The following is a 56,259-nucleotide window of genomic DNA, read 5'->3' as shown; positions in this document are numbered from 1 at the left end:
CCCACTGCGGTCAGTTCCCGTTCCAGATCCGGTGAGAAGTAGTGCGTCGAGTGCAGCGGGTTGATCAGGTTGTGGCAGCGCCGCCCAGCGCGCTCGGGCAGGGGAATCGTCATGCCCCGTACGTTACCGACTGGTCGGTACGCAGGGAACGGCCGCACGGACGATGGCAGGAAAGGTGGGTTGCCCGTCGTTGCGGCCATCCCGCCGTCCGTCAAGAATCGGTGCCATGCGCACCCTGCTTGTCGTCCTCTTCGACGAGGTGCAGAGCCTCGACGTCACCGGGCCGGTGGAGGTCTTCGCGGGAGCGGAGGCCTGCTGCCCCGGGACCTACCGCCTCGTCACCGCCTCCCTGGACGGTGCCCCCGTCCGCTCCTCGAGCGGCCTGACGCTCGTTCCCGACCTCGCACTCGCCGACGCGCCCGTTCCGGACATTCTGCTCGTCCCCGGCGGCCGGGGCACCCGGAGCCCCGACCCGCGCCTGGTGGACTGGCTGCGCGAGCACGGCCGGGTCGTCGGCCGCCTGGTCTCCGTCTGCACCGGGGCGATCCTCCTCGCCCGCGCGGGCCTTCTGGACGGCCGCCGTGCGACCACCCACTGGGCGTACTGCGACACCCTGGCGCGCCATCATCCGGAGATCGACATCGACCCCGACCCCATCTATGTGCGCGACGGGCATGTGTCCACCTCGGCCGGCGTCACGTCGGGCATCGACCTCGCTCTCGCACTCGTCGAGGAGGACCTGGGGCGCGAGACCGCACTGAACATCGCCCGCCACCTCGTCGTCTTCCTGCGCCGCCCCGGAAACCAGTCCCAGTTCAGCGCCCAGCTCGCCGCCCAGACCGCCCGGCGCGAACCACTGCGCGAGGTCCAGCAGTGGATCACCGAGCACCCGGGGGACGACCTCTGCGTCGAGTCGCTCGCCGCCCGCGCCCGGCTCTCGCCCCGCCACTTCGCCCGTGCCTTCCGGGCCGAGACCGGGACGACACCGGGCCGCTTCGTCGACCGGGTCCGCCTGGAGCACGCCCGACGGCTCCTGGAGGACACCGCGGACGGCGTCGAGGAGATCTCCCGGGCCAGCGGCTACGGCACTCCCGAGGCCATGCGCCGCGCCTTTGTGAAGGCCCTCGGCGCCGCCCCGGCGGAGTACCGGCGCCGCTTCCGTCCGGCGCCCGCCCTCTGACCGCCTCCGACCGCACGATCACCCATCGAGACCGAAGGGATGCACATGCAGATCGCCATCGTCCTTTACGACCGGTTCACCGCCCTCGACGCCGTGGGCCCGTACGAGACCCTCGGCAGGCTCCCCGACGCGGAGACCGTCTTCGTCGCCGAGCGGACCGGGCCCGTGCGCAGCGACACCGGAGCGCTCGCCCTCACCGCCGACAGGACCCTGGAGGAGGTGCCCGCCCCGGACGTCGTGGTCGTCCCGGGCGGACCCGGTCAGACCGCGCAGATGGAGAACGAGACACTGCTCGGCTGGTTGCGCTCCGCCGATGCCACCAGCACCTGGACGACGTCCGTGTGCACCGGCTCGCTGCTGCTCGCCGCCGCCGGGCTCCTCCAGGGGCGCCGCGCCACCTCGCACTGGCTGGCCCTGGACGCCCTCGGAGGGTTCGGTGCGCAACCCACGGGAGAGCGTGTCGTGTTCGACGGCAAGTACGTCACCGCCGCCGGCGTCTCCTCCGGCATCGACATGGGGCTCACCCTGCTCGGCCGTATCGCGGGTGACGAGCACGCCCAGGCCGTGCAGCTGCTGACCGAGTACGACCCGCAGCCGCCCTACGACGCGGGGTCCCCGCACAAGGCGCCCGCGCACCTCGTGGAGAAGTTCCGCGCGGAGAGCCGCTTCATCCTGACGTAGTCCAGGTGAACCGCGGCACTCTGCGCTCCAGGAACGCGGCGACGCCCTCCGCGGTGTCGCCGCTGCCGCGTGCCTGGTCGGCCCAGTGGGCGTCCCGGTCCGTGCGGCCGTTCGCGAACTCCTTGGCCGCGGCCTGCGTCAACTGCGAGCGGGACGCCAGCACGCGGGTGAACTCGGCGACGCGCTTGCCGAGTTCGCCCTCGGCCTGCACCTCGTCCAGCAGACCGGTGCGCAACGCCCGCGCCGCGTCGATCAACTCGCCGGAGAACAGGAGGTACTTGGCCGTGCCGGGGCCGACCAGCGACACCAGCCGGCGGGTGGAGGAGGCCGGATAGACGATCCCCAGCTTCGCCGGCGTCACACCGAACAACGCGCCCTCCTCGGCGAACCGCAGATCGCAGGCCGCCGCGAGCTGCGACCCGCCGCCCACGCAGTGCCCGCGGATCGCCGCGAGGGTGGGCTTCGGGAACGCGGCCAGCGCCTCCTCGGCCAGCACGGCCAGCGTCTGCGCCTGCTGCGGCGAGCCCCGCAGCGTCGAGATGTCGGCGCCGGCGCAGAACGTCCCGCCCTCGCCGGTGAGCACCAGCACCCGGACGGCCGGATCGGCGGCCATCGCGTCGAGGAGCGGGGGCAGCGCCTCCCACATACCGGCCGTCATGGCGTTCCGCTTGGCCGGGTGGTGGATGACGACGGTCGCGACCCCGTCGCTGACGCGGTGCAGCAGCTGCGGCTCCATACGCCGGATGCTATCCGCAGCTGCCCGACGTGCGATCGGGAAGGCCTCGCACACCGACGGGAGGGCGGGGTGGAACCCGTACAACCCGAAGAGTTCGGAAGTCGGTGGCAACGAGGACAGGACCGGTCACTCGGTCGACCGTGTCATGCGGCAACGGTCATTTGTCGTCGATAACCGCTGACTTCTGTTCAGTCATTCGGGACGGACCAGCGCATTCCCAACACTCGACGTGTGGTGACAATCGAGCGCAAGGGTGGCGACCGGACGATGGAGAACCGAGGGCGAGGGTCTGGCCCGCGCCCTGAAGGCGGGGGAATCGCGCCGGACGGTCGCGCAGCACCGGGACCGCTGCCGTACGAGGGGGTGTGGCGGTTCACCGCAGCCGCGGTGGACGCCTCGGTGCCGCAGGCGCGGCACGCCGTTCGAGATCTGCTCGCCCGTCAGGGAGTGCCCGCGTCGGACGACACGGTGCAGGCGTTGTTGTTGATCGTGTCCGAACTGGTCACCAACGCGGTACGGCATGCGGCGCTGCTGTCGCCGACGCTCGCCGTGGAGGTCGCCGTCGGCCCCGAGTGGGTGCGGGTGTCGGTGGAGGACGAGCATCCCTACCGGCCGAGCGCCCTGGAGACCGATCACGGCCGGACGGGCGGCCGGGGGCTGCTCCTGGTCCGGGAGATCACCAGGGAGTCGGGCGGGGTGTGCGACGTCGAGCACACGGCGAGCGGCGGCAAGGTGATCTGGGCCGCCCTGCCGCTCAAGCACCCGGGATTCGTGTGAGGACGCGCCGCAGGGCGCCGACCGGATGAGTCCGTCCGGCGGCCGGCGCTGCCGGACGGACCGGTGCGGTCACCAGCCGGCGGACGGCTGCGTCAGCTCCCTGATCGCCGGACGCGCAGCGTCCAGGACCGTCATGAACCACGACGAGAACGTGTCCTTGGCGTGCCGCTCCGCCAGTTCCCCGGCGGTGACGAACGCCGTTGCCCCCACCTCTTCCGGGTCCGGGTCCAGGGGGGACTGCACCAGACCGACGAACAGGTGGTTGTATTCCTGCTCCACCAGGCCCGAGTCCGGGTCCGGGTGGTGGTAGCGGACCGTGCCCGCCTGCGCCATCAGGGACGGGGAGACGCCGAGCTCCTCGAAGGTCCGCCGGGCGGCTGCCGCGAAGGGCGCCTCGCCGGGGTAGGGGTGACCGCAGCAGGTGTTCGACCAGACACCGGGGGAGTGGTACTTGCCCAGCGCCCGCTGCTGGAGCAGCAGCCGCCCCTGCTCGTCGAAGAGGAACACCGAGAAGGCCCGGTGGAGCCGGCCCGGCGGTTGGTGGGCGGCGAGCTTCTCCGCCGTGCCGATCGTGGTGCCGTTCTCGTCGACGAGCTCCAGCAAGATCGCCTCGGCGGTGCCGTTCGAGGAACGGTGCGTCGCGCTGGCAGGTGTGATCGGCATACCCATCCTTCGCATTGGTTGTCCAGCCCCAAGTCTGCCGTACGAATCCGGCACTCCCGGCACTTTGTGCCCCCCCCGCATGTCCCGCCGCAGCCGTCCGCACGGGGCCGTACGACTCCCTTCGGAACGGACGCCGTGAGCGGCAGGACACCTGATCGTGTCCGCTCCCCGGGAGGGGGAACCGCCCCAACGGGGCGGTGCTCCCCGGACGGACACCGTCCGGATGCGGGCGTGCTCGGGCCCGCTCCCGCATCACCCGCACGGGTCGTGCCGGCGCCCCCGCGGACGGGAGCGCACCGGCACGGCGCGCACTGTGCGGGTGCCCCGCTCAGTCGCGGCGCGCCTCCGGGTGGTGCAGCAGCCAGCCGCGCCACGCCGACTCCACCATCTCGCGCACCCCGCGCCGGGCGGTCCAGCCCAGCTCCCGCTCGGCCAGCGCGGCCGAGGCGACCGCACGGGGGGCGTCACCGGGACGGCGCGGCTCGACGACCGCGGGCGTCAGGTCCCCGGTCACCTCGCCGATGAGGTCCACGAGTTCACGCACCGACACGCCCTCGCCGCGCCCGATGTTCACGGTCAGATCACCGGTCGCACCGGCGGCGAGCCGCTTGGCCGCGGTGAGGTGCGCGTCGGCGAGGTCCGCGACGTGGATGTAGTCGCGTACACAGGTGCCGTCAGGGGTCGGGTAGTCGTCGCCGAAGACCCGCGGGGCCTCGCCCCGGGTGAGCCGGTCGAAGACCATCGGCACCACGTTGAAGACACCGGTGTCGGCCAGCTCGGGGTCGGCGGCGCCCGCCACGTTGAAGTACCGCAGGCACACGGTCGCGATGCCGTGCGCCCGGCCCGCGGCCCGCACCAGCCACTCGCCGGCGAGCTTCGTCTCGCCGTACGGGCTCATCGGGGCGCAGGGGGTGTCCTCCGAGATGAGGTTCACATCGGGGTTGCCGTAGACGGCGGCGGACGAGGAGAACAGGAACCGCTCGATCCCCGCCCCGGCCACCGCGCCCAGCAGCGTCGCCAGACCGCCCACGTTCTCCTGGTAGTAGCGGACCGGGTCGGCCACGGACTCGCCGACCTGCTTGTGCGCGGCGAGATGGACCACACCGGTCACCGCGTGCTCGGCGAGGACGCGCTTCAGCAGCTCACCGTCCAGCGCGGAGCCCTGCACTAGGGGAATGTCCTCCGGGAGACGCCCCGGCACGCCGGCCGAGAGGTCGTCCAGGACGAGCACACGCTCACCGTCCGCGGCCATCGCCCGTGCCACATGCGCCCCGATGTATCCGGCCCCGCCGGTGATCAGCCATGTCATGGCCCCTCACCCTATGCCCGTCGGACGAACGGGCTCCCGGTAGGGACCGCGGTGGAGGGCTTCTCCTCAGCGGAGTGGAAGCTCCCGTTCCGTGTGCAATGGGGCGAATATCGCAGAGTCCGGCGAGCGGGATGCCGGGATCGTGTGGTTATGGGGTCATGGTTTGTGACGCGTACACCCGATCCCTGATGATGATCGCGGCGGTGGCGATGCAGACCGGGTTGATCGGCCCATGAACGGCCGGTGAACACCGGCTTCCAGGCATCCGATAGCCTCTGCCGACATGCCGCCCGGCCCCTGCCCCGGGTGTCCCACACCACACACATGTCCGACGCCCGCGGGTGCCGGACCCCAGGGAGTGAGTTCGTCTGTCGACCGCCATCCTCACCGGTCAGCCGGTCCCCGGATCGTCGCTCGAGGGCGATCTGCGGTCCCTCGGCTTCGACGTGCGGGTCGCCGCCGACGCCGGTGACGCCGAGACACTCCTCGCCGCCGTACCGGCGACCCAGCGGGTCGCCATCGTCGACGCCCGGTTCGTGGGCCATCTGCACGCGCTGCGCCTCGGACTCACCGACCCCCGCTTCCCGGCCGCCGCGGTGCCCGGCGCGGTCACGGTCCAGCCCGCCGCCCGCCAGGCGCTGACGCGGGCCCTGGCCCGAGAGAACTCCGCCGCGATAGGCAGCGTGCCCGCCCGGCCGCCGGCCGCGTCCGAACAGACGGATGCCGCGACCCTCACCGGCAGCCTCACGGAGCGCATCACCTCGGCCCTCGGCGCCGACGACGTCACCGTCCACCGCCCCGAGCTCGGCACGCTGGTCGCCGCCGTCCCCGCCGACCCCCAGTCCCGCAACGAGGCCCGCCAGGCGGTCGCGGCGGTCGACGACGAGGCCGTGCGCCTGCGCAGCGCCGTCAAGGCCCGTGACGGCTTCTTCACCACGCACTTCATCAGCCCGTACTCGCGTTACATCGCCCGCTGGTGCGCCCAGCGCGGTCTCACCCCGAACCAGGTCACGACGGCCTCCCTGCTGACCGCTCTGATCGCGGCGGGCTGCGCGGCCACCGGGACGCGCGGCGGCTTCGTCGCCGCGGGCGTCCTGCTGATCTTCTCCTTCGTGCTCGACTGCACCGACGGCCAGCTCGCCCGCTACTCGCTGCAGTACTCCACGCTCGGCGCCTGGTTGGACGCCACCTTCGACCGTGCGAAGGAGTACGCCTACTACGCGGGACTCGCCCTCGGTGCCGCCCGTGGCGGCGACGACGTCTGGGCGCTCGCCCTCGGGGCGATGATCCTCCAGACGTGCCGGCACGTCGTCGACTTCGCGTTCAACGAGGCCAACCACGACGCGACCGCCAACACGAGCCCCACCGCGGCCCTCTCCGACCGGCTCGACAGCGTCGGCTGGACCGTCTGGGTGCGCCGGATGATCGTTCTGCCGATCGGTGAACGCTGGGCCATGATCGCCGTCCTCACGGCGGCGACCACGCCCCGCATCACGTTCTACGCCCTGCTCGTCGGCTGCGCCTTCGCCGCCACCTACACCACGGCGGGCCGTGTGCTGCGCTCCCTCACGCGCAGGGCCCGGCGCACCGACCGGGCGGCACAGGCGCTCGCCGACCTGGCGGACAACGGTCCGCTCGCCGGGGCCGTGGCCGGGTGGCGCGAAAGGAACCCGCGGATCCGCCTCGGCTCGCCCGTGCTGCTCGCCGCGATCGGGCTCGTGGCCCTCGGGGCGGCCCTCCTCACGGGCAACCACTGGGCCGCCGTCGCCGGAGCCGTCGTCTACGCCGCGACCTCCGGTCCGGCCCTGTCCAAGCCGCTCAAGGGCGCCCTGGACTGGCTGATCCCGCCCCTCTTCCGCGCCGCCGAATACATCACCGTGCTGGTGCTGGCCGCCGAATCCAAGGTGAACGGAGCACTTCCGGCAGCTTTCGGACTGGTGGCGGCGGTCGCCTACCATCACTACGACACGGTGTACCGCATCCGCGGCGACGCCGGCGCGCCGCCGCACTGGCTGGTGCGCGCGATCGGGGGGCACGAAGGGCGGACGCTGCTGGTCACGGTCCTGGCCGCGGTACTCGCCGCGGACGGGTTCACGCTCGCGCTCACGGCTCTCGCCGGCTACGTGGCCCTGCTGGTGCTCGTCGAGAGCATCCGCTTCTGGGTGTCCGCCCACAAGGGCGGCGCGCCCGCCGTACACGATGAAGGAGAACCCGCATGATCGGCCTCGTGCTGGCGGCCGGCGCCGGACGGCGTCTGCGCCCCTACACCGACAGCCTGCCCAAGGCTCTGGTGCCGGTGGGGCCCGCGGGCATAGAGGACGGACCCACGGTCCTCGACCTCACCCTCGCCAACTTCGCCGAGATCGGTCTGACCGAGGCCGCGATCATCGTCGGCTACCGCAAGGAGGCCGTGTACGAGCGCAAGGAGGCCCTCGAGCGCCGTTACGGCCTCGAGCTCACCCTCATCGACAACGACCGGGCCGAGGACTGGAACAACGCCTACTCCCTGTGGTGCGGCCGTGACGCCCTCCGGGACGGTGTGATCCTCGCCAACGGCGACACCGTGCACCCGGTCTCCGTCGAGCGCACGCTGCTGGCCGCCCGCGGGGACGGCAAGAAGATCATCCTCGCCGTGGACACGGTGAAGAAGCTCGCCGACGAGGAGATGAAGGTCGTCGTGGACCCCGGCAAGGGCGTCCAGAAGATCACCAAGCTCATGGAGCCCGCCGAGGCGACCGGCGAGTACATCGGTGTCACGCTCATCGAGGGCGAGGCCGCCCCGGAGCTGGCCGACGCACTGAGGACGGTGTGGGAGAGCGATCCCCAGCAGTTCTACGAGCACGGCTACCAGGAGCTCGTGAACCGCGGCTTCCGGATCGACGTCGCGCCGATCGGGGACGTCCCGTGGGTCGAGATCGACAACCACGACGACCTGGCCAGGGGACGGGAGATCGCGTGCCGGTACTGACGAGGCTCATTCCCTCGCCGGTCGTCGTCGACATCCGCCCCGGTGCCCTGGACGACCTGGCGAACGTGCTCGCGGACGAGCGCATCTCGCACTCGGGCAAGCTGGCCGTGGCGGTGAGCGACGGCTCGGGCGCGCGGCTGCGCGAGCGGCTGGCCCCCAGCCTGCCCGGTGCCACCTGGTACGAGGTCGACGGCGGCACGCTCGACGACGCCGTCAGGCTGGCCGGCGACATGAAGGCCGGCCACTACGACGCGCTGGTGGGCCTGGGCGGCGGCAAGATCATCGACTGCGCCAAGTTCGCCGCCGCGCGGGTCGGCCTGCCGCTGGTCGCGGTGCCCACCAACCTCGCACACGACGGACTGTGCTCCCCGGTGGCGACCCTCGACAACGACGCGGGCCGCGGCTCGTACGGCGTGCCGAACCCGATCGCCGTCGTCATCGACCTGGACGTCATCCGCGAGGCCCCGGCGCGTTTCGTGCGCGCGGGCATCGGCGACGCCGTGTCCAACATCTCGGCGATCGCGGACTGGGAGCTGGCCAACCGCGTCAACGGCGAGAAGATCGACGGCCTCGCCGCGGCGATGGCCCGGCAGGCCGGTGAGGCGGTGCTGCGCCACCCGGGGGGCATCGGCGACAACGACTTCCTGCAGGTGCTGGCCGAGGCGCTGGTCCTCAGCGGTATCGCCATGTCCGTCTCCGGCGACTCCCGGCCGTCCTCCGGCGCGTGCCACGAGATCAACCACGCATTCGACCTGCTGTTCCCCAAGCGCGCGGCCGCGCACGGAGAGCAGTGCGGGCTGGGCGCCGCCTTCGCGATGTACCTGCGCGGAGCCCATGAGGAATCGGCCTACATGGCCCGGGTGCTCCGCCGGCACGGTCTGCCCGTGCTGCCGGAGGAGATCGGCTTCACGGTGGACGAGTTCGTCCAGGCCGTGGAGTTCGCCCCGCAGACCAGGCCCGGCCGCTACACGATCCTCGAACACCTCGACCTGAAGACCGACCAGATCAAGGACACCTACGCCGACTATGTCAAGGCCATCGGTAGCTGAACTCCGCCCCGTCGTCCACCCGGCTGGGGTGAAGGACCGGCGCAGCGGTGAGCACTGGGCGGGACGCCTCTACATGCGGGAGATCTCGCTGCGCGTCGACCGCTACCTGGTGAACACCAGGGTCACGCCCAACCAGCTGACCTACCTGATGACGGTCTTCGGCGTCCTCGCCGCCCCGGCCCTGCTGGTGCCGGGTGTGGCGGGAGCGGTGCTCGGTGTGGTGATGGTCCAGCTCTACCTGCTCCTCGACTGCGTCGACGGTGAGATCGCGCGCTGGAAGAAGCAGTTCTCGCTCGGCGGGGTGTACCTGGACCGGGTCGGCGCGTATCTGTGCGACGCCGCCGTGCTGGTCGGCTTCGGCCTGCGCGCCGCCGATCTGTTCGGCTCCGGGCGGATCGACTGGCTGTGGGCCTTCCTGGGTACGCTCGCAGCGCTCGGCGCCGTCCTGATCAAGGCCGAGACCGACCTGGTCGGGGTCGCCCGGCACCAGGGCGGTCTGCCGCCGGTCAAGGAGGCGGCGTCCGAGCTCCGCTCGTCCGGCATGGCGCTGGCCCGCAGGGCGGCCGGGGCGCTGAAGTTCCACCGCCTGGTCCTGGGTATCGAGGCGTCCTTGCTGATCCTGGTCCTGGCCGTGGTGGACGAGGTCCGGGGCGACCTGTTCTTCTCCCGGCTCGGCGTGGCGGTGCTGGCGGGCATCGCGCTGCTGCAGACGGTCCTGCACCTGGTGTCCATCCTCGCCTCCAGCAGGCTGAAGTGAGCGGCGCCATAAGGGTCGGGGCCGTCATCATCACGATGGGCAACCGGCCGGCCGAGCTCCGGGCCCTCCTGGACTCGGTGGCCAAACAGGACGGCGACCCCGTCGAGGTCGTCGTGGTCGGCAACGGCTCGCCCGTGCCGGACGTCCCCGACGGCGTCCGCACGGTCGAGCTGCCCGAGAACCTCGGCATCCCCGGCGGCCGCAACGTGGGCATCGAGGCCTTCGGGCCCGGCGGCAGCGATGTGGACGTGCTGCTCTTCCTGGACGACGACGGCCTGCTCGCCTCGAACGACACCGCCGAGCTGTGCCGGCTGGCCTTCGCGGCGGACCCCCGGCTCGGGATCGTCAGCTTCCGCATCGCCGACCCCGACACCGGCGAGACCCAGCGGCGGCACGTACCGCGACTGCGCGCCTCGGACCCGATGCGCTCCTCCCGGGTCACCACCTTCCTGGGCGGGGCCAACGCCGTCCGTACGAAGGTGTTCGCCGAGGTGGGCGCTCTGCCGGACGCGTTCTTCTACGCCCACGAGGAGACGGACCTGGCCTGGCGGGCCCTGGACGCGGGCTGGATGATCGACTACCGGTCGGACATGGTGCTGTACCACCCCACGACCGCCCCCTCCCGGCACGCGATCTACCACCGCATGGTCGCCCGCAACCGGGTCTGGCTGGCCCGGCGCAATCTGCCCGTCGTCCTCATCCCCGCCTATCTGGGCGTCTGGCTGCTCCTGACGCTGCTGCGGCGCCCCTCGCGAGCGGCCCTCCAGGCCTGGTTCGGCGGGTTCAGGGAGGGCTGGACGACTCCGTGCGGCCCCCGGCGGCGCATCAAGTGGCGCACCGTGTGGCTCCTCACACGACTGGGCCGGCCCCCAGTGATCTGACAAGCTCGAGGGAAGGAATGCAGCGGGCGGGTACCTGACCCCGGTTCCCACCCGTGCGCGGCACGGCCGCGCATCCCTCGAACGAGAGTTTGCCGATCTGTGAGTGAGACAACGCGTGACGGCGACGTGGCGGTGAGTGCCCACCAGTCGTCCGACGACGGGCTGACCGCGACCGAGCTGGCCGCCAAGTACGGACTCTCGGTCAGCGGGGCCCGGCCCGGACTCGTCGAGTACGTCCGGCGGCTGTGGGGGCGGCGTCACTTCATCCTCGCCTTCTCCCAGGCGAAGCTCACCGCCCAGTACAGCCAGGCCAGGCTGGGGCAGCTGTGGCAGGTCGCCACCCCGCTGCTGAACGCCTGCGTCTACTACCTGATCTTCGGCCTGATCCTGAAGGCCAGCCGCGGCATGCCGCACGGCACCTACATCCCGTTCCTGGTGACCGGCGTGTTCGTCTTCACCTTCACCCAGAGCTCGATCATGGCCGGGGTCCGGGCGATCTCCGGCAACCTGGGGCTGGTGCGCGCCCTGCACTTCCCCAGAGCCGCGCTGCCCGTCTCGTTCGCGTTGCAGCAGCTCCAGCAGCTGCTGTTCTCGATGATCGTGATGTTCCTGGTGGTGGTGGGGTTCGGCAGCTATCCGCGGCTGCCCTGGCTGCTGATCGTCCCGGTGCTGGTGCTGCAGTTCCTCTTCAACACCGGCCTCGCGCTGATCGTGGCCCGGCTGGGTGCCGGGACCCCGGACCTGGCGCAGCTGATGCCGTTCGTCCTGCGTACCTGGATGTACACCTCCGGGGTCATGTTCTCCCTGCACCACATGCTGGCCGGCCGCCCCGAATGGGTCATCCGGGTGCTCCAGGTGAACCCGGCCGCCGTCTACATGGACCTGATGCGTTTCGCGCTCATCGAGGACTACGGCTCGGAGAACCTTCCACCGCACGTCTGGGCCGTCGCGCTGTTCTGGGCCGTGGTCGTCTTCGGGGGCGGGTTCGTGTACTTCTGGAAGGCGGAGGAGAGGTACGGCCGTGGCTGAGCAGAACACCGGGGCCAGGGTGCCCACCGTCATCGCGGACGAGCTGCACATCGTCTACCGCGTCAGCGGCGCCAAGACCGGCAAGGGCAGTGCGACCGCCGCGCTGAGCCGGATCCTCAAGCGCGGCGAGGAGCGCGGTGTGCGCAAGGTGCACGCGGTCAAGGGCGTGTCGTTCGTCGCCTACCGGGGCGAGGCCATCGGGCTGATCGGTTCGAACGGCTCGGGCAAGTCCACCCTGCTGCGGGCCATCGCAGGCCTGCTGCCCGCCGAGCGCGGCAGGGTCTACACCGACGGCCAGCCCTCGCTGCTCGGCGTGAACGCGGCGCTGATGAACGACCTGACGGGCGAGCGGAACGTCATCCTCGGCGGCCTCGCGATGGGGATGACCCGCGAGGAGGTCAAGGCCCGCTACCAGGAGATCGTCGACTTCTCCGGGATCAACGAGAAGGGCGACTTCATCACGCTGCCGATGCGCACCTACTCCTCCGGCATGGCGGCGCGGCTGCGCTTCTCCATCGCCGCTGCCAAGGACCATGACGTCCTCATGATCGACGAGGCGCTCGCCACCGGTGACCGCAAGTTCCAGATGCGCTCGGAGGAGCGCATCAGGGAGTTGCGCAAGGAGGCGGGCACGGTGTTTCTGGTCAGTCACAACAACAAGTCCATCCGGGACACCTGCGACCGCGTCCTGTGGCTCGAACGCGGTGAGCTGAGGCTGGACGGTCCGACCGAGGACGTCCTCAAGGAGTACGAGAAGTTCATCGGCAAGTGACCCGTTCTGCCCAGGGCCCCGCCGGAACGTTCCGGCGGGGCCCCGCGTCTGCAAAGGATGTGCCAAGTCTGTTTGCGTTTAGGAATCTTGGTGCCAATCGGTGTGTTGTTGTGATGTGCAGGACACCCCGACGAACCCCGCTGAGTTGTACAACGTAAGCTGTACGGGTGCTGATTCGCGGCAAGTGGGGCCATAATGCCCTGCGCCCGCACACCTGCTGCGCTGCACGGACGGCCGGGCGGCGTGTCCGAAATAGGATGTATTGGGTCGGCAGTGTAGAACGGGAGATGTGACGGCAATGGCTACGGAAAGTCTCCGGCTCCGCGGGGCATGTGCCGTCTCCACGTCGGGCGGCGAGCGGTGACCCAAGCCGGGACGGCGCGCGCCGGTGACCCGGTGCGCGGCACCCTCGAGAAAGCCGCGGACGAGAACTTCCCCGTGGCCCCCTTCTTCCTGCCCAGGGCCTGGCGTGCCGATCTGATGGCCGTCTACGGTTTCGCCCGGCTCGTCGACGACATCGGCGACGGCGATCTGGCCCCCGGCGGGGCGGACGCCCGTCTGCTCGGCGTGTCGCCCCAGGATGCCGGGGACCGTCTCGTTCTGCTGGACGCCTTCGAGGCCGATCTGCACCGGGTGTTCGACTCGACGCCGCGTCACCCGATCCTGGTCCGCCTCCAGCCCACGGTCCGGCGGGCCGGACTCGATCCGGAGCCCTTTCTCGGTCTGATCGCCGCCAACCGCCAGGACCAGGTCGTCAGCCGGTACGAGACCTACGACGACCTCCTCGCGTACTGCGAACTGTCCGCCAACCCGGTGGGCCGGCTCGTCCTCGGCGTCACCGGCACCGCCACCCCCGAGCGCATCCGGCGCTCCGACGCGATCTGCACCGCCCTGCAGATCGTCGAACACCTCCAGGACGTCGCCGAGGACCTCGGCCGCGACCGCATCTATCTGCCCGCCGAGGACATGAAGCGGTTCCATGTCCAGGAGGGGGATCTCGCCACGACCACAGCGGGCGCATCGGTGCGCGCACTGGTTGCGTACGAAGCAGAACGCGCCCGCGATCTCCTGAATGAAGGCGCCCCCCTGGTGGGTAGCGTCCACGGCAGGCTGAGGCTGCTGCTCGCAGGCTTCGTGGCGGGAGGAAGGGCGGCGATCCGCGCGATCGCCGCCGCCGAATACGACGTACTTCCCGGCCCGCCCAAGCCCGGCAAGCTCCGGTTGCTGCGCGAGGTGGGCGTGACTCTGCGAGGAGAGGGGTGATCCGGACCGTGGAGTCGGAACAGCATGTGTCCCCACCGGTACTTGCCGCCTACAGCTACTGCGAGGCCGTGACCGGTCAGCAGGCCCGTAACTTCGCCTACGGCATCAGGCTCCTGCCGACGGCCAAGCGTCGGGCGATGTCCGCGCTCTACGCGTTCTCGCGGCGGGTCGACGACATCGGGGACGGCGAGCTCCCGACGGACGTCAAGGCCGAGCGGCTGGAGGAGACCAGGGCGCTGCTGGGGCGGATCCGTGCCGACGAGGTGGCCGAGGACGACACCGATCCGGTCGGCGTCGCCCTGACGCACGCCGCCCGGCAGTTCCCGATCCCGCTCGGCGGTCTCGACGAACTCATCGACGGCGTCCTCAAGGACGTGCACGGCGAGACCTACGAGACCTGGGACGACCTGAAGGTCTACTGCCGTTGTGTGGCCGGGGCCATCGGACGGCTCTCCCTGGGTGTGTTCGGCACCGAGCCGGGGGCGCGCGGCGCTGAGCGAGCGCCGGAATACGCCGACACGCTCGGGCTCGCGCTGCAACTCACCAACATCCTCCGGGACGTCCGCGAGGACGCGGAGGGCGGGCGGGTGTATCTGCCGGCCGACGATCTGGCCAAGTTCGGCTGCTCCGCCGGATTCCACGGGCCGACCCCGCCCGAGGGGTCCGACTTCGCGGGCCTCGTGCACTTCGAGGTACGCCGGGCCCGTGCCCTGTTCGCCGAGGGCTACCGGTTGCTGCCGATGCTGGACCGGCGCAGCGGAGCCTGCGTCGCCGCCATGGCAGGCATCTACCGCCGGCTTCTGGACCGTATCGAGCGCGAGCCCGAGGCCGTGCTGCGCGGGCGGGTCTCGCTGCCCGGCCGCGAGAAGGCGTATGTCGCCGTGCGCGGCCTGTCGGGTCTGGACGCGAGGAACGTGTCCCGGCGGACCGTCAGGAGGCGCGCCTGATGGACAGTCCGCTCCAAGGTGATGCCGGTGCCGAAAAACGGCAGGCAACCCTCCGGCGCGGCGCGGCGTCCCTGACTGCGACGGCCTGCCGTGCATGGTTCAAGCACCACGGCGGACCGGCAGGGGAGGATGCACGATGAGCGACGGCACACTGCCGGAGGGCCCGGTTCAGGACGCCTCCGGGCGCTCGGGAACCTCCGCCGTGGTGGTCGGAGGCGGACTCGCCGGGATCACCGCCGCGCTCGCGCTCGCCGACGCGGGCGTGCAGGTCACGCTGCTGGAGGGACGCCCCCGCCTCGGCGGTCTCGCCTTCTCCTTCGAGCGCGGCAACCTCACCGTCGACAACGGCCAGCACGTCTATCTGCGCTGCTGCACCGCGTACCGGTGGTTCCTCGACCGCATCGACGCCGCCGCGCTCGCCCCGCTGCAGGATCGTCTCGACGTGCCCGTTCTCGACGCGGACGCCGCACCGGGACGACGGCTGGGCAGACTTCGGCGCGACGCGCTGCCCGTGCCCCTGCATCTCGGGCGCAGCCTGGCCACCTACCCGCACCTCTCCCTCGCGGAGCGCGCCAGAGTCGGGCGCGCCGCATTGGCGCTCCGCACACTGGACCTCGCGGATCCCGCGCTCGACGCGCAGGACTTCGGCAGCTGGCTGGCCGCGCACGGTCAGTCGGCGCGTGCCATCGAGGCACTGTGGGACCTGGTCGGGGTCGCCACCCTCAACGCGGTGGCCGAAGACGCCTCGCTCGGGCTCGCCGCGATGGTGTTCAAGACGGGTCTGCTGTCCGACCCTGGCGCGGCCGACATCGGTTGGGCTCGCGTCCCGCTGGGCGAACTGCACGACCGGCTGGCCCGCAAGGCGCTCGACTCCGCGGGCGTGCGTACCGAGGTCCGTACACGCGTCACCTCCATCTCCCATGACGAAAACAGGAACTGGAGCGTTCAGGTTCCCGGCGAACGCATCGAGACCGACGCGGTCGTCCTCGCCGTCCCCCAGCGCGAGGCGCACGGCCTGCTGCCGGCCGGAGCCCTCGACGCCCCCGAACGGCTGCTCGAGATCGGCACGGCACCGATCCTCAACATCCATGTCGTCTACGACCGCAAGGTGCTCGGACGGCCGTTCTTCGCCGCTCTGGGCTCCCCGGTCCAGTGGGTCTTCGACCGCACCGAGGCCTCGGGACTGCGCGAGGGCCAGTACCTGGCACTGTCGCAGTCGGCGGCACAGGACGAGATCGACGAACCGGTCGCCGTGCTGCGCGAGCGCTATCTGCCCGAGCTGGAGCGGTTGTTGCCGGGTGCCCGCGACGCCGAGGTCAAGGACTTCTTCGTGACCCGGGAGCGCACAGCGACGTTCGCCCCCACCCCGGGCGTCGGGCGGTTGCGGCCCGGCGCCCGCACCAATGCCCCCGGCCTCTACCTGGCCGGAGCGTGGACCGCCACCGGGTGGCCCGCGACCATGGAAAGTGCGGTCCGCAGCGGAGTCGGCGCGGCGGGTGCCGCCCTGGCCGCCCTGGGCCGGTCCGGCGCGCACCTGTCCGGCCTCTTCGAGGAGGCGGCGTGAGCGTCCGATCGTACGGGGCTGACCCCCGCACCCCCGGTATCGCGACAAGAGGAGAGACTGTGCCCACTGTGCCCCCGGCCGAGACGGCTGCCGACGCGGTGGCCGTGTCCGCGCTTCTGGAGCGCGGCCGGAACCTGGCCACCCCGGTGCTGCGGGAGGCAGTGGACCGGCTGGCGCCGCCCATGGACACCGTCGCCGCCTACCACTTCGGCTGGATCGACGCCGAGGGCAGGCCCGCGGACGGCGACGGCGGAAAGGCGGTGCGCCCCGCGCTCGCCCTGCTGTCCGCGCAGGCCGCGGGCAGGGCGCCGGAGGTGGGGGTACCGGGCGCGGTCGCGGTCGAGCTGGTGCACAACTTCTCGCTGCTGCACGACGACCTGATGGACGGCGACGAACAGCGCCGACACCGGGACACCGTCTGGAAGGTGCACGGTCCCGCGCAGGCCATCCTCGTCGGTGACGCCCTGTTCGCCCTGGCCAACGAGATTCTGCTGGAGCTCGGCACCGTCGAGGCCGGTCGCGCCACCCGTCGTCTGACCAGGGCCACCCGCGCCCTGATCGACGGTCAGGCCCAGGACATCTCCTACGAGCACCGCGACCGCGTCAGTGTCGAGGAGTGCCTGGAGATGGAGGGCAACAAGACGGGCGCCCTGCTCGCCTGTGCCTCCTCCATCGGCGCGGTCCTCGGCGGCGCCGACGACGCCACCGCCGACACCCTGGAGAAGTACGGCTACCACCTCGGCCTCGCGTTCCAGGCCGTCGACGACCTCCTCGGCATCTGGGGCGACCCGGAGGCAACCGGAAAGCAGACCTGGAGCGACCTGCGCCAGCGCAAGAAGTCCCTGCCGGTGGTGGCCGCCCTGGCGGCGGGCGGTCCCGCCTCCGAGCGCCTGGGGGAGATGCTCGCCGAGGACGCCAAGAGCAGCGACTTCGAGAACTTCTCCGAGGAGGAGTTCGCCGCGCGGGCCGCCCTCATCGAGGAGGCGGGCGGCCGCGAGTGGACCACCCAGGAGGCGCGTCGCCAGCACACCATCGCCGTCCAGGCCCTGGAGTCGGTCCGGATGCCCCAGGAGGTGCGCGCACGGTTCACGGCGCTCGCCGACTTCGTCGTCGTACGAAAGAGATGATCACTATCGGTCGAACACACCTCGCGTAGTCGCCGGCCGGTGCCTTCCCCGCTCTCGATTCCTCCCTCAAGTCCCGGCTCGCTCGGGCGGGGGGACTCCCGGGAGTGAGGGAACCCGCATCGGGCAAGCACAGCGGCCGACGGCGGACCCACAGCAGCACTACTTGTATGACTGCACGAAGGGGAAGCCATGACAGCGACGACCGACGGAAGCACAGGGGCGCTACCGCCCCGCGCCGACTCGGCCACCGAAACAGACGAACCGCTCCCGGAGGCGGCCGGGACGGTCGGCATTCGACACGCCGCCGAACGCGCCATGCGGCGCGCGACAGATTTCCTGCTCGCGGAGCAGGACGCCCAGGGCTGGTGGAAGGGCGACCTCGAGACGAACGTCACGATGGACGCAGAGGACCTGCTGCTCCGCCAGTTCCTGGGGATCCGCGACGAGAGGACCACGCAGGCAGCCGCGCTGTTCATCCGCGGCGAGCAGCGCGAGGACGGCACCTGGGCCACCTTCTACGGCGGGCCGGGCGAACTGTCCACCACCATCGAGGCGTACGTGGCGCTGCGCCTGGCCGGCGACACGCCGGACGAGCCCCACATGGCACGGGCGTCCGCATGGGTCCGCGAACAGGGCGGCGTCGCCGCCTCCCGGGTCTTCACCCGCATCTGGCTCGCCCTGTTCGGCTGGTGGAAGTGGGAGGACCTGCCCGAACTGCCGCCGGAACTCATCTACTTCCCGAAGTGGATGCCGCTGAACATCTACGACTTCGGCTGCTGGGCGCGTCAGACCATCGTGCCGCTCACCGTCGTCTCGGCGAAGCGCCCGGTGCGTCCCGCCCCGTTCCCGCTGGACGAGCTGCACACCGACGCGGACAACCCCAACCCGGCCAAGGACCTGGCCCCGGTGGCCAGTTGGGACGGAGCCTTCCAGCGTCTGGACAAGGCCCTGCACCAGTTCCGCAAGGTCGCCCCGCGCCGGCTGCGCGCCGCCGCCATGAAGGCCGCATCGCGCTGGATCATCGAGCGGCAGGAGAACGACGGCTGCTGGGGCGGCATCCAGCCGCCCGCGGTGTACTCGGTCATCGCCCTGCACCTGCTCGGCTACGACCTCGAACACCCCGTGCTGCGCGAGGGCATCGCGTCGCTCGACCGCTTCGCGGTGTGGCGCGAGGACGGTGCCCGCATGATCGAGGCGTGTCAGTCCCCGGTGTGGGACACCTGCCTCGCGACCATCGCGCTCGCCGACGCGGGAGTGCCGGCCGACCACCCGCAGTTGGTGAAGGCCGCGGAGTGGATGCTCGGCGAGGAGATCACCCGGCCCGGAGACTGGTCGGTGAAACGCCCCCAACTGCCGCCGGGCGGCTGGGCGTTCGAGTTCCACAACGACAACTACCCCGACATCGACGACACCGCCGAGGTGGTGCTCGCCCTGCGCCGCGTGAAGCACCAGGACCGGGAGCGCCTCGAGCAGGCCATCGGGCGCGGGGTGCGCTGGAACCTCGGCATGCAGTCCAAGAACGGCGCATGGGGCGCGTTCGACGTCGACAACACCAGCGCGTTCCCCAACCGGCTGCCGTTCTGCGACTTCGGTGAGGTCATCGACCCGCCGTCGGCCGACGTCACCGCGCACGTCGTGGAGATGCTCGCGGTCGAAGGGCTCTCCCACGACCCGCGCACCCGGCGGGGGATCGAGTGGCTGCTGGCCGAACAGGAGCCGGACGGTTCATGGTTCGGTCGCTGGGGCGTCAATTACGTGTATGGCACAGGTTCGGTGGTGCCGGCGCTGGTGGCCGCGGGCATCCCGGGTTCGCACCCCGCGATCCGCCGGGCCGTCGCCTGGCTGGAGAGCGTGCAGAACGACGACGGCGGCTGGGGCGAGGACCTGCGCTCCTACAAGTACGTCCAGGAATGGAGCGGCCGGGGAGCCTCCACCGCCTCGCAGACGGCGTGGGCGCTGCTCGCGCTGCTCGCGGCGGGGGAGAGCGAGAGCAAGGCCGTGGAGCGGGGAGTCGACTTCCTCGCCCGGACCCAGCGCGAGGACGGGTCCTGGGACGAGCCCCACTTCACCGGCACGGGCTTCCCGTGGGACTTCTCCATCAACTACCACCTGTACCGGCAGGTCTTCCCGCTCACGGCCCTCGGCCGCTACGTCAACGGCGAGCCGTTCGCCGGGGCCAAGGGGAGCTGATGAGCCACAAGCCCGAACAGCTCCCGTTGCTGATCGCCTGCGCGCTCGGCATCGAGCACCTCGCCCTGCGCAGTGGCGGTCACGCGGGTGCCGACGGGCCCGTCACCCTGCTCCGTACGGGTATGGGCCCCCGGGCGGCCGAACGCTCGGTCACCCGGGTGCTCGACGACCCCGCCCTCGCCGGGGCGGCCGTCGTCGCCACCGGTTTCTGCGCCGGCCTGGCACCGGGGATGCACCCCGGTGACCTGGTCGTCGCCGAGGAGACCCGGGACCCGCGCGGCACCACCGCGTGCGTGGGCACCGATCTACTCGTCAAGGAACTCGCACGCGCCCTTCCTGGGCGCACCGTCCACACCGGGCCGCTCACCGGCTCGGACCATGTCGTCCGAGGTCAGGAGCGGTCTGAGCTGCTCGCGACCGGAGCGATCGCGGTCGACATGGAGTCCGCGGCCACGATCCACGGAGCCGTACGCACGGGCGAGCGCCCGGTTGCGGCCGTCCGGGTGGTCGTGGACGCTCCAGAACATGAACTTGTCCGTATCGGCACGTTGCGCGGTGGAATATCAGCTTTCCGCGTCCTGCGTGCCGTCCTTCCCGCTTTCTTCGAATGGCACCGTTCTTTGCTGCTCCCTCGGAGGTGAGCCAGATGGCCATGCCGCTGCGCCAGTCCATCAAGGTCGCTACATACCTGTTTGAACAGAAAATCAAGAGGCGGGACAAGTTCGCGCTGCTGGTCGAACTGGAACCACTCTTCGCCTGCAACCTCAAGTGCGAGGGCTGCGGAAAGATCCAGCATCCGGCCGGCGTGCTCAAGCAGCGCATGCCTGTCGCCCAGGCCGTGGGCGCGGTCCTCGAGTCCGGCGCCCCGATGGTGTCCATCGCGGGCGGCGAACCGTTGATGCATCCGCAGATCGACGAGATCGTGCGGCAGTTGGTGGCCAAGAAGAAGTTCGTCTTCCTGTGCACCAACGCACTGCTGATGCGCAAGAAGATGGACAAGTTCAAGCCCTCGCCGTACTTCGCCTGGGCCGTGCACATCGACGGGCTGCGCGAGCGGCACGACGCGTCGGTGGCCAAGGAGGGCACCTTCGACGAGGCGGTGGAGGCCATCAAGGAGGCCAAGCGGCGCGGCTTCCGGGTGACCACCAACTCGACCTTCTTCAACACGGACACCCCGCAGACCATCGTCGAGGTGCTGAACTTCCTCAACGACGATCTGGAGGTGGACGAGATGATGCTCTCGCCCGCCTACGCCTACGAGAAGGCGCCCGACCAGGAGCACTTCCTCGGTGTGCAGCAGACCCGGGAGCTGTTCAAGAAGGCCTTCTCCGGCGGCAACCGCAGGCGGTGGCGGCTCAACCAGAGCCCGCTCTTCCTGGACTTCCTCGAGGGCAAGGTCGACTTCCCGTGCACCGCGTGGGCGATCCCGAGCTACTCCCTCTTCGGCTGGCAGAAGCCCTGCTACCTGATGAGCGACGGGTACGTGGCCACGTACAAGCAGCTGCTCGAGGAGACCGACTGGGACCAGTACGGCCGGGGCAAGGACCCGCGCTGCGCCAACTGCATGGCGCACTGCGGCTACGAGCCGACCGCCGTGCTCGCCACCATGGGGTCCCTGAAGGAGTCCCTGCGGGCCGCACGCGAGACCATGACCACCGGAAAGCAGCGGTGATGTCATGACCGCCGTTTCCTTGGGTGTCCCCGAGGTGCCGGCTCGGCCCGTCGCGCAGCGACGTGTGTCGCGGCAGATCCAGGTCGGGCCGGTGGCGGTCGGGGGCGGCGCTCCGGTGTCGGTGCAGTCGATGACGACGACGCGTACGTCGGACATCGGTGCGACGTTGCAGCAGATCGCGGAGTTGACGGCGTCGGGTTGCCAGATCGTGCGGGTGGCGTGTCCGACGCAGGATGATGCGGATGCGTTGGCGACGATTGCGCGGAAGTCGCAGATCCCGGTGATCGCGGACATTCACTTCCAGCCGAAGTATGTGTTCGCCGCGATCGAGGCGGGTTGTGCGGCGGTGCGGGTGAATCCGGGCAATATCAAGCAGTTCGACGACAAGGTGCGGGAGATCGCGAAGGCGGCCAAGGATCATGGGACGCCGATTCGGATCGGGGTGAACGCGGGGTCGTTGGACCGGCGGTTGCTGCAGAAGTACGGCAGGGCGACTCCGGAGGCGCTGGTGGAGTCGGCGCTGTGGGAGGCGTCGTTGTTCGAGGAGCATGATTTCCGGGACATCAAGATCTCGGTGAAGCACAACGATCCGGTTGTGATGATCGAGGCGTATCGGCAGCTTGCGGCGCAGTGTGAGTATCCGTTGCATCTGGGTGTGACGGAGGCGGGTCCGGCGTTCCAGGGCACGGTGAAGTCGGCGGTGGCGTTCGGTGCGCTGTTGTCGCAGGGCATCGGTGACACGATTCGTGTGTCGTTGTCGGCTCCTCCGGTGGAGGAGGTGAAGGTGGGCGCGCAGATTCTGGAGTCGTTGGGTCTTCGGGAGCGTGGTCTGGAGATCGTGTCGTGTCCGTCGTGCGGTCGTGCGCAGGTGGATGTGTACAAGTTGGCCGAGGAGGTCACGGCGGGGCTGGAGGGGATGGAGGTTCCGCTGCGGGTCGCGGTGATGGGCTGTGTGGTCAATGGTCCGGGTGAGGCGCGTGAGGCGGATCTGGGTGTCGCGTCCGGCAATGGCAAGGGTCAGATCTTTGTGAAGGGTGAGGTCATCAAGACGGTGCCCGAGTCGAAGATCGTGGAGACCCTGATCGAGGAGGCCATGAAGCTCGCCGAGCAGATGGAGAAGGACGGCGTCGCATCCGGCGAGCCGGCCGTCACCGTCGCTTGAACGACTTACCTGTGAGTGATGTGAAGGAGCGCGACGGTGCCGAGAAGGTGACGACGTGCGGGCCCGGCCCTCAGGGCCGGGCCTGGTCGTCTTCTCGACACCGGCTTCTGCGCTCAGGAGGCGATTCGAAAAATAGGGGAGGCCCGAGCGTGACGATTCTGGAGAGCATCCGGGGACCACGCGACCTGAAGGCGCTGTCCGAGGTGGAGCTGGGCCGACTGGCCGAGGAGATCAGGGAGTTCCTGGTCCACGCGGTCGCCAGGACGGGCGGTCACCTGGGGCCCAATCTGGGGGTGGTGGAACTCTCCATCGCGCTCCACCGGGCCTTCGAGTCACCGGTCGACCGCATTCTGTGGGACACCGGCCACCAGAGCTATGTGCACAAGCTGCTGACAGGGCGTCAGGATTTCTCCAAGCTGCGCGGCAAGGGGGGCCTCTCCGGCTATCCCTCCCGCGAGGAGTCCGAGCACGACATCATCGAGAACAGTCACGCGTCGACCGCACTCGGCTGGGCCGACGGGCTCGCCAAGGCCCGTCAGGTGCAGGGGGAGAAGGGCCATGTCGTCGCGGTCATCGGCGACGGCGCCCTCACCGGCGGCATGGCCTGGGAGGCGCTCAACAACATCGCCGCGGCCAAGGACCGCCCGCTCATCGTCGTCGTCAACGACAACGAGCGCTCGTACGCGCCGACCATAGGCGGCCTCGCCAACCATCTGGCCACCCTGCGGACGACCGACGGCTACGAGAGGGTGCTGGCCTGGGGCAAGGACGTGCTCCAGCGCACACCCGTCGTCGGCACCACCGTCTACGAGGCCCTGCACGGCGCCAAGAAGGGCTTCAAGGACGCGTTCGCGCCCCAGGGCCTGTTCGAGGACCTGGGGCTGAAGTACGTCGGCCCGATCGACGGACACGACATCCGGGCCGTCGAGTCGGCGCTGCGGCGCGCCAAGCGATTCCACGGTCCCGTACTGATCCACTGCCTCACCGAGAAGGGCCGCGGCTACGAGCCCGCGCTCGCCCACGAGGAGGACCACTTCCACACGGTCGGCGTGATGGACCCGCTCACCTGCGAGCCCCTCGCGCCCTCGGGCGGGCCGTCGTGGACGTCGGTCTTCGGGGACGAGATCGCGCGGATCGGCGAGGAGCGCGAGGACGTCGTGGCGATCACGGCGGCCATGCTGCACCCGGTGGGCCTGGCCAAGTTCGCCGAGCGCTTTCCGGACCGGGTGTGGGACGTGGGCATCGCCGAGCAGCACGCGGCCGTCTCCGCGGCCGGCCTTGCGACAGGAGGACTCCATCCGGTCGTCGCCGTCTACGCGACGTTCCTCAACCGTGCCTTCGACCAGCTCCTCATGGACGTGGCCCTGCACCGCTGCGGTGTCACGTTCGTCCTGGACCGGGCCGGCGTGACGGGCGTCGACGGACCGTCGCACAACGGCATGTGGGACATGTCGGTGCTGCAGGTGGTACCGGGCCTCAGGATCGCCGCGCCACGCGATGCCGACCAGTTGCGCGCGCAGCTGCGGGAGGCGGTCGCCGTCGACGACGCACCCACCCTGATCCGTTTCCCGAAGGAGTCGGTGGGTCCGGCGATCCCGGCGGTGGACCGGGTGGGCGGCCTCGATGTACTGCACCGCGCCGACCGCCCCGAGGTGCTCATGGTGGCCGTCGGCGTCATGGCTCCCGTCTGCCTCCAGGCCGCGGAGCTGCTCCAGGCACGCGGCATCGGCTGCACGGTCGTCGACCCCCGCTGGGTCAAGCCCGTCGACCCCGGGCTCCCGGGCCTGGCCGCCGAACACCGCCTCGTCGCGGTCGTCGAGGACAACAGCCGGGCCGCGGGTGTCGGCTCGGCGGTCGCCCTGACGCTCTCGGACGCCGACGTCGACGTGCCGGTGCGGCGCTTCGGGATCCCGGAGCAGTTCCTCGCGCACGCCAAGCGGGGCGAGTTGCTCGCCGACATCGGGCTCACGCCCGTCGAGGTCGCGGGGCGGATCAGCGCGAGCCTGGCCGTCAAGGATGAGCCGTCCAAGGAGAAGCACGAATGACCACCCCTTCCGGGAACCGCGACTTCGACCTCGGAGCGCTCCTGGCCGAGCGCGGGGCCGAGCGCTACGAGCTGCACACCAGGTATCTCAACCACCAGCTCCCGCGCATGCTCCACACCATCGGCTTCGACAAGGTCTACGAGCGGGCCGAGGGCGCCCACTTCTGGGACGCCGACGGCAACGACTACCTGGACATGCTCGCCGGGTTCGGGGTGATGGGCCTCGGCCGCCACCACCCCGTGGTCCGCAAGGCGCTGCACGACGTCCTGGACGCACAGCTCGCCGACCTCACCCGCTTCGACTGCCAGCCGCTGCCCGGGCTGCTGGCGGAGAAGCTGCTGAGCCACAGTCCGCACATGGACAGGGTGTTCTTCGGCAACAGCGGCACCGAGGCGGTCGAGACCGCGCTGAAGTTCGCCCGCTTCGCCACCGGCAAGCCGCGCATCCTGTACTGCGAGCACGCCTTCCACGGTCTGACGACCGGCTCGCTGTCGGTGAACGGCGAGCGCGGCTTCCGCGACGGGTTCGCCCCGCTGCTGCCCGACACGGCGGTTCCGCTGGGCGATCTCGACGCCCTGGCACGGGAGCTCAGGAAGGGGGACGTGGCGGCCCTCATCGTCGAGCCCATCCAGGGCAAGGGCGTCCACGAGGCGCCGCCCGGCTATCTCCAGGCCGCGCAGGAGCTGCTGCACAAGCACAAGGCCCTGCTGATCGCGGACGAGGTGCAGACCGGTCTCGGCCGTACCGGGGACTTCTACGCCTACCAGTACGAGGGCGGCGTCGAGCCGGACCTGGTGTGCGTGGCGAAGGCGCTGTCCGGTGGCTATGTACCGGTCGGCGCCACCCTCGGCAAGGAATGGATCTTCAAGAAGGTCTACTCGTCCATGGACCGGGTGCTGGTGCACTCGGCGAGTTTCGGATCGAACGCGCAGGCGATGGCGGCCGGGCTCGCGGTTCTCTCCGCCATGGAGAACGAGCAGATCGTCGCGAACGCCCGCGCCGTGGGGGAGCAGCTGAAATCCCGTCTCGCCACACTTGTCGACAAGTACGAGCTGCTCAGCGACGTACGCGGGCGTGGACTCATGATCGGGATCGAGTTCGGCAGGCCCAGCTCACTGAAGCTGCGCGGCCGGTGGACCATGCTCCAGACGGCCCGCAAGGGGCTGTTCGCACAGATGGTCGTCGTCCCGCTGCTGCAACGGCACCGGATCCTCACCCAGGTGTCCGGCGACCATCTGGAGGTGATCAAGCTGATCCCGCCGCTGACCGTCGACGAGCGCGACGTGGACCGGTTCGTGGAGGCCTTCACCGCCGTCATGGACGACGCGCACGGTGGGGGACTGATGTGGGACTTCGGAAAGACCCTGATCAAGCAGGCGGTGGCCAACCGCTGAGCCGCGCACCGGAGGGGCTTTGCCTCTGAGGCAATAAATTTGCCGCAGAGGCAAACCTGCGGCTGAATAGAGAGCATGAGCTCTCCCGAGAACGAGCCCGGGCCCGGCGAGGACCTTACCGCCGTCGCGCCGCAGCTGCGCGCGCTGCGGCGCCGCGCCTCGCTCACCCTCGAGGCCGCGGCCCGTGCCGCCGGGCTCTCGCCCGCACACCTCTCCCGGCTCGAGACCGGGCAGCGCCAGCCCTCGCTGCCGATGCTGCTCGCACTCGCCCGTATCTACGGTACGACCGTCTCCGAACTGCTCGGCGAGACCGTCGCCGACCAGGAGGCGGTCGTCCGCGCCCCCGACATGGAGCCGACCCGGGCGGGCGGCTGGACGTACTGGCAGGCCGGCGCACCGGGCCGCGGCATGCAGGCGCTCCGCGTCCACGTCCCGCACGGCGCGCAGGGCGACATCGTGCGCGTCCACCCGGGCGAGGAGTGGCTGTACGTGCTGAGCGGGCGGCTGCGCCTGCGGCTGGGGGACACCACCCATGTGCTCGCAACCGGGGACAGCGCGCACTTCGACTCGCTGACCCCGCACCGCATCGCCGCCGCCGACCACGGCGGCACCGATCTGCTCTTCGTCCACACCCTGCTGCAGAGCCCGACCGCCACGTTGTGCCTCGGACCCACCCCTGGAGAAATGCCATGACCGAACAGCCGGAGACCCGCCCCCAGCGCAGGGACATGGAGGAGAAGTTCCCCCGTGCCCTGTGGGTCCGCCTGATCGTCTACATCGCCGTCGGCCACCTCTTCGCCGGGTTCATCTATCTGCTGTTCGAGGTAGGGGCGAAGTAACCGGCCCTGCCGCGGCGGCGCGGGCGACTCAGTCCAGCAGACGACCGCGCAGCCGCTCCCGCAGTGTCGGCGTGAGCCCGAGCCCGCGCTCCAGATAGTCCTCGACACCGCCCCAGGTCTCCTCGACGGTGTCGATCGCCGCGGCCAGATACTCGGCGCGCGCGTCGAAGAGCGGGCTGAGCAGCTCCATCACCTCGGGGGAGTACGTGTCGGGCGACGAACCGTTGCGGTGCACCTTGTAGCGGCGGTGCTTCGCGTTGGACTCCAGGTAGTCCGCGACGATCGCCTCCCGCTCGACCCCGAGGGCCAGCAGCGTCACCGCGATCGACAGTCCCGCGCGGTCCTTGCCGGCCGCGCAGTGCATCAGCGCGGGCACGCTGTCCTCGGCCAGGGAGCGCAGCACCTGGGAGTGTTCGGCCGTGCGCTCCCGGATGATGGTTCGGTAGGAGACGATCATGCGGTTCGCGGCCCTGCCCTCGGCGAGGAGCGCGCGCAGCTGCTCGATGTCGCCGTCCCTGACCATCTTCCAGAACTCGGCCCCGTCCGCCGGATCGGTGAGCGGAAGACTGACGTTGCGCACCCCGGGGAGCTCGACGTCGGGCCCCTCGAGCTTCTTGTCCGCCGCATTGCGGAAGTCGAAGACCGTGTGCAGGCCGAGGGAGCCGAGGAACGCTGCGTCCTTCTCCGTCGCATGGGCGAGGTGGCCGCTCCGGAAGAGCACTCCGTGCCGCACGCGCCGCCCGTCCACGGTCGGCAGACCGCCCACGTCGCGGAAGTTGCGCACCCCGGTCAGCTCGGGCTCGGTCGACGGGACCTGCTGCGTCACGAGGGCTCCTCCCATCCGTCCGCCGGCGCTGCTCGCCGAGGGGCCGAGCTTCGACGATACGACATGGGTTTGTCGGCCGATGATCGACGGCGACCTGTCCCTCGTCCCGCGGTCACGACCGCCGGCGGCCCGTCCCGGCCTCCGTGTGCAGTGGCTCCCCCAACATCGGCGTTGGGAGTGTTATTCCGGATCGGACCGAATTCGGCGCGTGGCTTATCTCACCGTCCGTCAACCCCTGCCTACGGTCGCGTAGCTCACATCGCAAGGTGAATCATGGACCGACGTGGCAGACGATTCGAAGAGTGACAACAGATCAGTGATCGGGTCGTACGTGGCGGTGGGGGACAGCTTCACCGAGGGCGTCGGCGACCCCGGCCCCGACGGGCAGTTCGTCGGCTGGGCCGACCGGTTCGCGGTGCTCCTCGCCGATCGGCGGCCCGAAGGCGCCTTCACGTACACGAACCTCGCCGTGCGTGGCAAACTGCTCGACCAGATCGTCGCGCACCAGCTACCGAAGGCCGTCGAACTCGCCCCGGACCTGGTGTCCTTCTGCGCGGGCGGGAACGACATCATCCGGCCGGGCACCGACCCCGACGACGTCGCCGAGCGTTTCGAGCATGCCATCGCCGCCCTGACCTCCGCGGTCGGCACGGTGATGGTGACGACGGGCTTCGACACCCGCGGCGTCCCCGTGTTCAAGCATCTGCGCGGCAAGATAGCCACGTACAACGGGCATGTCCGGGCGATCGCCGACCGGTACGGCTGCCCGGTGCTCGACCTGTGGTCGCTGAAGACCGTCCAGGACCGGCGCGCCTGGGACGACGACCGTCTGCACCTCTCGCCCGAGGGGCACACCCGCGTGGCTCTGCGGGCGGGACAGGTGCTCGGCGTCGAGGTGCCCGCAGACCCCGACCAGGCCTGGCCGCCGCTGCCGCCGCGCGGCACGCTCGAGGTACGGCGCGACGACATCCACTGGGCGCGTGAGTACCTGGTTCCGTGGATCGGACGGCGGTTGCGCGGCGAGTCCTCGGGGGACCGTGTCGTGGCGAAGGGCGCCCTGTCGCCGGACGACATCAAGATGCGCATCGCGAAGGCGGTCTGAACCGGCCCCTCCTGCCGGTACGGTCCGGCGCGTGCCCGGGGCCCCGATACGCCGGGTCCGGGCACGCGCCGGACCGTACCGCGTCGACGTATGCCGCCGACCCGGCGGAGCAGACCGGCGTCAGCCCTTCGGCTCCGTCAACGCGGCGCGATCCACGCCCAGTTCGCGGGCGAGCGCCTCGTCCACCCACTCCTGCGCCCGTGCTCGCGCCACCGTGCCCTTGTACGCCGTCATCTGCACGGCCAGCCCGTCCAGGAGCGCTGTCAGCCGTATCGCGGTGCCCGCCGGGTCGGCGCACCGGAACTCGCCGGCCGCGACCCCTTCCATCAGAACCTCGGTGATCCCGGCCTTCCACTGCCGGTCGAGGCCTCGCGTGACCTCGCGCAGCGCGGGCTCCCGCAGTGACGCCGCCCAGCCCTCGATCCACAGCCGCCAGCCCTTGGCCTGCCCGGTCGGCGCGTACCAGCGCACCGCCGCGCGCAGGCGGCGCAGGGCCGACGTACGGCGCCCGAGCAGTTTGCGCAGATGCGCCAGATCGTCCTCGGCGGCGTACGCGAACGCCTCCGAGACCAGCTTCTCCTTGGTCGAGAAGTGGTACAGGACCAGTGCGTTGCTCACACCGAGTGCCGAGGCCACGTCGGCGATCCGCACCGCCGCGACGCCCCGCGCCTCGATCTGCTCCACGGCGGCCCGCAGCAGTTCCTCACGCCGCTGGGCCACGTTCAACCGCACCCTCGTCACGCGGCAACCCTACGTCACCGGTACCAGCCGAACCGCTCGGCGATCAGCGGCAGTCGGTCCGCCACGAGCGCGTGCGCGGCCGTCCGCGGACTCGTCCCGTCGGCCTGCGCCCGGTCCAGCATCCGGCCGACCAGGTCCCGCATCGAGCGTCGTGTGTAGGCGAAGGCCTCGTCCGCGTCGGCGCCCACGTCACCGAACAGCGTCCACCACCACCAGGCGTTGGTCCCGGAGTTGACCACCACGTCCGGCAGCACGCTCACCCCGCGCGCGGCGAGCAGGTCCTCCGCGTCGGGCAGCACCGGCATGTTGGCCGCCTCGACGATCCACCGTGCCGTGATGTGCTCCTGGTTCTCGGTGTCGATGGCGTACGAGACCGCGGCGGGCACCAGCACCTCGGCCTCGGCCGACAGCCAGGCGTCCCCGGACAGTTCGCGGTCGGCGGGGCGCAGTGCCCCCCGGTCCACCGTCCCGTAGGCGTCGCGCGCCGCGAGCAGCGCCTCCACGTCGAGTCCGTCGGGATGGGCGACGGTGCCCTTCACATCGGCGACCGCGACGACCGACAGTCCCGCACGCGCCAGGAACCGCGCCGTGGCCCCACCCATGGTGCCGAAGCCCTGCACCGCCACCCGGGTGCCCGCATACGGCACGCCGGCCCGGTCCAGGGCGGTCAGCACGGACTCGGCGACCCCGCACCCGCCGACCAGCGCGTCCAGACCGATTCCGTCCACCTCCACGGCGAAGGCGTCGGCGAGCCGTTCCCGGGCCGCCGCCTCGTCGGTGAGCAGGGGGTACACGGCCTGGATCGACGACACCAGTCCCGCCTCGGCGGCCGCGCGGTCCACCAGGTCCTGGGTGAGGCCCAGGTCCTCCCCGGTGGTCCAGACCGTCTCGACGTACGGCCGCATCGCGCGCAGATAGCGCACCAGGACGTCGTAGGCCTCCGGGGCGCGGGGATCGCAGTCGATGCCGCCCTTGGCGCCGCCCAGCGGGACGTAGCGGCCCCGCGGGTTGTAGTGCAGCGCCTCTTTCATGGTCATGCCGCGGGCCAGCCCGGCGACCTCGTCCAGGGTGCAGCCGGGCCGCATCCGCAGCCCGCCGCTGGCGACGCCCCGGACGAGGCGGTCGACGACGAGGTAGCCCCGGTGGCCGGTGATGTGGTCGGTCCAGACGAGCGTGATGAGGGGCGCGCCCCGATCGGTGGTCATGAGCCCACTGTACTGAACGGTGATTCAGTTGCCTGCCCGGGACCCGATGCGCGGGAGCCGCCCTTCGAGGGCTTTCTACCGCCTCTGGTGTGCGGTGGACACCGGCTCCGCACCCTGCGGCACATCGCACGAGTCCTTGAAGCCCTGACTCGTCAGGCCCAGCGCCGCATTGACGCGCGAGCGCAGGTTCTCCACCGCCACCATCGCCGTCAGCTCGACGAAGGCCGGCTCGCCGAGCCGGCCGACGAGCCGGGCGGCGAGCTCGTCGTCGACGGTGGGCGGGGCGGCCGTCATGGCCTCGGCGTACGCCATGACGTCGCGCTCCAGTTCCGTGTAGGCGCCGCTCTCGCGCCAGCGTGGCACGTCGACGAGCTTCTCGCGGGCCATGCCGCGTTCCCGGCTCACCCAGTAGCCGAAGTCCATGCACCAGGAGCAGCCGACCGACGCGGCCGTCGCCATCTCGGCCAGCGCCTTGAGGTCGGCGTCGAGCCGGTTCCACTTGGCGACCGACCGCTCGAAGCGCAGATCGGCCCGCAGCACGTCCGGCTGATGGGCCAGCGCCTTGCCGGGGTCCAGGACCTTGCCGTAGGTCTTCTTCGAGTACCACTCCATGAAGCGGAAGAAGAACGTGCGGCGCGGGGTCAGGGAGACTCGGGCCATGGGGCACCTCCAGTGCGTCGTTCCGGGGCGCCCTTCGCGAGCGCCCGCACCGTTGCGACGAACCGCCACCCCCCGGATGTGACATGCGGGCCCGCACGCGTCGCGCTGTGCGCCGCCGAGGTCGCACTGTGGCACGGCAGGCCCGTCGTCGGAGGAGGGGCCGACAATAATGGAAGATCTCATCGACTCCACTGGAGGTCCTGTGTCCGGTTCACGTTCCCTGAGCTCGGGGCTCCGAGCGCTGCGGCCCGCCGCTTTCGGCGCGGATCCGAGCGGGGAGCGCCTGGCGCGCATCCGCAGGTCGCCGCACTTCGCGGACGGCGTCTTCGTGAACCCCGAGGGCACCCGGACCCGCCCGTCCGGCGGTTCCACGCTGGAGCTGACGAAGGTCTACTTCCGCAAGGACGCCCGGGTCCGCCGCGCCCCGTCCGGCACCGTGCCCGTGCATCCGACGACGTACGCCGATCTTGCCCGGCCTCCCGCGAGCGGACTGCGGCTGACGTGGATGGGGCACTCCAGTGTGCTCGCCGAGATCGACGGGCACCGGGTGCTGTTCGACCCGGTGTGGGGGGAGCGCTGCTCGCCCTTCGACTTCGCCGGCCCCAAGCGCCTGCATCCGGTGCCGCTGCCGCTCGCCGCGCTCGGCCCGGTCGACGTCGTCGTCATCTCGCACGACCACTACGACCATCTCGACCTGCCCACCATCAAGGCACTGGCGGGGACGGACACCGTGTTCGCGATACCGCTCGGCGTGGGCGCCCACCTGGAGCACTGGGGCGTCTCGGCAGACCGGCTGCGCGAGCTGGACTGGAACGAGACGACGAAGGTCGGCGGCCTGAGCCTGACCGCCACCCCGGCCCGCCACTTCTGCGGCCGCGGTCTGCGCAACCGGCAGCACACCCTGTGGGCGTCCTGGGCCGTGGCCGGCGACGAGCACCGGATCTACCACAGCGGCGACACCGGGTATTTCGACGGGTTCAAGGACATCGGCGCCGCGCACGGCCCGTTCGACGCCACGATGATCCAGATCGGCGCCTATTCGGAGTACTGGCCCGACATCCACATGACGCCCGAGGAGGGCATGCGCGCCCACCTCGACCTCCAGGGGGGCAGCCCGCAGGGTGTGATGCTGCCGATCCACTGGGCCACGTTCAACCTGGCGCCGCACCCCTGGGCCGAGCCCGGCGAGGGCACCGTCGAGGCCGCGCGGGCGGCCGGAGCGCAGGTCGCGCTGCCGCGCCCGGGTGAGCCCTTCGAGCCGACGGCTCCGACCGTGCCGTCGGAGCCCTGGTGGCGCGGGGTCGCGGTCGAGCCGGAGGGCGGCTGGCCCGCGCCCGTGGCCGTCGCCGACACTCCGGGTGACGTCCCGGGTGAGGGCACCGCGGGATCCGGGGAGCCGGAGACGGTCCCCGCGGGCTGACCTTCCGGGCGGACGCGGGACCACGGCGAGGGCCGAGGAGCACAGGGCTCCTCGGCCCTCGCCTTTTGTTCCCGACCGCTTCTGACCAGCTCTGATCGGTTCGCTTCTGCGGTAGGAACGCGTGTCCGGTTGGTTATCGGTCGGTCGTACGACGCGTCATACCAGAGCGGGAAGCTCTCCGGAGGACTTTGTCCACAGCCCTCCGCGCATGCCTTCAACGCGACTACGCTGAGTTGCCGCCGCGCGACGGAGGGCCGCCATTCCACGGCCTTCCCGACCCGGCGCCGCGATGGCGCATGCCCGAGTCGCGCAGACCGCGGGGACCCCACGCCCCCGACGCACCGAGTACGAGGACGCCGATGTCTCACCTTCGCGCACCGGCCGCACGCGCAGACCGCCGTGAGGGCGGGCGGCACGGGCGACCGGTCGCCCAAACCGTCCCCGCGCCCCCCGCCACCGCCATACGGCCCCGGTTGCTGCGTCTGGCGGTCCTGCCCTGCGTCGCGGTGACCCTCAGCGCCTCCGCCGCCGTGCTCTTCACCGTCCGTGCCACCGGCGCGCGCCCCACGCTGTTGATGTGGGCCGTGTTCGCGGGCGCCCTCGGAGTGGCCTTCGCGGGCATCGCGATCGCCGCCGTGGCCGCCGAACGCGCCGCCACATCCGTCGCGGAGCGGCTCGAGATGCTGCGCCGCACCAGCGCGCGCGGTGAGGCAGACCTGCGGGCCCTGGTCGAGGCGATCCGCCGCGGTGACACTCCGCCCACGCGCACACCCCGCGGCAGACCCACCAAGGACGGCGACGAGTTCGAGTTGCTCGCCGACGAGTTGTCGCGGGCCCACGACGGCGCCTCCGCCGCGGTCCTGCAAGCGGCACAGCTCTCCAGCCAGACCGGCAGCGAGCAGAAGCTCGAAGTCTTCCTGAACCTCGCGCGGCGCCTGCAGTCCCTCGTGCACCGGGAGATCTCGATCCTCGACGAGCTGGAGAACGAGATCGAGGACCCCGACCTGCTCAAGGGCCTCTTCCACGTCGACCACCTCGCCACCCGCATCCGGCGCCACGCGGAGAATCTCGCCGTGCTCGGCGGTGCGGTCTCGCGCCGTCAGTGGAGCAATCCGGTCCCGATGACCGAAGTGCTGCGCTCGGCCGTCGCCGAGGTCGAGCAGTACGCACGGGTCAAGCTCGTACCGCCGGTGGACGGCACCCTGCACGGCCACGCCGTCGCCGACGTCATCCACCTGCTGGCCGAACTCGTCGAGAACGCAACGGTGTTCTCGGCTCCGCACACCCAGGTCCTGCTACGCGCCGGCCAGGTCACCTCCGGGCTCGCCATCGAGGTCGAGGACCGCGGGCTCGGCATGCCGCAGGCCGAACTGAGCCGGATGAACACCCTGTTGGCCGACCCGGACCAGGTCAACGTCGCCGGCCTGCTGGCCGACGGCCGCATCGGCCTGTTCGTGGTCTCGCAACTCGCCCGCAGGCACGGCATCCAGGTCCGGCTGCAGACCAACATCTACGGCGGTGTCCAGGCGGTGCTCGTGGTGCCGCAGGGGCTGATCGGTCCGGCTCCCGGCACGGCCGGAGGCGCGGCGCCCCAGGAGCCGCAGGCGACCGACCCCGACACCGGACCGGTCGCGACCCCCGGTGCCGCAGGCCCGCAGGAGATCGCTCCCGGAAACCACCGCCCGCACGTCCCCCCGCCCCGGGGCGCGCGGGCCGCACACCCGCCTCTCGGAGGTTCCGACCAGCCGGCGGTGCGCGGATCGCAGTGGCCGGGCGACGATCCGGTCCCGGACGAGCGCGACCGCTCCCCGCTGCCCGTGCGCGAAGCCGACAGCCCCCGGCCCAACCCGGCCGAGGCCCTGCCCGGACTCCGTGCCGGCGACCGGCCGATCGTCGAGCGGCCCATCGACAGACGGCCGGCTCCCCTGGTCGGTACCGTCCGCGGCACGATGGGCAAGCCCCGGCTGCCCCGCCGGCGCGCCCAGGAGCACCTGGCACCCCAGCTTCGTGGAGGACCGACGCCGCCCGCACACCAGGAGGGCGAGCAGCACATCGGCCATGACCCGGGCCTGATGGCCGCCTTCCAACGGGGCATCGGCCTCGCGGAGGCACGTGCGCAGGCGGAGCCCGGCCACGACGAGCCGGACGCCGATGCGGGGGCCGTCCCCGACCGGCACCAAGAGGCAGGGTCGGACGTCCCGTATCGCGAGCCGGCGTTCCCCGACGACACGCCGTCGCCCCTCGCCGAAGCACCGGCCGGGGACCGGGCGCGCACCGCCGAGGTGCACGCCCGACACGAGCCCGACCGGGAACGGACCGTCCGGCAGGACGGGAGTGCACCGCCCGGATGACCACACCGACCCCGCCCGCTCCCGCAGACCCGCGAACCCCAAGGAGTCGATCCATCATGGCGAGCGAAGTGCCGACCGCCCATGCCTCCGACCTCGACTGGCTGATGAGCGGGCTCGTGCAGCGCGTGCCGCACACCACGAGCGCGGTCCTCCTGTCCTGCGACGGGCTCGTGAAGTCCGTCCACGGCCTCGACCCGGACAGCGCCGACCACATGGCCGCCCTGGCCTCCGGCCTGCACTCCCTCGGCCGCAGCGCGGGCGTCCGCTTCGGCGACGGGGGTGACGTCCGGCAGATCGTCGTCGAACTCGACTCCACGCTGCTGTTCGTCACGACCGCGGGCGCGGGCACCTGTCTCGCCGTCCTCGCCGACCGCGAGGCCGATGCCGCTGTCCTCGGCTACGAGATGGCGATGCTCGTCAAGAGCGTGCGGCCGTATCTCGTGACCGCTCCGCGCCGCTCCACGGCGACCCGGCCTTGAACGTCACCGCGGCGGGCGATGGCCCCTGGCTCGACGCCGCAGCCGGACGGCTCGTACGTCCCTACACGGTCAGCGGCGGCCGCACCCGGCCGAGCACCGCGTTCGACCTGCTGTCCCAGGTGAGGACCACCGGTGTCGTCCCCCTGGGCTACCTCGGCCCCGAACACCGCGAGGCGCTCGACCTGTGCCGGGCACCCGTCTCGGTCGCCGAACTGGCCGCTCACCTGAGGCTTCCGGCGGCGGTGACCAAGGTGCTGCTGTCCGACCTCGTCGACTGCGGGGCGCTCACCACCAAGTCCCCCGCCCACCACCACAACCCCACCGACCGGTCCCTTCTGGAGGCAGTGCTCGATGGATTACGACGAAAGCTCTGACCCCTTCCCCACCGCCCTGAAGATCCTGGTGGCGGGAGGGTTCGGGGTGGGCAAGACGACCTTCGTGGGCGCGGTCAGCGAGATCGCGCCGCTGAGCACGGAGGAACTGCTCACCACGGTCGGTGCCGCGACCGACAGCCTCGAGGGCATCGAGAACAAGGTCGAGACGACCGTGGCGATGGACTTCGGCCGTATCACCCTCGATGCGCGGCATGTGCTGTATCTGTTCGGGACTCCCGGACAGGAGCGGTTCTGGTTCATGTGGGACGAGCTCTCCGAGGGCGCGCTCGGGGCGGTGATCCTCGCCGACACCCGGCGGTTGGAGGACTGCTTCGCCGCCGTCGACTTCTTCGAGCAGCGCGGCCTCGGATTCGTCGTCGCCGTCAACGAGTTCGACGGCGGTCACCGCTACGGCCGGGAGGAGGTGCGCTCCGCCCTGGACCTCGCCCCCGAGATCCCCGTCGTGTGCTGTGACGCCCGGATCTCCAGCTCGGGCGTGCAGACCCTGCTCACGCTCGTCCGTCATCTCCTCGCGCTTTCCCCGGCGGCGGCCACGAGCCCGGGGGCCCGCGCATGACCCCGGGGCGACTGCTGCTGACCCCGGAGGACAAGGGCGCCGCCGCGCGCGTCCAGCGGCTGCGCCTGCTGGGTCTCGGGGAGCGCGCGGAACCGGAGTTCGACGCGTTCGCCGACCGCGTCGCCGACGTCGCCGCCGCGCCCTACGCGATGGTGAACTTCGTCGGCGAGCACCGGCAGTTCTTTGCGGGACTCCACCAGCCCGGCGACCGGCCGCTCGTCGCCGTCGCCGAAGCGGACGGCGCGGACCCGGAACCGGTCCGTCACCTCGGCCGCGAGTACGGCTTCTGTCCGCATGTCGTGGTCCGGGGCAAGGCGCTCGTGCTCGAGGACATCCGCGACTACCCGCGCTTCGCCTCCAACCCGGTCGTGGACGAACTCGGCGTCCGTTCGTACATGGGCGCCCCGCTCGTCGACCGGGAGGGCCTCGCCCTCGGCACGGTCTGCGCGATCGACCTCGAACCGCGCCCCTGGGGCCGGTCGGGACTGGAGACCATCAAGGCGCTCGCCGCGGAACTGGCCGAGCGGATCGAGCAGGAACGGACCGGCGCCGCCGGAGACAGGGCGTGAAGGAAAGCTGCGGCCGAGCTTAAGAAATCCTCGATGGACCGGGCGCCGCCGGTACGGCAGATTTCTGAGTGATCTCATCTCTCCTCCCGGTAGGGGCTCCTTCGGCATGCCCGGTTCCGGGATCGCACCCACAGGAGCCGTAGCGTTGAAGGCGCTGGTCAAGGACAAGGCTGAACCGGGACTTTGGCTCACCGACGTCCCGGAGCCGCAGGTCGGCCCCGGTGACGTACTGATCAAGGTCCTGCGGACCGGGATCTGCGGTACCGATCTGCACATCCGCTCCTGGGACGGCTGGGCGCAGCGGTCCATCCGCCCCCCGCTGGTCGTCGGGCACGAGTTCGTCGGCGAGGTCGTCGAAACGGGCCGGGACGTCACCGAGGTGAAGATCGGTGACCGGGTCAGCGGAGAGGGCCACCTGGTGTGCGGCAAGTGCCGCAACTGCCTCGCCGGCCGCCGCCATCTGTGCCGTGCGACGGTCGGTCTCGGCGTGGGACGCGACGGTGCGTTCGCCGAGTACGTGGCGCTGCCCGCCTCGAACGTGTGGGTCCACCGGGTCCCCGTCGACCTGGATGTCGCCGCGATCTTCGACCCCTTCGGCAACGCCGTCCACACGGCTCTGTCCTTCCCGCTGGTCGGCGAGGACGTCCTGATCACGGGGGCCGGTCCGATCGGTCTGATGGCCGCGGCCGTGGCCCGCCACGCGGGCGCCCGCAACGTCGTCATCACCGACGTCAGCGAGGAGCGGCTGGAGCTGGCACGCAAGATCGGCGTGAGCCTCGCGCTGAACGTCTCCGAGGCCACCATCGCCGACGGCCAGCGCGAGCTGGGGCTGCGCGAGGGCTTCGACATCGGTCTGGAGATGTCGGGCCGCCCGGAGGCGATGCGCGACATGATCGCGAACATGACGCACGGCGGGCGGATCGCGATGCTCGGACTGCCGTCCCAGGAGTTCCCCGTCGACTGGTCCCGGATCGTCACTTCCATGATCACGATCAAGGGCATCTACGGGCGCGAGATGTTCGAGACCTGGTACGCGATGTCGGTCCTGCTGGAGGGCGGACTCGACCTGGCCCCCGTGATCACCGGCCGTTACGACTACCGCGACTTCGAGGCGGCGTTCGCGGACGCGGCGAGCGGCAAGGGCGGCAAGATCATCCTCGACTGGACCGTCTGATGCGCGGTGCGGTTCGCCCCCGGGCCGTCTGAGCAGGCGTCGAGAGGCCGACCGTGTTCGGCCGCCCCGGATCGGGCGCGGTCTCCCGTCCGGGGCGCTCTCCCGACGCCCGCACCGCCCATCGCCCCACTCGCCCTTCGCACCCAAGGAGCTTTTCCGATGTTCGACTCCGTGCGCGACGACCTCCGCGCCACCCTCGACGAGATCCGCGCCGCCGGGCTGCACAAGCCCGAGCGCGTGATCGACAGCCCGCAGTCCGCGACCGTGCGCGTGAGCGCCGGCGGCCGTCCGGGCGAGGTGCTCAACTTCTGCGCCAACAACTACCTCGGGCTCGCCGACCACCCCGAGGTGATCGCCGCGGCACACGAGGCCCTGGACCGCTGGGGCTACGGCATGGCCTCCGTGCGCTTCATCTGCGGTACGCAGGAGGTGCACAAGGAGCTGGAGGCGCGGCTGTCCGCGTTCCTCGGCCAGGAGGACACGATCCTGTACTCCTCCTGTTTCGACGCCAACGGCGGTGTGTTCGAGACCCTGCTCGGTCCGGAGGACGCCGTCATCTCCGACGCCCTCAACCACGCCTCGATCATCGACGGCATCCGGCTGTCCAAGGCCCGCCGCTTCCGCTACGCCAACCGTGACATGGCGGACCTCGAGCAGCAGCTGAAGGAGGCCTCCGAGGGCGGTGCGCGCCGCAAGCTGATCGTCACCGACGGCGTCTTCTCCATGGACGGCTATGTGGCGCCGCTGCGCGAGATCTGCGACCTCGCCGACCGCTACGACGCCATGGTCATGGTCGACGACTCGCACGCCGTGGGCTTCGTCGGCCCCGGTGGCCGCGGCACCCCCGAGCTGCACGGCGTCATGGACCGTGTCGACGTCATCACCGGCACGCTCGGCAAGGCGCTCGGCGGCGCCTCCGGCGGCTATGTCGCCGCCCGCGCCGAGATCGTCGCGCTGCTGCGCCAGCGCTCCCGGCCCTATCTCTTCTCGAACACGCTCGCCCCCGTGATCGCGGCGGCCTCGCTCAAGGTGCTCGACCTGCTGGAGTCGGCCGGTGACCTGCGCGAGAAGCTCGCCGAGAACACCGCGCTCTTCCGGCGCCGCATGACGGAGGAGGGCTTCGACATCCTGCCCGGCGACCATGCCATCGCCCCGGTCATGATCGGTGACGCGGCGCGAGCCGGCCGCATGGCCGAGCTGCTGCTGGAGCGCGGCGTCTACGTCATCGGGTTCTCCTACCCGGTGGTCCCGCAGGGCCAGGCCCGTATCCGTGTGCAGCTGTCCGCCGCGCACTCCACGGACGACGTGGACCGCGCGGTCGACGCGTTCGTCGCTGCTCGGGCGGAGCTGGAGGCCTGAGACGACCCGCGCTCTTGCGATAATCGGTCGCATGATCGAAGCGCGGCGGCTGCACATCCTCCGTGCGGTGGCCGACCACCGCACCGTGACGGCTGCTGCCGCCGCGCTCTATCTCACCCCCTCCGCGGTGTCCCAGCAGCTCACCGCGCTGGAACAGGAGACCGGCCACCGGCTGGTGGAGCGCGGCGCCAAGGGCGTGCGACTCACCCCGGCCGGCGAGATCCTGCTCAGTCACACCAACGCCGTCCTCGCCCAACTGGAGCGCGCCGAGGCCGAGCTGGCGGCCTACGGCGCGGGGTCCGCGGGCACCGTGACCCTGGCCTCCTTCGCCACCGGCATCGGGCTGGTCGTCGCCCCCGCGCTGGCCCGGCTCGCCCGGACCGCGCCCGGAATCCGGGTGCGGGTCCAGGACGCCGAGGGTGATGCGAGCCTGCCGATGGTGCTGGACCGGCAGGTCGACGTCGCGGTCGCCGTCGAGTACCGCGGCGCACCCGACGCGGACGACCCCCGGCTCACCCATGTTCCGCTGTATGCGGAGCCCTTCGACGCGGTGGTGCCGTTCACCCACCGCCTCGCGGACGCGGGCGAGGTCCCGCTCGGCGAGCTGGCCAGGGACGCGTGGATCGGCCCGTACGCCGGCAATCCCTGCCACGACGTCGTCGTGCTCGCGTGCGAGCACGCCGGATTCCAGCCCCGGCTCGAACACTCCTCGGACGACTTCCGCGCGGTGGTCGCGCTGGCCTCCGCCGGTGCCGGCGTCGCCCTGGTGCCCCGCTCCGCCCTGCGTGGTATGGACCTCACCGGCGTGGTCGTCCGCCCGGTCGACGGGGTCGCGCCCACGCGCCGGGTCTTCGCCGCAGTGCGCCGGGGCGCGGAGGAGCACCCTCTGATCCGGCCGGTACTGGATGCGCTGGCGGAGGCCGCGACCGAGGACTGATCCACTCCGCCGGGGCCTGCCTTCGGCGGTGGAGTCCTGTGCGTATCCGCGAGCGATTCTCGTATGTGGGATAACATCCCGGATGTGGACGGCGAAGTGATCGACAGCGTGGACGCCCGGCTCGCCGGACGCCTGGCCGAGCTGCGGGCGGAACGCGGCTGGTCCCTGGAGGAACTGGCGGAGCGCAGCGGCGTGAGCCGCTCGACCCTCTCCCGGGCCGAACGTGCCGAGATCAGCCCGACCGCTTCACTCCTCAACCGGCTCTGCGCGGTCTACGGCCGCACGATGTCCCGGCTGCTGAGCGAGGTCGAGGCGGAGCCCGCGCAGGTGCTCCGCGCCGCCGAGCAGACCGTGTGGCAGGACTCGGCCTCCGGCTTCGTACGGCGGTCGGTGTCTCCTCCCCATCCCGGACTGCGCGGCGAACTCGTGGAGGGGCGGCTCGCGGCGGACGCCGACATCGCGTACGACAGGCCGCCCGTCCCCGGGCTCGAACAGCACATCTGGGTCATCGACGGTGCGCTGGAGGTGACGGCCGGGGACGTGGAGCACCGGCTCTGCGCCGGCGACTGCCTGCGGCTGCGGGTGTGGGGGCCGACCCGGTTCCGCTGCCCCGGTCCCGACGGCGCCCGGTACGCGCTGGTGGTGGTGCTCCCATGACCACGATCTCCGCGCTGAACGGGACCGAGGTGCTCGCCAGGGCGGAGGGCCTGGCGGAACTGCTGACCGACAGCGTGCACGGTGGAGCCTCGATCGGCTTCCTGGCGCCGCTCGAGCGGTCCGAGGCGGTCGCCTGGTGGAGGGCGCGGGCGGCCGCGGTAGAGGCGGGCGCGCTGACGGTGTGGGTGGCACATGAGGGGGACCGGGTGACGGGCACGGTCGGACTGGCCCTCCCCGACAAGGCGAACAGCCGCCATCGCGCCGAACTGGTCAAGCTCATGGTGCACCGGGAGGCCCGCGGCCGTGGCCTCGGGCGCCGGCTGCTGGCCACGGCCGAACGGGGTGCCGCGGCGGCCGGGATCACCCTGCTCCATCTGGACACCGAGACGGGCAGTCCTGCCGAGGTCCTGTACGGCTCCGCCGGCTGGACACGGGTCGGGGCGATTCCGGACTACGCGGCGACACCGGCCGGTGTCCTGCACCCCACGACGGTCTTCTACAAGCATGTGGGGGATTCCCGCTGAGCGTGCGGTCTCTGTCAGTGGCATTGGCTACGGTGCGGGACATGCCGGACGCCGAAGACGTACGCCGTATCGCCCTGTCCCTGCCGGACACGGCCGAGAAGATCGCCTGGAACATGCCCACGTTCAGGGTCGCGGGGAAGATGTTCGCCACGCTGCCCGAGGACGAGACCTCCATAGCGGTGCGGTGCCCCAAGGAGGAGCGGGACGAGCTGGTCCTGGCCGAGCCCGAGAAGTTCTGGGTCGCCGATCATGAGGCGCAGTTCGCCTGGATCCGAGTGCGCCTCGCGACCCTCGAGGACGAGGCGGAGCTGCGCGACATCCTGGCCGACTCCTGGCGCCAGGCGGCGCCGCCGCGCCTTCTCGACCACCACCCGGAGCTGGGGTCTGCGGCCGGGGACTGACGTGCGGGTGACCGGCGGACAAACCGGTGCGCGACCACCGGCCCGAGTGCGGTATTGTTTCTGTGCGCGTTCGGCCGGGGGAAACCCCAGGTCAGGCGGGCAACGGGACGTGGCGCAGCTTGGTAGCGCACTTGACTGGGGGTCAAGGGGTCGCAGGTTCAAATCCTGTCGTCCCGACCAGCTTCATTGCAGGTCGGAGGCCGTTTTCTCAGAGTTGGGAAGACGGCCTTCCGTATGTCCGTACTCCGATGGCCCGCCGTGCCGGCCAGGCATCGGGGGGCCGTGACCGGGTCGCCGTTCCACGGCCGTACGCGGTCCGCCGCCCTCCGGGAAAACGCTTGGACTCCGCGGGCGCCGCCGCGGGACACTTCGACTCCTGGTCTGCCCCTGTTCGTCCGTCGTTGTCCCCACGAGCCGCATGGGGCACCCTCGTCGTGCCCCGTCCGACCGCTCGCGACCCGAACGAGGGCCGCCCACCCGAACCGCACCTCCACACGGCCATCGAGGTGGCGTCACCATCCGGAAGAAGCACGTGACGCCGCCGCACGACACCACAGGGTTGGGATGGGATCACCTGATTCGCGCAAGGTCGTGCCGGGCAAGCGTTCCGTGCTCCTGGCACTTCGTTACTACGTAAGGGAGTTGGCACGGCTGCGGCGGCTGACGCTGCCCGCGATGCTGCTGCCGGCGCTGGGCAACATCGGCATCAACTACATCGCGCCGCTGGTCGTCGCGAAGCTCGTCGGCCGTATCGCGGGCGACTCGGGCATCGGCGTCGGCTCGATGCTTCCCTACGTCCTCGCCTTCGGCTGCGCCCTGCTGGTCGCCGAGGCGCTGTGGCGACTCGGCCTCCACTGCCTGAACCGCCTGGACGCCCGCGGCATCGAGCGCCTGTACGTGATCGGCATGGACGAACTGTTCGCCAGGGACGCCGCCTTCTTCCACGACAACTTCGCCGGATCGCTCACCAAGCGGGTGCTGAGCTTCGCCTCCCGCTTCGAGGAGTTCGTCGACACGCTGACGTTCAACGTCGTGGGCAGTTTCGTGCCGCTGCTGTTCGGCTCGGTGGTGCTGTGGCGCTACGAACCGCTGCTCGTCGTCGGGCTCTTGGCGATGATCGCGCTGACGGCGCTGTGTGTGGTGCCCCTCATCCGCCGCCGCCAGGCACTCGTCGATCAGCGCGAGGAGGCGATCGCCAGGGTGTCCGGCCATGTCGCCGACAGCCTGATGAACATGGACACGGTCCGGGCGTTCGCCGCAGAGGAGAGCGAGGCCGCCGAGCACCGGTCCCGCGTCGCCGAGTCGCGGCGGCTGACGCTCAAGTCCTGGGACTACGGCAACCTGCGCATCGACACACTGGTCGCGCCGATGTCCGTGCTGACCAACGCCCTGGGCCTGCTGCTCGCGGTCACGCTGGGCGGGGGCGAGCACGGTGTGGAGGCCGTCGTGGTCGCCTTCACGTACTACAGCAACGCCACCCGGATCATGTTCGAGTTCAACCAGATCTACCGTCGACTGGAGAGTTCGATGACGGAGGCCGCACAGTTCACCGAACTGCTGCTGACCCCTCCGACCGTGCTCGACCCGGAGACGCCGGAGGTCCTGCGGTCCCGGACCGGCGACGTCCGCTTCGAGCGGGTGACCTTCGCCCACGGAGGCGGCAAGCCGCTCTTCGAAGGGCTCGACCTGGCCGTGTCCAGCGGCTCCAGGATCGGGCTCGTCGGCCGGTCCGGCGGCGGCAAGACCACCTTGACCCGGTTGTTGCTGCGGATGACCGACATCGACGCGGGCCGGATCCTGGTCGGGGGCCAGGACATCAGCAGGCTGCGCCAGGCGGATTTGCGCAGTCTGATCGCCTATGTGCCGCAGGACCCGGCGATGTTCCACCGCTCACTGCGGGACAACATCGCGTTCGCCCGGCCTGACGCCACCGACGCCGAGATCCGGCGTGCCGCCGAGGCGGCGCACGTCACGGAGTTCGCCGACGCGCTGCCGGACGGCTTCGACACCATGGTGGGCGAGCGCGGTGTCAAGCTGTCCGGCGGACAGCGGCAGCGGGTCGCCCTCGCCAGGGCGATCCTGCGCGACGCGCCGATCCTGCTGCTGGACGAGGCGACCAGTGCGCTGGATTCCGAGAGCGAGATCCTCGTCCAGGAAGCGCTGTGGCGGCTGATGGACGGGCGGACGGCGCTGGTCGTGGCGCACCGGCTGAGCACCGTCGCCGGCATGGACCGGCTGGTGGTCCTCGACCGCGGCCGGATCGTCGAGCAGGGCACCCACCAGGAGTTGCTCGCATCGGAAGGCGCCTACGCGAAGCTGTGGCAGCACCAGTCGGGCGGCTTCCTCGGCGACAGTCCCGCGCGGGCCGAACTGCACTGATCGCGTGTCTGGGCCCTCGGCGCCCCGACCCGCGATCCCGTGCCGCGAAGGGAACCTCGGCGGCCGGCCTCCGGCCGCCGTCGTTCCCGCGGTCACCGCATGATGTTCACCGCGCGGGCCACGACCAGGCCCACGGTGACGATGGAGACGGCCGACTGCATGAGCATCAGCAGCTTCGCCCACCGTGACATGGGCATCGTGTCGGTCGGGCTGAACGCGGTCGCGTTGGTGTACGAGACGTAGAGGTAGTCGAAGAACGCCGGTTCCCAGTCCCGGCTGACCAGCTCCTGCACCTGCATCTGCGGGAAGAGGAAGTCGGGATGGGCGCGGTGGGCGTGCGCACGCGCGACGGGGCCACCACGGTCGAACTCCCAGTACCACAGGGCGAAGACCACGATGTTGGTGCCCCAGATGCCGGCCGCGACCAGGAGCAGTGAGCTCGCGGAACGCTCCTCGTGCCCGGTGAGCAGGACGGTGAGCAGCAGCACCAGTGACCAGGCGTTGGCCAGGCTGGCGATCGCCGCGAGCGCCAGGGACGCGCTGCGGAGCGGAACCGACTCGCGATTGATCCTGCCCGGATTGCTGAGCAGCAGCACCGCAAGGAAGACGCCCTCCACGGCGGGCAGCAGCCAGTGCGGGTGAAGGGTCAGCTTTCGGGGCTCCGCGAGTTGGGCGGCGATGATGAGCGCCAGAACCGCCGCGACCTGCCAGCGGTGCTCACCGTCGGTCGGCCGCCGCCACGCGGGGATCTTGGCCTTCTGCGGTGCATCAGTCATGCGGGTAAGTGTCGTACGGCCTTCGGGTGGCTCCTGCGCAGGGGAGCGGTGCGCGCGTCCGGATCACCGGGCTCCCCGAACGGGAGCCCGGCGGACGGTTCAGGACCGCGTCTCGGCGCGGTCGGTCGTGCCCCAGAGCGTGTGGAAGCTGCCCTCGCGGTCGACCCGCCGGTAGGTGTGCGCGCCGAAGTAGTCCCGCTGGCCCTGGGTGAGGGCGGCCGGCAGGCGTTCGGCGCGCAGGGAGTCGTAGTACGAGAGGGCGGCGGAGAACGCGGGCACCGGCACACCCCTGCGGGCCGCCGTGGCGATCACCTCGCGCCAGGGCACCTGGGCGTCCCCGATCTCGGCCGCGAACCCCGCGTCGGACAGCAGGCTGACCAGACCCGGATCGGCGGCGTAGGCGGCGCGGATGCGGTCGAGGAAGGCGGCGCGGATGATGCAGCCGCCGCGCCAGATCCTGGCGACCGCGCCGAGGTCGATCTCCCAGCCGTACTCCTCGGCGGCGTCCAGGATCATCTTCCAGCCCTGGTCGTAGGCGATCAGCTTCGAGGCGTAGAGGGCCTGTTCCACCTGTGCCGTGAAGCGCTCGGCCTCGTACGGGGTGAGGTCCCACTGCGTGCCGCCCGGCAGTCCGCGGTAGGCCCGGCGCAGCGCGGACTGGCCGGAGGCGGCGCGGGCGAATGTCGCCTGGGCGATGGCGGTGACGGGGGAGCCCAGGTCCAGTGCGGTCTGCACGGTCCAACGCCCGGTTCCCTTCTGCCCGGCGGCGTCGGCGACGACGTCCACGAACGGCTCGCCGGTCGAGGCGTCCACGTGGGCGAGCACCTCCGCCGTGATCTCGATCAGGTACGAGTCCAGGCGCCCCTTGTTCCACTCGCGGAAGATGCCGGCGATCTCGGCGGGGGAGTATCCCGCCACCTGGCGCAGCAGGTCGTAGGCCTCTCCGATCACCTGCATGTCCGCGTACTCGATGCCGTTGTGCACCATCTTCACGAAGTGCCCGGCGCCGTCGGTGCCGATGTGCGTCGTGCACGGCTCGCCGTCGACCTCGGCACTGATCTTCTCGAACATCGGTCCGAGCGAGGCATACGACTCCGGGGAGCCGCCGGGCATGATGCTCGGTCCGTGCAGGGCGCCCTCCTCGCCGCCGGAGACACCCGCGCCGACGAAGTGGATGCCCTGATCGCGCAGCGACCTCTCCCGGCGCCGCGTGTCGGAGAAGTGCGCGTTGCCACCGTCGATGATCATGTCGCCGGGCTCCAGGAGCGGCGCGAACTCCTCGATCACGGCATCGGTCGCGTCGCCCGCCTGCACCATGATCATCAGTCGGCGCGGACGCTCCAGCGCCGCCACGAACTCCTCGGCCGTCTCAGCGGCCACGAACGCGCCCTCGTGCCCGAACTCCTCGACCAGCGCCTTGGTTCGGGTCGGGGTGCGGTTGTGCACGGCCACGGTGTACCCGTTCCGCGCGAAGTTCCGGGCCAGGTTGCGGCCCATCACCGCGAGCCCGGTGACGCCGATCTGCGCGGTCGCCTGCATGCTGTGCTCCTTGGGTCCGGATCCACCGCCCCCGGGTGTCCCTCGGGTGCGGCGGACCTCGCTCGGTGCGGCTCGTACCGCCGTCGCGATCAGGTACGGACGGCGGGGCGGGAGTTGCTCACCGCGGGGAGCGGGATCTCGGCGCGCCGGCCAAGCGCGTGCCCGTGGCGTGCGCCCGACCGGGGGAGGCCGGCCTCGTCAGGCGCCGAGGACGTGGAGGGAGACCCAGAGCGCCGCCACCGCGCCCACCAGTGCGGTCGGCACGGCGATCGCCCCGAGCCGGGTGAACTCCCTGAGGTCGACGGCGTGCTCGTGCTGGTGGACGATGCGCCGCCACAGCAGTGTGGCCAGCGAGCCGGCGTAGGTGAGGTTGGGGCCGATGTTCACGCCGAGCAGGACGGCGAGGACCGCGCCCGGACCTGACGGGACGGCCAGCGGCAGCAGGACCAGGACCGCCGGCAGATTGTTGATCAGATTGGCCAGCACGGCGGCCAGGGCGGCGATGCCCAGCAGCGCGGGCAGGCCGGTCCCGTCGGGGAGCACCCGGCCGAGCGCGCCGGCGAGCCCGTTGTCGACCACCGCGCGCACCACCACACCGAGAGCCAGCACGAACGCGAGGAAGGAAGGCGCCGCCGCCCGCACCACCGTGAGGGGGGTGGCTTGGCGCCGGACGAGCGCACGCACGGCCAGGACCAGCGCCCCGGCCAGCGCCGACCACGCGGGGTCGATGCCGAAGACGGACGCGACCACGAACCCGGCGAGCGTGCAGGCCACGGTCAGCAGGGCGAACAGGGGGAGCGGGGGCGGCTCCTCCCGCACCGGGGCCCCGGCTCCGGCGCCCAGGTCCCGACGGAAGAACCTGCGGAAGACAACATACTCGGCGGTGACGGCCACCAGCCACGGCAGGGCCATCAGGGCGGCGAACCGTGTGAAGCTCAGCCCCGAGGCGCCGAACGCGAGCAGGTTGGTGAGATTGGAGACCGGCAGCAGCAGCGAAGCCGTGTTCGACAGATGGGTGCAGGCGTAGAGGTGGGGCTTGGGGCGGGCACCCATATGGGCCGCCGTGGCGAACACCACCGGGGTGAGCAGCACGACCGTGGCGTCCAGGCTGAGCACGGCGGTGATCACCGAGGCGAGGGTGAAGACCGCGGTCAGCAGCCGACCGGGCCGGCCTGCCGCCCAGCGTGCCATCCAGGCGCCGCACGCCCGGAACAGCCCTTCCACGTCGCAGAAGTGGGCCAGTACCAGCACCGCCGCCAGAAAGCCGACCACCGGCCCGAGTCGCTCGGCCTCGGCCCCCGCGTGGGCCGGGGAGATGGCGCCGGTCGCGATCGCGATGCCGGCCGCCGGAACCGCGACCACGGCTTCCGGCATCCCGAAGGGACGCACCACGGCGCCGGCCAGTACGGCGACGAGCAGAACGATGGAGAGGGCCTCGGCGAGCGGGGTGTTCAGAGTACGGTCCTTCCGGAACGGATTCGGCGGTGCCCTTCCATCACACCAGGTCGGACGGCATCGCTCGACGCGCAGCGCCCCGGATGACGGTGCGGTGTCGCCGTCACCCACCCGCCCGCAGTCGCCATCCGTGGTCCACCGGACCGATGCCGGCCCCCAGGGCGAAGCCCGCCGCGATGGCCTCGGTGACGTACTCCTTGGCCTGCCGAACGGCCTGCGGCACCGTCAGACCCTGTGCGAGCCCCACCGCGACCGCCGAGGCGAGGGTGCAGCCCGTGCCGTGGGTGTGCCGGTTGTCGTGGCGGGGGGCCCGCAGCCAGTGCTCCTCGCGGCCGTCGGTCAGCAGGTCGACGGCAGCACCGGGCAGATGCCCGCCCTTCACCAGCACCCATCGGGGCCCGTACGAGAGCAGCTCCGCGGACGCGCGGCGCATGCCCTCCTCGTCGGTCACCGCGATGCCGGTCAGCTCCGCGACCTCGTCCAGGTTCGGCGTGGTCACCGTCGCGCGCGGCAGCAGCCTGGTGCGCACCGCGTCCAGCGCGTCGTCGGCGAGCAGCCGGTCCCCGTGCTTGGAGACGCTCACCGGGTCCACCACGACCGGGACCCCCACGTCCGCGAGCAGTTCGGCCACCACGGTGACCAGGCGGGGCGAGGCGAGCATCCCGGTCTTCACCGCCTGGACGCCGATGTCGTCGACCACGCTGCGGTACTGGGCGCGCACCGCCGCCACCGGCAATTCCCAGGCGCCCTGCACCCCGACGGAGTTCTGCGCGGTGACCGCGGTGACCACGCTCATGCCGTGGGCGCCCAGGGCCAGCATGGTCTTGAGATCGGCCTGGATCCCGGCGCCGCCCCCGGAGTCGGAGCCGGCGATGGTCAGGACGCGCGGCGGCGCGGTCATGCGCGGCCCTCCTGTCGGACGCGCAGCGGGGCGTACACCGCGAGGGCCACCAGGAACGCCACGTAGTACGAGACGTCGGCGCCGTGCAGCGCACGGGCCACCGGACCCACGTACAGGCCCGTGTCCATGAAGGGCACCGCTGCGGCGAAGGCGCCGGCGAAGGCGAGCAGCGGCGGCCACACCGACCGCGGCCGGGCCGTCTCGGCGGCGAGATCGGCCACCGTGCCGCGCCGTACGAGCCAGTCGACGACCACGATCGCCACGAACCCGGGGATCCAGTAGCCGACGAACAGCAGCACGTTCTGGAAGCGGGCGGTGGTGTCGGCCGCGTGCATCCACAGCACCAGCGGGAATCCGAGAGCGGCGGCGAGGGCGGCCGCCACCGGGCGCGGTATGCGCAGTCCGATGGTCTGCAGCGCCAGTGAGCCGCTGTAGTCGTTCATGGCGTTGCTGCACAGGGCCGCCAGCGCCACCGCCAGCAGCCCGAACGCGCCCGGCGCGCCTCCGCCGAGCAGCCGGTCCACCCCGGCGGCCGTCTGGTCGGTGAGCGCCGAGGCGCCCCACAGGCCGAGGAGCTGCACGGCCAGGAAGGACACCACCAGACCGAGCAGTGTGTGCCAGAACATCCTGGTCCGGGACGTGGTGCTCGGCAGATAGCGGCTGAAGTCGCTGGCGTACGGGGCCCAGGACAAGGTCAGGCTCAAGGCGATCGTGCTGGTCAGTACGAACGCGCCCGCCCGGTCCGCGCCGTGTGCACTGCCCGTCAGAGCGGGGTGGACGTCGGCCGGCATCCGTACGGCGATCAGCGCGAAGGCGGCCGCGAGGACGAAGGTCATGACGATCTGGAGACGATGGATCGCCTCGTAACCGAGCACCCCGAGCGCGCCCTGCCCCAGCATCATGACCAGCACTCCCAGCCAGAACGGCCAGCCGCACAGGCGTGCGAGCGCGTCCCCGCCGAACAGGCCGATCAGTGCGTCCCAGGCGACCGAGGACAGCCATTGCAGGGCTCCGGGCAGCACCACCGCGCGTCCGAACGCGAGCCGGGCGAGCGGGAGCTGGCCCGCGCCGGTGCGGCTTCCCCAGGTGCCGAGGTAGGCCGTGGGGACGGCACCCAGCACCGTGCCCAGCACCACGGCGACGAGCGCCGTGCCGAAGTCGAGGCCGAGCGTGATGCCGATGGTGCCCGTGAAGACACCGGTCATGGTCAGATTGGGGGCGAACCACACCGTGAACAGCCGGCCCGCGCCGCCGTAGCGATTGCTCTCGGGGACCGGTTCGATGCCGTGTCCCTCGACCCTGAGATCCCCGGGAGCGGTGGGCATCCGTCCGTCGAAGACGGTCCGTCGGCCGTCGGCGGGCAGCCCGCCGGAGACATGCGCCAATGGCATGAAAGACATCCCTCCGCCAGTACGAACTGGTTCAGGTTCAACGGGTGTGATCTCAGCCCGCGAATGGGGCACCCCGTGTCCGGTACGGCGGCAAGACTAACCCGAGCCGCCGGATGTGCCATACACAAGGGCCGCCACCGGATGCGGTGGCGGCCTGTCGGAGCCTTGCGGCGTAGCGCCGCCCGTGCGGGCCGGTCCCTCCGGCCCGAGTGGCTCGTGCGGCGTGCCCGGGACGGACCGGGCCGCCTTCCTGGCGAGCGCGGCACCCGTCAACGCCCGGCCCGCGGTGCCGGATTCGGTGTCCGCGACGGGCTGCACCGGCGTTCCCGGACCGCTGTCCCGTGGGCACGGCCGCCTTCACCGCGACGATCGCCGACCCCTCCGGCGGTCCTGCGCGAGCGTCACCTTCTCCACCACCTCGCGCATGACCCGGATGTCGTCGTCGGTGAGGTCCATGCGCCGCTTCTGCAGGATGGCGACGACGCGGGGGCCGCTGGGGCCGTCCGCTCTGCCGGGGGATCCCGTGTCCTCGTCGGCGTCCTGGACCCGCAGCCAGGCCGCGAGTTCCTGGGACGTCATGTTCACCACCTCCTGGAACTCGTCCCACAGCGCGTCCGTCTCCAGGGCGTCGGCCATCGTGAACTCCCCTCTCGCCCTCGCGGGCCACCCTCCGCTCCGTACGTGCTCGTGTCCGTACGTGCGCCCGTCCGCTCAGTCCTCCCGCGGCCAGTTCTCCGCCTCGAACATCCAGCGCTGCTTCTCCAGTTCTGCGGTGAGCCCGATCAGCAGGTCCTGGGTGACGGGGTCCGGTTCCGCGGTCGCGTCGATCCGGTTGCGCAGACGCCCGATCGCCGTCCCGAGCGACTCGACCATCAACCGGACGACGTCGGTGTCGCGCAGCCAACCCTCCTTCGCGCCCGGGAGGCCGTAGGCGGAGCCGATGGTCTCCGGCCTGCCGTCCGGGGGGACGCCGAGCGCGGCCGCGCGTTCGGCCACGGTGTCCGAGTAGGAGCGTGCCGTGGCCACCACCTCGTCGAGTTGGAGGTGGATCGATCGGAACCTCGGTCCGACGATGTTCCAGTGGGCCTGCTTCGCCATGAGGGAGAGCCCGACCAGGTCGACCAGGGTTTCCTGCAGGGCTTCCCCGGTGATGGCACGTGCGGACTCGGGAAGGGCGCTGTGCACCACGGTCATCGTGCGCTTCTCCTTGTCATGCGTCGCTTTCTGGACCGGAGCAGTGCGGCGCGTTCCCGCTCGTCGGTGCCTCCCCAGACGCCCGCCGTCTGCCCGGTGTCCAGTGCCCACTCGAGGCAGTCGGCGGCGACCGGACAGCGTCGGCACACACGCTTCGCGGCGGCGGCCTCCACCAGAGCCGGTCCCGTCGTGCCGACCGGGAAGAACAAATCGGGGTCCTCCTCCACACATGCCGCGTGTCGCAACCACTCCATGGGCGCCCGGGTGCCCGAGAGGCAGGGGGTGAAACCCGGTGGGCGGCGGGCGATCCGGGGATACCGAGGAGGTGGTTCTTCCCAGTGGCGGCCCGGCGTTCTATAGTCAAAAACTAGCAGTGCTAATTACTCGTCGAGGGTGCTCAGGAGTTCCGTCGTGCGTACCGTCCACTTCGCGGCAGCCCGCCGCACTCCCATCGGCAGACTGCGTGGCGCTCTGTCGTCCGTGCGGCCCGACGACCTCGCGGCGACCGTGATCCGCGGTCTGATGGCCGACGTGCCCGCCCTGGACCCGGCGCGCATCGACGACGTCTACTGGGGCGCCGCCAACCAGGCGGGCGAGGACAACCGCAACGTGGCCCGCATGGCCGCCCTCCTCGCCGGACTGCCCGAGTCCGTGCCGGGCGCGACGGTCAACCGGCTGTGCGCCTCCGGCCTGGAGGCGGTCACCACGGCCGCCCGCACCGTCGCCGCCGGTGAGGCCGACATCGTGCTCGCGGGCGGCTCGGAGTCCATGAGCCGCGCCCCGTTCGTGCTGCCCCGCCCCGACGAGGCCCTGCCCCACCGCATGGAGACCGTGGACACCCGCCTCGGCTGGCGGCTGGTCAACCCGGCGATGAAGGACCTCCACGGTCTGCTGTCCATGGGCGAGACCGCCGAAGAGGTCGCCGAGCGGTACGGCATCACCCGCGAGCGCCAGGACGACTTCGCCCTGCGCAGCCACCGGCGGGCCGCCGACGCCCGCAAGAACGGATACTTCGACGCCGAGCTGCATCCCGTCACCAGGGCGGACGGTGTCACCGTCACGGCCGACGAAGGTGTGCGCGAGGACACGTCATACGAGAAACTCGCCCGTCTCAAGCCGGTGTTCCGCGAGGGCGGCACCGTCACGGCGGGCAACGCCTCGCCCATGAACGACGGTGCGGCCGCGCTCCTCCTGGTCAGCGAGGAGGCTTTGAACGAGCTCGGCCTGCAGTCCCTCGGACGCTATGTCGCGGGGGCCTCGGCGGGTGTCCACCCGGACGTCATGGGCATCGGCCCCGTCCCGGCGACCGAGAAGGCGCTCGCACGCGTCGGCTGGACGATCGGCGACATCCAGGAGGCCGAGTTCAACGAGGCGTTCGCCGCCCAGGCCCTCGCGTGCGTGGACCGCCTCGGGATCGATCCGGACCTGGTCAACCCCACCGGCGGCGCCATCGCCCTCGGCCACCCGCTCGGCTGCTCGGGCGCCCGCATCCTGACCACCCTGCTGCACCGCATGCGGCGCACCGGTGCCGGCCGCGGCCTCGCCACCATGTGCGTGGGCGTCGGCCAGGGCAGCACGGTGCTCGTCGAGCGCGCTTAGGACCTGTCGTCCGGATCATGCCGGCATCCGGACGACGGGCCCCGAGCAGCCGAGGAGGAGGGCGGTCGCCGAAACCGCCCGGCCGGCGTCAGGAGCTCGTGAGAACGACGAGCTGCTGGGTCGCCCGGGTCATCGCGACATAGCGGTCGACCGCCCCCTCGACACCCGTCCCGAAGGCCTCCGGGTCGACGAGGACGACCAGGTCGAACTCGAGCCCCTTCGACAACTCCGGGGTCAGCGACCGCACGCGGGGTGTCGCCCGGAACGTGGGATCGCCGATGACACAGGCGACCCCGTCGGCATGCCCGTCGAGCCAGCCGGCGAGGATCGAGTCCCGGTCCGCGACGCGGCCGTGGACGACGGGAACTCCGGTGCTGCGGACGGACGTCGGCACATTGGCGTCCGGGAGCACGGCCCGTACGGCCGGCTCGGCCTCCGCCATGACCTCCTTCGGCGTACGGTAGTTGATGGTCAGGGACGCCACATCGATCCGGCCGAGCCCGATCCGCTCGAGCCGCTCACGCCAGGACTCGGTGAACCCGTGCCGTGCCTGGGCTCGGTCCCCGACGATGGTGAAGCTCCGGGAAGGGCAGCGCAGCAGCAGCATCTGCCACTCCGCGTCGGTCAGTTCCTGGGCCTCGTCCACGACGATGTGCGCGAACGGGCCGGCCAGCGGTTCCTGCGCGGTGCCGGGCAGTGCGGCCTCGTCGATCAGACTGCCCTGCAGATCCCGTCCGCGCAGCATCGTCACCGCTCCCTCGCCGTCCTCGTCGGCCGCGAGCACGTTGTCGATGACCGCGGCCATGCGCTCGCGTTCGGCGGCGACGGACGCCCTGTGCCGGCGCCTGCGTCTCGACGACTCCGGGTCGCCGAGGCGCTGCCGGGCGGCGTCCAGAAGCGGCAGGTCCGACACCGTCCAGGCCTGGGGGTCCGTGCGCTGCAGCCTGCGGACGTCGTCGGGGTTCAGCCAGGGAGCGCACAACCGCAGATAGGCGGGTACCGACCACAGGTCCCCCACGAGGTCGGCGGCTTCGAGCAGCGGCCAGGCGCGGTTGAGTGTCCCGACCAGCTCCTCGTCACGTTGCAGCGCCCTTCGGAACAGATCGGGCGAGATGTCGTCGTCGTGCTTGTCCCTGAGTGTCGTGAGCAGGGCCTCCCAGATCTGGTCGCGCGCCTCGTTGTGCGGGGTACCGGGGTCGGGTGCCTCGAACGCCTCGGCCCAGTCGTCCGCACTGAGCCGGACGTCGGCCCAGGGAGTGGTCACCGTCATCGCGGCGGTGGGCGGCGACTCGTAGAACCGCACGGCCGTCCCGACGGCCTTCACCATGCTCGCGGACGACTTCAGCCGGGCGACGGCCGGGTCGGTCTCGAACGCCGCTCCGGCACCCTCCGCGACCAGGTCCCGCAGGGTGCAGGTCCGCACCCCGTCCTCTCCGAGGCTCGGCAGGACGTCGGAGACGTAGGCCAGGTACGGCTGGTGCGGGCCGACGAACAGCACGCCGCCCCGACGGTGGTCGATGCGGGGGTCGGAGTAGAGGAGGTAGGCGGAGCGGTGCAGTGCGACCACGGTCTTTCCCGTGCCGGGACCGCCGTCGACGACGAGGGCGCCGGGGGAGGCCGCCCGGATGACGGCGTCCTGGTCGGCCTGGATGGTGGCGAGCACGTCCCGCATCCGGTCCGAGCGGCTGCCGCCCAGCTCGGCGATGAACGCGGACTGGTCGTCCAGAGCGGCGCGCCGCTCCAGTCCGTCGGCGGTGAACACCTCGTCCCAGTAGTCGCTGATCCGTCCGCGGGTCCAGCGATATCTGCGGCGGCTCAACAGACCCATCGGATGGGCGTGGGTCGCCGCGAAGAACGGCTCGGCCGCAGGCGAGCGCCAGTCGATCAGCAGGCGGCGCCCCGTGCTGTCCGTCAGGCCCATTCGCCCGATGTACAGGGGCTCGGGACTGTCCGCGTCCACCATGTGGCCGAGGCACAGATCCAGGCCGAAGCGGCGCAGGGCGCGCAGACGGGCGGTCAGCCGGTGGACCTCCGCGTCCCGGTCCATCGCCTGCCGCCCGATGCCACCGGGCGACTTGAGTGCGGCGTCGAGGCGGTCGGACAGTTCGGCGATCGTCTGCTCCAGAGTGTCGGCGATCGCCGCGAAGTGCCGCTCGTCATCGGCGATCAGCAACGGGTCGGCCTTGGCGGAGAGGTTGTCGGGCAGGTCGAACGCGCTGGTGGTCAGGAAGTTCATGTCAGCAGCTCCGATCCGGGTTCGCGTCCGCCGAGTCCGGCGCCGCACACACGTGCGGCCCCGCGTCGAGCGCCCGCGACGGCAGTACGCGGCATCCCACCGGCACAACGTCACGGCACGCCCCATGATCCGACAAAAGCAAATGCACTTCGTGAATCTCCCATTTCCGCAAGTTCCGGCGTCGGTGTGCGATTGTGCGGCACGGACCGGGCCTTGCCGCAAGCCCCCCGGTGCGCTATACGTTGAGAGTGGCGAGGGGTGCGTGCCCATATCCGCACCGATCCGCCCCGGTGGACGGCAGACCCTCGCGAGGCGCCAACGGACCCCGGGCATGCGGGAACGCAGGGCCCGGATCATCGAGGCGCGGATCACCAGGCGAGACACCCCTGACGCGGCGAGATGCATGGGCATAGCATCGGTCACCGCAT

Annotated in this window: 55 protein-coding genes, 1 tRNA gene and 1 riboswitch (2 of these 57 running past the window's edge); of the genes, 39 read left to right on the top strand and 17 right to left on the bottom strand. The window is 71.2% G+C overall.

Translation table 11 applies throughout. The features are described 5' to 3' along the window. Window positions 1-113, bottom strand: the beginning of a protein-coding gene (locus RCR19_RS05395) for a hypothetical protein (protein WP_331264034.1). The gene continues 754 nt to the left of window position 1, outside the view; the window shows 113 of its 867 coding nt (coding positions 1-113); it begins with the start codon at window positions 111-113; its stop codon lies off the left edge, out of view. Between the two features lie 113 nt (window positions 114-226). Here RCR19_RS05395 and RCR19_RS05390 point away from each other — a divergent pair, with 113 nt between their 5' ends. Then, on the top strand, window positions 227-1,180 hold the full coding sequence (locus RCR19_RS05390; RefSeq protein WP_331264033.1) for a GlxA family transcriptional regulator: 954 nt from the start codon (window positions 227-229) through the stop codon (window positions 1,178-1,180). Between the two features lie 45 nt (window positions 1,181-1,225). Then, window positions 1,226-1,861 carry a DJ-1/PfpI family protein gene (locus RCR19_RS05385; RefSeq protein ID WP_331264032.1) on the top strand — a complete coding sequence of 212 codons (636 nt, stop codon included), beginning with the start codon at window positions 1,226-1,228 and terminating at the stop codon, window positions 1,859-1,861. Here the strand turns inward: RCR19_RS05385 and RCR19_RS05380 are convergent. Continuing rightward, entirely contained in the window at window positions 1,848-2,597 is a 750-nt protein-coding gene (locus RCR19_RS05380) for an enoyl-CoA hydratase-related protein (RefSeq protein ID WP_331264031.1), read from the bottom strand. The genes RCR19_RS05385 and RCR19_RS05380 overlap by 14 nt on opposite strands. 267 nt (window positions 2,598-2,864) lie before the next feature. On the opposite strand from RCR19_RS05380, the gene RCR19_RS05375 reads away from it, so the two are divergent. Then, a complete protein-coding gene (locus tag RCR19_RS05375) occupies window positions 2,865-3,374 on the top strand; it encodes an ATP-binding protein (RefSeq protein ID WP_331269354.1) in 510 nt (169 codons plus the stop codon). Window positions 3,375-3,443: 69 nt separating this feature from the next. On the opposite strand, the gene idi is transcribed toward RCR19_RS05375, so the two are convergent. Together idi and galE are read right to left on the bottom strand one after the other, a co-directional pair. Beyond that, window positions 3,444-4,037 carry an isopentenyl-diphosphate Delta-isomerase gene (idi, locus tag RCR19_RS05370; protein WP_331264030.1) on the bottom strand — a complete coding sequence of 198 codons (594 nt, stop codon included), beginning with the start codon at window positions 4,035-4,037 and terminating at the stop codon, window positions 3,444-3,446. 328 nt (window positions 4,038-4,365) lie between these two features. Continuing rightward, complete coding sequence (galE, locus tag RCR19_RS05365; protein WP_331264029.1) at window positions 4,366-5,346, bottom strand: UDP-glucose 4-epimerase GalE; 981 nt, start codon at window positions 5,344-5,346, stop codon at window positions 4,366-4,368. Window positions 5,347-5,714: 368 nt separating this feature from the next. On the opposite strand from galE, the gene RCR19_RS05360 reads away from it, so the two are divergent. The 19 genes from RCR19_RS05360 (at window position 5,715) to RCR19_RS05270 (ending at window position 27,005) form a co-directional block, all read left to right on the top strand. Further along, window positions 5,715-7,565 carry a DUF5941 domain-containing protein gene (locus RCR19_RS05360; protein WP_331269353.1) on the top strand — a complete coding sequence of 617 codons (1,851 nt, stop codon included), beginning with the start codon at window positions 5,715-5,717 and terminating at the stop codon, window positions 7,563-7,565. Continuing rightward, window positions 7,562-8,314 carry a phosphocholine cytidylyltransferase family protein gene (locus RCR19_RS05355; RefSeq protein WP_331264028.1) on the top strand — a complete coding sequence of 251 codons (753 nt, stop codon included), beginning with the start codon at window positions 7,562-7,564 and terminating at the stop codon, window positions 8,312-8,314. Before RCR19_RS05360 ends, RCR19_RS05355 begins: the two co-directional genes overlap by 4 nt. Further along, entirely contained in the window at window positions 8,302-9,363 is a 1,062-nt protein-coding gene (locus tag RCR19_RS05350; protein WP_220290957.1) for an iron-containing alcohol dehydrogenase family protein, read from the top strand. The genes RCR19_RS05355 and RCR19_RS05350 overlap by 13 nt, the downstream gene beginning before the upstream one ends. Further along, a complete protein-coding gene (locus tag RCR19_RS05345) occupies window positions 9,341-10,120 on the top strand; it encodes a CDP-alcohol phosphatidyltransferase family protein (RefSeq protein WP_079050657.1) in 780 nt (259 codons plus the stop codon). The genes RCR19_RS05350 and RCR19_RS05345 overlap by 23 nt, the downstream gene beginning before the upstream one ends. Before the next feature lie 8 nt (window positions 10,121-10,128). After that, on the top strand, window positions 10,129-11,001 hold the full coding sequence (locus RCR19_RS05340; protein ID WP_331269352.1) for a glycosyltransferase: 873 nt from the start codon (window positions 10,129-10,131) through the stop codon (window positions 10,999-11,001). Between the two features lie 99 nt (window positions 11,002-11,100). Next, the gene (locus tag RCR19_RS05335) at window positions 11,101-12,030 is read left to right on the top strand and encodes an ABC transporter permease (protein WP_331264027.1); all 930 of its coding nucleotides are present in this window, start codon (window positions 11,101-11,103) and stop codon (window positions 12,028-12,030) included. Beyond that, window positions 12,023-12,802 carry an ABC transporter ATP-binding protein gene (locus RCR19_RS05330; RefSeq protein ID WP_331264026.1) on the top strand — a complete coding sequence of 260 codons (780 nt, stop codon included), beginning with the start codon at window positions 12,023-12,025 and terminating at the stop codon, window positions 12,800-12,802. Before RCR19_RS05335 ends, RCR19_RS05330 begins: the two co-directional genes overlap by 8 nt. 360 nt (window positions 12,803-13,162) lie before the next feature. Next, entirely contained in the window at window positions 13,163-14,065 is a 903-nt protein-coding gene (gene hpnC, locus RCR19_RS05325) for a squalene synthase HpnC (RefSeq protein ID WP_331264025.1), read from the top strand. Continuing rightward, complete coding sequence (hpnD, locus tag RCR19_RS05320) at window positions 14,062-15,012, top strand: presqualene diphosphate synthase HpnD (protein WP_331264024.1); 951 nt, start codon at window positions 14,062-14,064, stop codon at window positions 15,010-15,012. Before hpnC ends, hpnD begins: the two co-directional genes overlap by 4 nt. Window positions 15,013-15,148: 136 nt before the next feature. Further along, on the top strand, window positions 15,149-16,576 hold the full coding sequence (gene hpnE, locus RCR19_RS05315; RefSeq protein ID WP_331264023.1) for a hydroxysqualene dehydroxylase HpnE: 1,428 nt from the start codon (window positions 15,149-15,151) through the stop codon (window positions 16,574-16,576). Then, on the top strand, window positions 16,573-17,703 hold the full coding sequence (locus tag RCR19_RS05310) for a polyprenyl synthetase family protein (protein ID WP_331264022.1): 1,131 nt from the start codon (window positions 16,573-16,575) through the stop codon (window positions 17,701-17,703). Before hpnE ends, RCR19_RS05310 begins: the two co-directional genes overlap by 4 nt. A 189-nt stretch (window positions 17,704-17,892) precedes the next feature. Then, entirely contained in the window at window positions 17,893-19,893 is a 2,001-nt protein-coding gene (gene shc / locus RCR19_RS05305) for a squalene--hopene cyclase (protein WP_331264021.1), read from the top strand. After that, window positions 19,893-20,534 carry a 1-hydroxy-2-methyl-2-butenyl 4-diphosphate reductase gene (locus RCR19_RS05300; protein ID WP_331264020.1) on the top strand — a complete coding sequence of 214 codons (642 nt, stop codon included), beginning with the start codon at window positions 19,893-19,895 and terminating at the stop codon, window positions 20,532-20,534. The genes shc and RCR19_RS05300 overlap by 1 nt, the downstream gene beginning before the upstream one ends. Before the next feature lie 5 nt (window positions 20,535-20,539). Then, complete coding sequence (gene hpnH, locus RCR19_RS05295) at window positions 20,540-21,565, top strand: adenosyl-hopene transferase HpnH (RefSeq protein WP_059131020.1); 1,026 nt, start codon at window positions 20,540-20,542, stop codon at window positions 21,563-21,565. Window positions 21,566-21,569: 4 nt separating this feature from the next. Continuing rightward, on the top strand, window positions 21,570-22,727 hold the full coding sequence (ispG, locus tag RCR19_RS05290) for a flavodoxin-dependent (E)-4-hydroxy-3-methylbut-2-enyl-diphosphate synthase (RefSeq protein ID WP_331264019.1): 1,158 nt from the start codon (window positions 21,570-21,572) through the stop codon (window positions 22,725-22,727). A gap of 149 nt (window positions 22,728-22,876) precedes the next feature. Then, entirely contained in the window at window positions 22,877-24,772 is a 1,896-nt protein-coding gene (dxs, locus tag RCR19_RS05285; protein WP_331264018.1) for a 1-deoxy-D-xylulose-5-phosphate synthase, read from the top strand. After that, window positions 24,769-26,166 carry an aspartate aminotransferase family protein gene (locus tag RCR19_RS05280; RefSeq protein WP_331264017.1) on the top strand — a complete coding sequence of 466 codons (1,398 nt, stop codon included), beginning with the start codon at window positions 24,769-24,771 and terminating at the stop codon, window positions 26,164-26,166. The genes dxs and RCR19_RS05280 overlap by 4 nt, the downstream gene beginning before the upstream one ends. A gap of 75 nt (window positions 26,167-26,241) precedes the next feature. After that, on the top strand, window positions 26,242-26,859 hold the full coding sequence (locus RCR19_RS05275) for an XRE family transcriptional regulator (protein ID WP_331264016.1): 618 nt from the start codon (window positions 26,242-26,244) through the stop codon (window positions 26,857-26,859). Then, window positions 26,856-27,005: a DUF6126 family protein gene (locus tag RCR19_RS05270; protein ID WP_331264015.1), complete on the top strand. Its 150-nt coding sequence runs from the start codon at window positions 26,856-26,858 to the stop codon at window positions 27,003-27,005. Before RCR19_RS05275 ends, RCR19_RS05270 begins: the two co-directional genes overlap by 4 nt. Before the next feature lie 28 nt (window positions 27,006-27,033). Here the strand turns inward: RCR19_RS05270 and RCR19_RS05265 are convergent, their stop codons facing one another. Beyond that, a complete protein-coding gene (locus RCR19_RS05265) occupies window positions 27,034-27,831 on the bottom strand; it encodes a tyrosine-protein phosphatase (RefSeq protein WP_331264014.1) in 798 nt (265 codons plus the stop codon). 316 nt (window positions 27,832-28,147) lie between these two features. Between RCR19_RS05265 and RCR19_RS05260 the strand changes: the two genes are divergently transcribed. Beyond that, window positions 28,148-28,933 (top strand): SGNH/GDSL hydrolase family protein, encoded by a 786-nt coding sequence (locus tag RCR19_RS05260; RefSeq protein ID WP_331269351.1) that lies wholly within the window; start codon window positions 28,148-28,150, stop codon window positions 28,931-28,933. 120 nt (window positions 28,934-29,053) lie between these two features. On the opposite strand, the gene RCR19_RS05255 is transcribed toward RCR19_RS05260, so the two are convergent. The 3 genes from RCR19_RS05255 to RCR19_RS05245 form a co-directional block, all read right to left on the bottom strand. Further along, window positions 29,054-29,674, bottom strand: coding sequence for a TetR/AcrR family transcriptional regulator (locus tag RCR19_RS05255; RefSeq protein ID WP_331264013.1), 621 nt, complete (start codon window positions 29,672-29,674; stop codon window positions 29,054-29,056). A 14-nt stretch (window positions 29,675-29,688) separates the two neighbouring features. Then, window positions 29,689-30,879, bottom strand: coding sequence for a Glu/Leu/Phe/Val dehydrogenase dimerization domain-containing protein (locus RCR19_RS05250; protein WP_331264012.1), 1,191 nt, complete (start codon window positions 30,877-30,879; stop codon window positions 29,689-29,691). Between the two features lie 75 nt (window positions 30,880-30,954). Continuing rightward, on the bottom strand, window positions 30,955-31,539 hold the full coding sequence (locus RCR19_RS05245) for a carboxymuconolactone decarboxylase family protein (protein WP_331264011.1): 585 nt from the start codon (window positions 31,537-31,539) through the stop codon (window positions 30,955-30,957). 202 nt (window positions 31,540-31,741) lie between these two features. Between RCR19_RS05245 and RCR19_RS05240 the strand changes: the two genes are divergently transcribed. The 14 genes from RCR19_RS05240 (at window position 31,742) to RCR19_RS05175 (ending at window position 44,740) form a co-directional block, all read left to right on the top strand. Next, window positions 31,742-32,959 carry an MBL fold metallo-hydrolase gene (locus tag RCR19_RS05240; RefSeq protein ID WP_331264010.1) on the top strand — a complete coding sequence of 406 codons (1,218 nt, stop codon included), beginning with the start codon at window positions 31,742-31,744 and terminating at the stop codon, window positions 32,957-32,959. Between the two features lie 359 nt (window positions 32,960-33,318). After that, window positions 33,319-35,310 carry an ATP-binding protein gene (locus tag RCR19_RS05235; RefSeq protein ID WP_331264009.1) on the top strand — a complete coding sequence of 664 codons (1,992 nt, stop codon included), beginning with the start codon at window positions 33,319-33,321 and terminating at the stop codon, window positions 35,308-35,310. A gap of 56 nt (window positions 35,311-35,366) precedes the next feature. After that, window positions 35,367-35,789 (top strand): roadblock/LC7 domain-containing protein, encoded by a 423-nt coding sequence (locus tag RCR19_RS05230; protein ID WP_331264008.1) that lies wholly within the window; start codon window positions 35,367-35,369, stop codon window positions 35,787-35,789. Next, window positions 35,786-36,163, top strand: a complete 378-nt coding sequence (locus tag RCR19_RS05225) for a DUF742 domain-containing protein (RefSeq protein WP_331264007.1) — start codon at window positions 35,786-35,788, stop codon at window positions 36,161-36,163. Before RCR19_RS05230 ends, RCR19_RS05225 begins: the two co-directional genes overlap by 4 nt. Continuing rightward, window positions 36,141-36,740 (top strand): ATP/GTP-binding protein, encoded by a 600-nt coding sequence (locus RCR19_RS05220; protein WP_331264006.1) that lies wholly within the window; start codon window positions 36,141-36,143, stop codon window positions 36,738-36,740. Before RCR19_RS05225 ends, RCR19_RS05220 begins: the two co-directional genes overlap by 23 nt. Beyond that, window positions 36,737-37,309, top strand: coding sequence for a GAF domain-containing protein (locus tag RCR19_RS05215; protein ID WP_331264005.1), 573 nt, complete (start codon window positions 36,737-36,739; stop codon window positions 37,307-37,309). Before RCR19_RS05220 ends, RCR19_RS05215 begins: the two co-directional genes overlap by 4 nt. Before the next feature lie 145 nt (window positions 37,310-37,454). After that, on the top strand, window positions 37,455-38,483 hold the full coding sequence (gene tdh, locus RCR19_RS05210; RefSeq protein ID WP_331264004.1) for an L-threonine 3-dehydrogenase: 1,029 nt from the start codon (window positions 37,455-37,457) through the stop codon (window positions 38,481-38,483). A 159-nt stretch (window positions 38,484-38,642) separates the two neighbouring features. Then, window positions 38,643-39,842 carry a glycine C-acetyltransferase gene (locus RCR19_RS05205; protein WP_059127576.1) on the top strand — a complete coding sequence of 400 codons (1,200 nt, stop codon included), beginning with the start codon at window positions 38,643-38,645 and terminating at the stop codon, window positions 39,840-39,842. A gap of 31 nt (window positions 39,843-39,873) precedes the next feature. Beyond that, window positions 39,874-40,779 (top strand): LysR family transcriptional regulator, encoded by a 906-nt coding sequence (locus RCR19_RS05200; protein WP_331264003.1) that lies wholly within the window; start codon window positions 39,874-39,876, stop codon window positions 40,777-40,779. 63 nt (window positions 40,780-40,842) lie between these two features. Beyond that, window positions 40,843-41,436, top strand: coding sequence for an XRE family transcriptional regulator (locus RCR19_RS05195; protein ID WP_331264002.1), 594 nt, complete (start codon window positions 40,843-40,845; stop codon window positions 41,434-41,436). Next, window positions 41,433-41,960, top strand: a complete 528-nt coding sequence (locus RCR19_RS05190; protein ID WP_331264001.1) for a GNAT family N-acetyltransferase — start codon at window positions 41,433-41,435, stop codon at window positions 41,958-41,960. The genes RCR19_RS05195 and RCR19_RS05190 overlap by 4 nt, the downstream gene beginning before the upstream one ends. A gap of 41 nt (window positions 41,961-42,001) precedes the next feature. Then, window positions 42,002-42,361 (top strand): MmcQ/YjbR family DNA-binding protein, encoded by a 360-nt coding sequence (locus RCR19_RS05185; protein ID WP_331264000.1) that lies wholly within the window; start codon window positions 42,002-42,004, stop codon window positions 42,359-42,361. 103 nt (window positions 42,362-42,464) lie between these two features. After that, window positions 42,465-42,541 (top strand) — tRNA-Pro (locus RCR19_RS05180). Between the two features lie 384 nt (window positions 42,542-42,925). Next, window positions 42,926-44,740, top strand: coding sequence for an ABC transporter ATP-binding protein (locus tag RCR19_RS05175; RefSeq protein ID WP_331263999.1), 1,815 nt, complete (start codon window positions 42,926-42,928; stop codon window positions 44,738-44,740). 92 nt (window positions 44,741-44,832) lie between these two features. Here RCR19_RS05175 and RCR19_RS05170 read toward each other — a convergent pair whose 3' ends face one another. The 8 genes from RCR19_RS05170 to RCR19_RS05135 all read right to left on the bottom strand — a co-directional run bounded on the left by RCR19_RS05170 (window position 44,833) and on the right by RCR19_RS05135 (window position 52,250). Next, window positions 44,833-45,516 (bottom strand): hypothetical protein, encoded by a 684-nt coding sequence (locus tag RCR19_RS05170; RefSeq protein WP_331263998.1) that lies wholly within the window; start codon window positions 45,514-45,516, stop codon window positions 44,833-44,835. Between the two features lie 99 nt (window positions 45,517-45,615). Further along, window positions 45,616-47,055 (bottom strand): NADP-dependent phosphogluconate dehydrogenase, encoded by a 1,440-nt coding sequence (gene gndA / locus RCR19_RS05165; RefSeq protein ID WP_331263997.1) that lies wholly within the window; start codon window positions 47,053-47,055, stop codon window positions 45,616-45,618. Between the two features lie 198 nt (window positions 47,056-47,253). Then, complete coding sequence (locus RCR19_RS05160; RefSeq protein ID WP_331269350.1) at window positions 47,254-48,510, bottom strand: arsenic transporter; 1,257 nt, start codon at window positions 48,508-48,510, stop codon at window positions 47,254-47,256. A gap of 103 nt (window positions 48,511-48,613) precedes the next feature. After that, entirely contained in the window at window positions 48,614-49,411 is a 798-nt protein-coding gene (gene thiD, locus RCR19_RS05155; protein ID WP_331263996.1) for a bifunctional hydroxymethylpyrimidine kinase/phosphomethylpyrimidine kinase, read from the bottom strand. Next, window positions 49,408-50,802, bottom strand: a complete 1,395-nt coding sequence (locus RCR19_RS05150; protein WP_331263995.1) for a cytosine permease — start codon at window positions 50,800-50,802, stop codon at window positions 49,408-49,410. The genes thiD and RCR19_RS05150 overlap by 4 nt, the downstream gene beginning before the upstream one ends. Then, a riboswitch (TPP riboswitch) is annotated at window positions 50,794-50,888 on the bottom strand. Its footprint overlaps the gene before it by 9 nt. Window positions 50,889-51,159: 271 nt before the next feature. Beyond that, a complete protein-coding gene (locus RCR19_RS05145) occupies window positions 51,160-51,438 on the bottom strand; it encodes a DUF3140 domain-containing protein (RefSeq protein ID WP_331263994.1) in 279 nt (92 codons plus the stop codon). Window positions 51,439-51,513: 75 nt separating this feature from the next. Next, window positions 51,514-51,996, bottom strand: a complete 483-nt coding sequence (locus RCR19_RS05140; protein WP_331263993.1) for a DNA starvation/stationary phase protection protein — start codon at window positions 51,994-51,996, stop codon at window positions 51,514-51,516. Continuing rightward, a complete protein-coding gene (locus RCR19_RS05135) occupies window positions 51,993-52,250 on the bottom strand; it encodes a WhiB family transcriptional regulator (protein WP_059127566.1) in 258 nt (85 codons plus the stop codon). Before RCR19_RS05135 ends, RCR19_RS05140 begins: the two co-directional genes overlap by 4 nt. 157 nt (window positions 52,251-52,407) lie before the next feature. Here RCR19_RS05135 and RCR19_RS05130 point away from each other — a divergent pair, with 157 nt between their 5' ends. Further along, window positions 52,408-53,595: a thiolase family protein gene (locus tag RCR19_RS05130; RefSeq protein ID WP_331263992.1), complete on the top strand. Its 1,188-nt coding sequence runs from the start codon at window positions 52,408-52,410 to the stop codon at window positions 53,593-53,595. Window positions 53,596-53,683: 88 nt separating this feature from the next. Here RCR19_RS05130 and helR read toward each other — a convergent pair whose 3' ends face one another. Continuing rightward, window positions 53,684-55,831 carry an RNA polymerase recycling motor ATPase HelR gene (gene helR, locus RCR19_RS05125; protein ID WP_331263991.1) on the bottom strand — a complete coding sequence of 716 codons (2,148 nt, stop codon included), beginning with the start codon at window positions 55,829-55,831 and terminating at the stop codon, window positions 53,684-53,686. Between the two features lie 426 nt (window positions 55,832-56,257). Between helR and RCR19_RS05120 the strand changes: the two genes are divergently transcribed. After that, on the top strand, window positions 56,258-56,259 hold a 2-nt sliver of the coding sequence (locus tag RCR19_RS05120) for a sulfite exporter TauE/SafE family protein (RefSeq protein ID WP_331263990.1). It continues 772 nt past the right edge of the window; only 2 of the gene's 774 nt are visible here; the start codon is cut by the window's right edge — 2 of its three bases fall inside, at window positions 56,258-56,259; the stop codon falls past the right edge of the window.

Origin of the sequence: Streptomyces sp. WAC07094 (assembly GCF_036320405.1) — a bacterium.
Classification (GTDB): Bacteria; Actinomycetota; Actinomycetes; order Streptomycetales; family Streptomycetaceae; genus Streptomyces; species Streptomyces lannensis.
Note: the sequence above shows the minus strand (reverse complement) of the source record. Positions and strands in the feature narration are given on the sequence as shown.

Excerpts from the sequence above, each read along its gene's own strand:
- RCR19_RS05140 (WP_331263993.1), bottom strand. The coding sequence starts at position 51,996 with ATGACCGTGGTGCACAGCGCCCTTCCCGAGTCCGCACGTGCCATCACC.
- galE (WP_331264029.1), bottom strand. The coding sequence starts at position 5,346 with ATGACATGGCTGATCACCGGCGGGGCCGGATACATCGGGGCGCATGTG.
- RCR19_RS05200 (WP_331264003.1), top strand. The coding sequence starts at position 39,874 with ATGATCGAAGCGCGGCGGCTGCACATCCTCCGTGCGGTGGCCGACCAC.
- RCR19_RS05190 (WP_331264001.1), top strand. The coding sequence starts at position 41,433 with ATGACCACGATCTCCGCGCTGAACGGGACCGAGGTGCTCGCCAGGGCG.
- RCR19_RS05280 (WP_331264017.1), top strand. The coding sequence starts at position 24,769 with ATGACCACCCCTTCCGGGAACCGCGACTTCGACCTCGGAGCGCTCCTG.
- gndA (WP_331263997.1), bottom strand. The coding sequence starts at position 47,055 with ATGCAGGCGACCGCGCAGATCGGCGTCACCGGGCTCGCGGTGATGGGC.
- RCR19_RS05205 (WP_059127576.1), top strand. The coding sequence starts at position 38,643 with ATGTTCGACTCCGTGCGCGACGACCTCCGCGCCACCCTCGACGAGATC.
- RCR19_RS05275 (WP_331264016.1), top strand. The coding sequence starts at position 26,242 with ATGAGCTCTCCCGAGAACGAGCCCGGGCCCGGCGAGGACCTTACCGCC.
- RCR19_RS05345 (WP_079050657.1), top strand. The coding sequence starts at position 9,341 with ATGTCAAGGCCATCGGTAGCTGAACTCCGCCCCGTCGTCCACCCGGCT.
- hpnH (WP_059131020.1), top strand. The coding sequence starts at position 20,540 with ATGGCCATGCCGCTGCGCCAGTCCATCAAGGTCGCTACATACCTGTTT.
- RCR19_RS05270 (WP_331264015.1), top strand. The coding sequence starts at position 26,856 with ATGACCGAACAGCCGGAGACCCGCCCCCAGCGCAGGGACATGGAGGAG.
- RCR19_RS05195 (WP_331264002.1), top strand. The coding sequence starts at position 40,843 with ATGTGGGATAACATCCCGGATGTGGACGGCGAAGTGATCGACAGCGTG.
- RCR19_RS05390 (WP_331264033.1), top strand. The coding sequence starts at position 227 with ATGCGCACCCTGCTTGTCGTCCTCTTCGACGAGGTGCAGAGCCTCGAC.
- RCR19_RS05170 (WP_331263998.1), bottom strand. The coding sequence starts at position 45,516 with ATGACTGATGCACCGCAGAAGGCCAAGATCCCCGCGTGGCGGCGGCCG.
- RCR19_RS05220 (WP_331264006.1), top strand. The coding sequence starts at position 36,141 with ATGGATTACGACGAAAGCTCTGACCCCTTCCCCACCGCCCTGAAGATC.
- RCR19_RS05230 (WP_331264008.1), top strand. The coding sequence starts at position 35,367 with ATGGCGAGCGAAGTGCCGACCGCCCATGCCTCCGACCTCGACTGGCTG.
- idi (WP_331264030.1), bottom strand. The coding sequence starts at position 4,037 with ATGCCGATCACACCTGCCAGCGCGACGCACCGTTCCTCGAACGGCACC.
- RCR19_RS05215 (WP_331264005.1), top strand. The coding sequence starts at position 36,737 with ATGACCCCGGGGCGACTGCTGCTGACCCCGGAGGACAAGGGCGCCGCC.
- RCR19_RS05245 (WP_331264011.1), bottom strand. The coding sequence starts at position 31,539 with ATGGCCCGAGTCTCCCTGACCCCGCGCCGCACGTTCTTCTTCCGCTTC.
- RCR19_RS05185 (WP_331264000.1), top strand. The coding sequence starts at position 42,002 with ATGCCGGACGCCGAAGACGTACGCCGTATCGCCCTGTCCCTGCCGGAC.
- RCR19_RS05145 (WP_331263994.1), bottom strand. The coding sequence starts at position 51,438 with ATGGCCGACGCCCTGGAGACGGACGCGCTGTGGGACGAGTTCCAGGAG.
- RCR19_RS05135 (WP_059127566.1), bottom strand. The coding sequence starts at position 52,250 with ATGGAGTGGTTGCGACACGCGGCATGTGTGGAGGAGGACCCCGATTTG.
- RCR19_RS05150 (WP_331263995.1), bottom strand. The coding sequence starts at position 50,802 with ATGCCATTGGCGCATGTCTCCGGCGGGCTGCCCGCCGACGGCCGACGG.
- ispG (WP_331264019.1), top strand. The coding sequence starts at position 21,570 with ATGACCGCCGTTTCCTTGGGTGTCCCCGAGGTGCCGGCTCGGCCCGTC.
- RCR19_RS05380 (WP_331264031.1), bottom strand. The coding sequence starts at position 2,597 with ATGGAGCCGCAGCTGCTGCACCGCGTCAGCGACGGGGTCGCGACCGTC.
- shc (WP_331264021.1), top strand. The coding sequence starts at position 17,893 with ATGACAGCGACGACCGACGGAAGCACAGGGGCGCTACCGCCCCGCGCC.
- RCR19_RS05375 (WP_331269354.1), top strand. The coding sequence starts at position 2,865 with ATGGAGAACCGAGGGCGAGGGTCTGGCCCGCGCCCTGAAGGCGGGGGA.
- RCR19_RS05235 (WP_331264009.1), top strand. The coding sequence starts at position 33,319 with ATGTCTCACCTTCGCGCACCGGCCGCACGCGCAGACCGCCGTGAGGGC.
- thiD (WP_331263996.1), bottom strand. The coding sequence starts at position 49,411 with ATGACCGCGCCGCCGCGCGTCCTGACCATCGCCGGCTCCGACTCCGGG.
- RCR19_RS05385 (WP_331264032.1), top strand. The coding sequence starts at position 1,226 with ATGCAGATCGCCATCGTCCTTTACGACCGGTTCACCGCCCTCGACGCC.
- RCR19_RS05175 (WP_331263999.1), top strand. The coding sequence starts at position 42,926 with ATGGGATCACCTGATTCGCGCAAGGTCGTGCCGGGCAAGCGTTCCGTG.
- RCR19_RS05300 (WP_331264020.1), top strand. The coding sequence starts at position 19,893 with ATGAGCCACAAGCCCGAACAGCTCCCGTTGCTGATCGCCTGCGCGCTC.
- RCR19_RS05355 (WP_331264028.1), top strand. The coding sequence starts at position 7,562 with ATGATCGGCCTCGTGCTGGCGGCCGGCGCCGGACGGCGTCTGCGCCCC.
- helR (WP_331263991.1), bottom strand. The coding sequence starts at position 55,831 with ATGAACTTCCTGACCACCAGCGCGTTCGACCTGCCCGACAACCTCTCC.
- hpnE (WP_331264023.1), top strand. The coding sequence starts at position 15,149 with ATGAGCGACGGCACACTGCCGGAGGGCCCGGTTCAGGACGCCTCCGGG.
- RCR19_RS05250 (WP_331264012.1), bottom strand. The coding sequence starts at position 30,879 with ATGACCACCGATCGGGGCGCGCCCCTCATCACGCTCGTCTGGACCGAC.